Source organism: Arthrobacter terrae (genome assembly GCF_015708085.1).
GTDB lineage: Bacteria > Actinomycetota > Actinomycetes > Actinomycetales > Micrococcaceae > Arthrobacter_M > Arthrobacter_M terrae.
Genome location: NZ_JADNYM010000019.1, coordinates 57672 through 99671 on the forward strand (window position 1 = coordinate 57672; position 42000 = coordinate 99671).

General features: G+C 62.6%; 44 protein-coding genes and 1 pseudogene. 20 read left to right on the plus strand and 25 right to left on the minus strand.

Translation table 11 applies throughout. The features are described 5' to 3' along the window. The first annotated feature begins 89 nt into the window (after positions 1–89). Complete coding sequence (gene mgtA / locus IV500_RS14710; RefSeq protein WP_230855016.1) at positions 90–2771, plus strand: magnesium-translocating P-type ATPase; 2682 nt, start codon at positions 90–92, stop codon at positions 2769–2771. An 11-nt stretch (positions 2772–2782) separates the two neighbouring features. Here the strand turns inward: mgtA and IV500_RS14715 are convergent, their stop codons facing one another. From IV500_RS14715 to IV500_RS22495, 4 genes are all read right to left on the minus strand, one after another. Further along, complete coding sequence (locus tag IV500_RS14715; RefSeq protein WP_196397567.1) at positions 2783–3373, minus strand: hypothetical protein; 591 nt, start codon at positions 3371–3373, stop codon at positions 2783–2785. A gap of 159 nt (positions 3374–3532) precedes the next feature. Continuing rightward, positions 3533–4114, minus strand: coding sequence for a DinB family protein (locus IV500_RS14720; protein ID WP_196397568.1), 582 nt, complete (start codon positions 4112–4114; stop codon positions 3533–3535). A gap of 253 nt (positions 4115–4367) precedes the next feature. Further along, positions 4368–4508, minus strand: a complete 141-nt coding sequence (locus tag IV500_RS22490) for a DUF427 domain-containing protein (RefSeq protein WP_512699638.1) — start codon at positions 4506–4508, stop codon at positions 4368–4370. Next, the gene (locus IV500_RS22495; RefSeq protein ID WP_512699637.1) at positions 4472–4645 is read right to left on the minus strand and encodes a DUF427 domain-containing protein; all 174 of its coding nucleotides are present in this window, start codon (positions 4643–4645) and stop codon (positions 4472–4474) included. The genes IV500_RS22490 and IV500_RS22495 overlap by 37 nt, the downstream gene beginning before the upstream one ends. Here IV500_RS22495 and IV500_RS21955 point away from each other — a divergent pair. The 5 genes from IV500_RS21955 to IV500_RS14745 all read left to right on the plus strand — a co-directional run bounded on the left by IV500_RS21955 (position 4592) and on the right by IV500_RS14745 (position 7423). Further along, positions 4592–4717, plus strand: a complete 126-nt coding sequence (locus tag IV500_RS21955) for a hypothetical protein (RefSeq protein WP_281064049.1) — start codon at positions 4592–4594, stop codon at positions 4715–4717. The two genes, IV500_RS22495 and IV500_RS21955, sit on opposite strands and share 54 nt — an antisense overlap. A gap of 402 nt (positions 4718–5119) precedes the next feature. Beyond that, entirely contained in the window at positions 5120–5473 is a 354-nt protein-coding gene (locus IV500_RS14730) for a PadR family transcriptional regulator (protein ID WP_196397569.1), read from the plus strand. A gap of 2 nt (positions 5474–5475) precedes the next feature. Then, positions 5476–5844 carry a DUF1048 domain-containing protein gene (locus tag IV500_RS14735; protein ID WP_196397570.1) on the plus strand — a complete coding sequence of 123 codons (369 nt, stop codon included), beginning with the start codon at positions 5476–5478 and terminating at the stop codon, positions 5842–5844. Further along, on the plus strand, positions 5841–6662 hold the full coding sequence (locus IV500_RS14740; protein WP_196397571.1) for an ABC transporter ATP-binding protein: 822 nt from the start codon (positions 5841–5843) through the stop codon (positions 6660–6662). The genes IV500_RS14735 and IV500_RS14740 overlap by 4 nt, the downstream gene beginning before the upstream one ends. Continuing rightward, positions 6659–7423, plus strand: coding sequence for an ABC transporter permease (locus IV500_RS14745; protein WP_196397572.1), 765 nt, complete (start codon positions 6659–6661; stop codon positions 7421–7423). Before IV500_RS14740 ends, IV500_RS14745 begins: the two co-directional genes overlap by 4 nt. A gap of 240 nt (positions 7424–7663) precedes the next feature. On the opposite strand, the gene IV500_RS14750 is transcribed toward IV500_RS14745, so the two are convergent. From IV500_RS14750 to IV500_RS14785, 8 genes are all read right to left on the minus strand, one after another. Continuing rightward, positions 7664–8386: an AAA family ATPase gene (locus IV500_RS14750; protein ID WP_196397573.1), complete on the minus strand. Its 723-nt coding sequence runs from the start codon at positions 8384–8386 to the stop codon at positions 7664–7666. Between the two features lie 25 nt (positions 8387–8411). Beyond that, on the minus strand, positions 8412–8870 hold the full coding sequence (locus IV500_RS14755; RefSeq protein ID WP_196397574.1) for a DUF2975 domain-containing protein: 459 nt from the start codon (positions 8868–8870) through the stop codon (positions 8412–8414). Positions 8871–9097: 227 nt separating this feature from the next. Further along, positions 9098–9598 (minus strand): GNAT family N-acetyltransferase, encoded by a 501-nt coding sequence (locus tag IV500_RS14760; RefSeq protein WP_196397575.1) that lies wholly within the window; start codon positions 9596–9598, stop codon positions 9098–9100. 56 nt (positions 9599–9654) lie between these two features. Then, entirely contained in the window at positions 9655–10095 is a 441-nt protein-coding gene (locus IV500_RS14765; RefSeq protein WP_196397576.1) for a pyridoxamine 5'-phosphate oxidase family protein, read from the minus strand. Positions 10096–10104: 9 nt separating this feature from the next. After that, positions 10105–12018 (minus strand): heavy metal translocating P-type ATPase, encoded by a 1914-nt coding sequence (locus IV500_RS14770; protein ID WP_196397577.1) that lies wholly within the window; start codon positions 12016–12018, stop codon positions 10105–10107. Further along, complete coding sequence (locus IV500_RS14775) at positions 12011–13084, minus strand: zinc-dependent alcohol dehydrogenase family protein (protein ID WP_196397578.1); 1074 nt, start codon at positions 13082–13084, stop codon at positions 12011–12013. The genes IV500_RS14770 and IV500_RS14775 overlap by 8 nt, the downstream gene beginning before the upstream one ends. A 34-nt stretch (positions 13085–13118) precedes the next feature. Continuing rightward, positions 13119–13589 carry a pyridoxamine 5'-phosphate oxidase family protein gene (locus IV500_RS14780; protein WP_196397579.1) on the minus strand — a complete coding sequence of 157 codons (471 nt, stop codon included), beginning with the start codon at positions 13587–13589 and terminating at the stop codon, positions 13119–13121. A gap of 136 nt (positions 13590–13725) precedes the next feature. Then, a complete protein-coding gene (locus IV500_RS14785) occupies positions 13726–14193 on the minus strand; it encodes a pyridoxamine 5'-phosphate oxidase family protein (protein WP_196397580.1) in 468 nt (155 codons plus the stop codon). 135 nt (positions 14194–14328) lie between these two features. Here IV500_RS14785 and IV500_RS14790 point away from each other — a divergent pair, with 135 nt between their 5' ends. Next, positions 14329–15999: a GAF domain-containing sensor histidine kinase gene (locus IV500_RS14790; protein ID WP_196397581.1), complete on the plus strand. Its 1671-nt coding sequence runs from the start codon at positions 14329–14331 to the stop codon at positions 15997–15999. A 21-nt stretch (positions 16000–16020) separates the two neighbouring features. Here IV500_RS14790 and IV500_RS14795 read toward each other — a convergent pair whose 3' ends face one another. Further along, positions 16021–16641, minus strand: a complete 621-nt coding sequence (locus IV500_RS14795) for a response regulator (protein WP_196397606.1) — start codon at positions 16639–16641, stop codon at positions 16021–16023. A 360-nt stretch (positions 16642–17001) separates the two neighbouring features. Here IV500_RS14795 and IV500_RS14800 point away from each other — a divergent pair, with 360 nt between their 5' ends. After that, complete coding sequence (locus tag IV500_RS14800; protein WP_196397582.1) at positions 17002–17463, plus strand: universal stress protein; 462 nt, start codon at positions 17002–17004, stop codon at positions 17461–17463. Between the two features lie 24 nt (positions 17464–17487). Here IV500_RS14800 and IV500_RS21580 read toward each other — a convergent pair whose 3' ends face one another. From IV500_RS21580 to IV500_RS14820, 5 genes are all read right to left on the minus strand, one after another. Next, the gene (locus IV500_RS21580) at positions 17488–17964 is read right to left on the minus strand and encodes a PDDEXK nuclease domain-containing protein (RefSeq protein WP_230855017.1); all 477 of its coding nucleotides are present in this window, start codon (positions 17962–17964) and stop codon (positions 17488–17490) included. A 32-nt stretch (positions 17965–17996) separates the two neighbouring features. After that, the gene (locus tag IV500_RS21585) at positions 17997–18470 is read right to left on the minus strand and encodes a DUF1016 N-terminal domain-containing protein (RefSeq protein ID WP_312875940.1); all 474 of its coding nucleotides are present in this window, start codon (positions 18468–18470) and stop codon (positions 17997–17999) included. Between the two features lie 358 nt (positions 18471–18828). Next, positions 18829–19950, minus strand: a complete 1122-nt coding sequence (locus IV500_RS22175; protein ID WP_196397583.1) for a restriction endonuclease subunit S — start codon at positions 19948–19950, stop codon at positions 18829–18831. After that, positions 19947–21566 (minus strand): class I SAM-dependent DNA methyltransferase, encoded by a 1620-nt coding sequence (locus IV500_RS14815; RefSeq protein WP_196397607.1) that lies wholly within the window; start codon positions 21564–21566, stop codon positions 19947–19949. The genes IV500_RS22175 and IV500_RS14815 overlap by 4 nt, the downstream gene beginning before the upstream one ends. 47 nt (positions 21567–21613) lie before the next feature. Beyond that, positions 21614–23710 carry a hypothetical protein gene (locus IV500_RS14820; RefSeq protein WP_230855018.1) on the minus strand — a complete coding sequence of 699 codons (2097 nt, stop codon included), beginning with the start codon at positions 23708–23710 and terminating at the stop codon, positions 21614–21616. 240 nt (positions 23711–23950) lie between these two features. Between IV500_RS14820 and IV500_RS14825 the strand changes: the two genes are divergently transcribed. The 9 genes from IV500_RS14825 to IV500_RS14865 all read left to right on the plus strand — a co-directional run bounded on the left by IV500_RS14825 (position 23951) and on the right by IV500_RS14865 (position 29800). After that, the gene (locus IV500_RS14825) at positions 23951–24175 is read left to right on the plus strand and encodes a hypothetical protein (RefSeq protein ID WP_196397584.1); all 225 of its coding nucleotides are present in this window, start codon (positions 23951–23953) and stop codon (positions 24173–24175) included. Positions 24176–24188: 13 nt separating this feature from the next. Further along, positions 24189–24824, plus strand: coding sequence for an Rv1352/Rv1906c domain-containing protein (locus IV500_RS14830; protein WP_196397585.1), 636 nt, complete (start codon positions 24189–24191; stop codon positions 24822–24824). Between the two features lie 105 nt (positions 24825–24929). After that, positions 24930–25664: a DUF4352 domain-containing protein gene (locus IV500_RS14835; protein ID WP_230855019.1), complete on the plus strand. Its 735-nt coding sequence runs from the start codon at positions 24930–24932 to the stop codon at positions 25662–25664. 67 nt (positions 25665–25731) lie between these two features. Further along, a complete protein-coding gene (locus IV500_RS14840) occupies positions 25732–26115 on the plus strand; it encodes a DUF898 family protein (RefSeq protein WP_196397586.1) in 384 nt (127 codons plus the stop codon). Between the two features lie 145 nt (positions 26116–26260). Then, positions 26261–26620 carry an SPW repeat domain-containing protein gene (locus IV500_RS14845; RefSeq protein ID WP_196397587.1) on the plus strand — a complete coding sequence of 120 codons (360 nt, stop codon included), beginning with the start codon at positions 26261–26263 and terminating at the stop codon, positions 26618–26620. A 164-nt stretch (positions 26621–26784) separates the two neighbouring features. Then, positions 26785–27228, plus strand: a complete 444-nt coding sequence (locus tag IV500_RS14850; protein ID WP_196397588.1) for a pyridoxamine 5'-phosphate oxidase family protein — start codon at positions 26785–26787, stop codon at positions 27226–27228. A 119-nt stretch (positions 27229–27347) separates the two neighbouring features. Continuing rightward, positions 27348–28172, plus strand: coding sequence for a thioesterase family protein (locus tag IV500_RS14855; protein ID WP_196397610.1), 825 nt, complete (start codon positions 27348–27350; stop codon positions 28170–28172). Position 28173: 1 nt separating this feature from the next. Next, the gene (locus tag IV500_RS14860; RefSeq protein ID WP_196397589.1) at positions 28174–28983 is read left to right on the plus strand and encodes a lipoyl protein ligase domain-containing protein; all 810 of its coding nucleotides are present in this window, start codon (positions 28174–28176) and stop codon (positions 28981–28983) included. 262 nt (positions 28984–29245) lie between these two features. Beyond that, complete coding sequence (locus tag IV500_RS14865; RefSeq protein ID WP_196397590.1) at positions 29246–29800, plus strand: hypothetical protein; 555 nt, start codon at positions 29246–29248, stop codon at positions 29798–29800. A 33-nt stretch (positions 29801–29833) separates the two neighbouring features. Here IV500_RS14865 and IV500_RS14870 read toward each other — a convergent pair whose 3' ends face one another. From IV500_RS14870 to IV500_RS14900, 7 genes are all read right to left on the minus strand, one after another. Further along, complete coding sequence (locus IV500_RS14870; RefSeq protein ID WP_196397591.1) at positions 29834–31219, minus strand: AI-2E family transporter; 1386 nt, start codon at positions 31217–31219, stop codon at positions 29834–29836. A gap of 216 nt (positions 31220–31435) precedes the next feature. Further along, the gene (locus IV500_RS14875) at positions 31436–32065 is read right to left on the minus strand and encodes an MBL fold metallo-hydrolase (protein ID WP_196397592.1); all 630 of its coding nucleotides are present in this window, start codon (positions 32063–32065) and stop codon (positions 31436–31438) included. After that, entirely contained in the window at positions 32065–33150 is a 1086-nt protein-coding gene (locus IV500_RS14880; protein WP_196397593.1) for an S-(hydroxymethyl)mycothiol dehydrogenase, read from the minus strand. The genes IV500_RS14875 and IV500_RS14880 overlap by 1 nt, the downstream gene beginning before the upstream one ends. A gap of 139 nt (positions 33151–33289) precedes the next feature. Continuing rightward, the gene (locus tag IV500_RS14885) at positions 33290–33547 is read right to left on the minus strand and encodes a mycoredoxin (protein ID WP_312875941.1); all 258 of its coding nucleotides are present in this window, start codon (positions 33545–33547) and stop codon (positions 33290–33292) included. Between the two features lie 159 nt (positions 33548–33706). Continuing rightward, a complete protein-coding gene (locus tag IV500_RS14890) occupies positions 33707–35065 on the minus strand; it encodes an APC family permease (protein ID WP_196397594.1) in 1359 nt (452 codons plus the stop codon). Between the two features lie 640 nt (positions 35066–35705). After that, entirely contained in the window at positions 35706–36431 is a 726-nt protein-coding gene (locus IV500_RS14895; RefSeq protein ID WP_196397595.1) for an SOS response-associated peptidase, read from the minus strand. 78 nt (positions 36432–36509) lie between these two features. After that, on the minus strand, positions 36510–37016 hold the full coding sequence (locus IV500_RS14900; protein WP_196397596.1) for a GNAT family N-acetyltransferase: 507 nt from the start codon (positions 37014–37016) through the stop codon (positions 36510–36512). 237 nt (positions 37017–37253) lie between these two features. On the opposite strand from IV500_RS14900, the gene IV500_RS14905 reads away from it, so the two are divergent. The 3 genes and pseudogenes from IV500_RS14905 to IV500_RS14915 all read left to right on the plus strand — a co-directional run. Beyond that, a complete protein-coding gene (locus IV500_RS14905; RefSeq protein WP_196397597.1) occupies positions 37254–37568 on the plus strand; it encodes a DUF6504 family protein in 315 nt (104 codons plus the stop codon). A gap of 121 nt (positions 37569–37689) precedes the next feature. Then, complete coding sequence (locus tag IV500_RS14910) at positions 37690–41268, plus strand: DNA polymerase III subunit alpha (RefSeq protein ID WP_196397598.1); 3579 nt, start codon at positions 37690–37692, stop codon at positions 41266–41268. Positions 41269–41458: 190 nt separating this feature from the next. Then, positions 41459–42000: pseudogene (locus tag IV500_RS14915) on the plus strand (hypothetical protein); the annotation flags it as partial.

Consider the following 42000-nt stretch of genomic DNA (forward strand, 5'->3'; position numbering starts at 1 on the left):
GGCCGCAGCCGGACGCAGGTACGGGGCCTACACTAATGCTGGCGGAGCAGGTGCTCCGGGGGACCGCCTGAAAGCATTGGACATTCCTTTTGGATCCGGACAATTCCGACAGTACGTTCACCGGTCCCGATACCAGTGCGCCTCCGGCCCTGAAGGATCCGGCCCTGAAGGATCTGCCCCTGAAGGATCTGGCCCGCGCCGGCAGCGAGGACGCCCTGCATGCCCTGCAAACGGATTCGAGCGGACTGAGTTCTGACGAGGCGCGGCGGCGCCTGCTGGATTACGGGTCCAATGCCCTGCGGACCCACAAGGCAAACCCGTGGAAAGTACTGTTGCGGCAACTCGCCAGTCCGATTCTATTGTTGCTGATCATCACGGCGGGAATTTCTGTGTTTCTGGGCGACGCAACCAATTCCATCGTCATTGGCGTGATCCTCCTGGTCAGCGTCGGCCTGGGATTCAGCAACGAGTACCGGGCCGAACTCGCGGCCGAGGCGCTCCATTCCTCGGTCCGGCACCGGGCCGTCGTCGTCCGCGATGGAGCGGAGAAAACCGTGAACGTCGTGGAACTAGTGCCCGGGGACATTGTCCGGCTCACCCTTGGCGCGGTCATTCCCGCGGACATGCGGCTCCTCACCGCCACAGATCTCCTTTGCGACGAGAGCATCCTGACAGGCGAGTCCCTGCCGGCGGCCAAGGACCCGGCGCCGGTCATCGGAACGGCAGCGTTGGGTGACCTTACGTCGTGCATCTTCATGGGCACGATCGTCCAGTCCGGGACCTGTAGCGGTGTGGTGGCCGCTACGGGCGGCCGCACAGAATTCGGCCGGATTGCCCTCGGGCTCGGGGAACATCAGCCGCAGACGGAATTCCAGCGGGGTCTGAAAAAGTTTTCCTATCTGCTCCTGCAGGTTGCCACGGTCCTGACTACCCTGATCCTGATCGCCAATCTGCTGCTGCGCCGGCCCCTGATCGAGTCCCTCCTCTTTTCGCTGGCTATCGCGGTGGGAATCACCCCGCAGCTGCTGCCCGCCGTCGTCAGCACCTGCCTTGCTGCCGGAAGCCGGGCACTGGCCAAGCGGAAAGTCCTGGTCAAGCGCCTGGTCTGCATCGAGGATCTGGGCGACATGGATGTGCTCGTCACTGACAAAACCGGGACCCTGACCGATGGCCGGATCAGCTTCCTGGCAGCGATCCCTGCCGACAGCATGTTCACTGCCAATGCGGTCAATGTGCTGGGCCTGCTTGCCACCGAGTCCGACCTCGGGCACGGGCGCAGCGGTGCTGCAGGGGCGAACTCCCTGGATGCGGCGTTGTGGGAATCGCCTGCGGGGCAGTCCTGGGAGCCCAAAAGTTACCGCCGGCTGGACCTGGTTCCCTTCGACCACCGGAGCCGGATGACCACCGTCCTGATCGAGGACGGCGGCGGGAACCGGCAGATGATCGTCAAGGGGGCGCCGGAGGACGTGCTGAAATACTGTGCCGGGGTACCGGCGGCTGCGCGTGCGGCGCTGGACGCCCAGTTCGACGCCGGTGCCCGGGTTGTCGCCGTCGCCCGTTGCCCTGCTCCGGCGCTGGAAAGCCTCAAAGGTGCTGACCGGACCGGTTTGGTACTCGCGGGTTTTCTGTGTTTTTTGGACAATCCAAAAAACAGCGCCAAGGAATCGCTCGAGCAGCTGGCAAAACTAGGGGTAACCGTCAAGGTCGCCACCGGCGACAACGCGCGGGTGGCCGAAAAGGTCTGCACAGATCTCGGCCTGGACTACGGGAGGACCCTGACGGGGGCGCAAATAGATGCCATGGATGACGACGAACTCAGTGCCGCAGTGGGCGGGACCGGGATTTTTGCCCGTGTTTCCCCGGAGCAGAAGGGCCGACTGGTGGGCATGCTGCGCACCACGGGCAGGTCAGTAGGGTTCCTGGGCGACGGCGTCAACGACGCCCTGGCGCTGCACGGCGCCGACGTGGGCATCTCGGTGGACAGCGGTGCCGACGTGGCCAAGGACGCCGCCGACATCGTGCTGATGGACAAGGACCTCGGCGTGCTCGCCGACGGCATCAGGGAGGGGCGGCGGATCTTCGCGAACACCATTAAGTACGTGCTGATGGGCACGTCGAGTAATTTCGGCAACATGTTCAGCGCCGCGGCAGCGTCCGTTGTGCTGAGCTTCCTGCCGATGCTCCCGGGCCAGATCCTGCTGAACAATCTGCTCTACGATACCGGCCAGCTGGCCATTCCGGGGGACAAAGTGGATCCGGAGCAGCTACGGGCGCCCTCACACTGGAACATTGCGTTCATCCGCCGGTTCATGCTCACCTTCGGGCCTATCAGCTCGCTCTTCGATTTCGCTACATTTGCGCTGATGCTGTTTATTTTCCACGCGGCTCCTGGCGAATTCCGTGCCGGGTGGTTCATTGAGTCGATAGCCACCCAGAGCCTGATCATCTTCGCCATCCGTACGCGCAGGGTGCCGTTCTTCCGCAGCAGGCCGTCCTCCGGCCTGCTCCTGGCCACTGTGGCTGTGGTGGCCGTGGGGATCTATCTCCCGCTCTCCCCGGTGGGAGGTTTCCTTGGTTTTGATCCGCTCCCGTTGCCGTTCTTCCTGGCCCTGTTGGCGATGACGGTGCTGTACCTGGTGCTGGTGGAAATTGCCAAGAAGCAATTCTTCGCCCGGGCCGCGGAGCCGCAGAAGGCTCCGGCCCCGCGCACAGCCGAGCACCACATTCACCGACGCGCAGCACGCTTCAGCGCTTCGGGCCGGCATCCATAGCCGGCTTCACTTCACTTTGTGGAGGACGGTTGCGGGACTGTGCGGACGGCGTCGGCTGCGATGATCGCCAGCATCACGATGCCGCTGATCACCGCCATGGCCGCGGCGGCTCGTGTGTGCCAGAGCCAGCCCACTGTAAGTCCCACTGCACCGAGAATTGCCATGATCACACCCAACGGGGTGAACATGGGTGTGTGAAAGGCAACGGCGAAGGGAATGAAGTGCAGCCCCACAGCCACCACTATCACGGCCGCCCGCAGCTCAGCTTTGTCGGCGTTGTCGAGCACAATGGTGCCAAGACGGATCAGCAGCAGCATTCCGGCCACACTGCCGAGATAGATGAACCCGCTTCCGGCACCGACACGACTGGCCTTGGTGAAAACTCTCGGCGTGACGAATACCAGAACGATGTAGGCCAACAGCGCCACCGCCCAAACGACGACAGCCACCACAGGCCACGGGGCCATCAAAGCGCCACGGTAGGCCATCACGAACACCGTCGCCCCGGCTGCCCCGATCAGTGTTCCCCATACGCGAGGGTCCCACGCCCGTTGGATGCCGCGAGTACGGATGCGAAGCTGGCGCTGATCAGTCTCATTCATACGTGCCATTGTCCATTAGTCCCGGCTTGAGCGGGATCCCGGAATACGATTCAGCCGAGCCAGTTAGCAGTCCTTGTCGAGTCGCTGATACTAAGCAGATTAAGAACCGTGTTCACCTGAATCGTGCTCGGTGACCCGCGGCCGGCGTTCCAGTCGGGCTCAGGAGACCCAGAACCCGACGGTGCAGAGCAGACGCGTCTCGTCGTCGGCGTCGGCCGGTGGTTCGATAGCGGGTGGGAACACCCCGAAGCCGCGCCAGTCCTCGGCGTTGGGCACGACGTGCTCGTTCATTCCGGCGATTATCTCCGTCGAGAGGTGGAACGGGATACCGAGGTGCTTCGCGATCAGCCAGGCCTGGAACGCGCGGTAGAGCGCCAGGTGCACCAGGCCCTCCTTCGCCGGATAGTCGCCGTACTGGAAGCGGAAGGTCGTACCGGGGTCTACCCCGGCGCGCACGGCAGCTGTCGCGATGTCGTTGAGAGCGTCGTAGGCTGCGATCGGATCATCGCCGAGCAGATCACGGTCGCGCAAGTCGTCGCCGTCGGCGATCGAGCCGCCGGCAAGTATTCCCGGGACCCAGGCCTCGTCGTAAGCGTGAGCTTTCAGGATGTCGCGGATGGTCGGGTTTGGGGTTTGGGTCCACCCGGCCGGAGCGGGCTTGTCGAGATCCTCGGGTGTGACACGGTCGATCACGGTGCGAAGGGCGGCATCAGAGGCGAGGAACAGCTGATTGGTTTCCATTTTCGGATTATACCCGCGGTATGCGGCTCTTCCTCTGGGCGCCTTACCGCACCCCGCGCAGGACGCCTGCTCGGGGCAGCCTTATCCTGACGAGCCGTCAGTAACGGCTGTGTCGACTGCCTCCCGGCTATCGCGGAAGATTGGGACGGACGCAGTAATCACCCGCACCTGCCGGCACGTCGACCTGGCCGTCCACATATGCGGGTTCGCCTTGCCCGAGATGACCAAGGAACCTGATTACGGTCCCTCCGACCTAGGACCATGGCGTCTGAGGTCGCAGCCGGGCAATGCCGTCGATCGTGACATCGACCCGCTCATCGAGGAAGGCGATATGGTCTCTGACCTCTTCGGCGTCGATCAGCGGCTGCCTGTATGACCAAGCCAGATCTTTGATGGGGACTGTGTTAAATTCGCGCGCACATCCTGCCGCGGAACATAGAAACGCATGGGCAATCCTGTCTCGTAGAGAATACGACCATGACCCGTCTCCGCCAGGATCTCACCGTTGAGGGAAATGCGGATGACGCGCAAGGTGCTGCGAATGTCGATTCGCGGGAATGGGTCGTGCGGATGCCTGATGCTCGCCCGTCGCCGGCGAGCTGAGTTACCGTGACTTCGCGTCAGCCGGTCTCGCGTACCGAGAAGGGGATGCGGGGATCCCATACCTGAATCTGCTCGAAATTGACGGGGGGGCGCTTGCTTTTCGGGCTGTTCGTCGATGACGCACCGGATATCCGAGGGGGAACCGCATAGCTGGGAACCACACGACGCGGCTCCCGCATCGATGAGTGGATAGTCCGCAGAATAGGCCGAAGTCACACCGCAGGCAATGGCACGATGAGGCACTACGTGGGGCTCGTTCGTTCCGGCGTCAGGTCCGGCAATTGGATTTGCTGCCTCAGCCCCCTGCAGAACAATAACTGTTCAGCCCTTGCCGGCCAGCGGTAGTCCGCGATACTATGTAGTAGTAGTCAGTGTCACCGAGTAGTAAAGAGAATGGAATCCATGAGCAAGCAGCAGATGACCGAGATGCTCAAAGGGACGCTCGAAGGAATTGTGCTCGAGATCCTGGCCGGGCAGCCGGCATACGGGTACGAGATCACGGCTCAGCTGCGCGAGCAGGGCTTCTCCGACATCGTCGAGGGCACCGTCTATGCGTTGCTGATCAGGATCGAGCAGCGCGGATTTGTGGACGTGGCGAAGGTTCCATCTGAGAAAGGGCCTCCACGCAAGGTCTACTCCCTTAACGCCCTCGGCGGCGAGTACCTCGGCGGGTTTTGGAGCACCTGGGATTTCCTCGCAGAACGCATCGAACGGCTTCACCACCACAGCGAACACCATCAGGGAAAAGGACAGTAGCAATGGCCACAAAGTGGATCGAGACCCTCACGGGATCGCTTGAGCAAAAGAAGCAGTACAAACAGGACAAAGCCCGCATTGACGCCCTTCACGAGCCATACAGGAGTGCCGCGCAGGCCATGCACCGGTATTTCATGTACTACGGCGGCGTGACCGACGGCGGGACACTCATCAGAATGTTCGGCCACTTGGCCGATCTGTGGGAGCGTGCCGCGGTCGACGGGATGCCCGTGCGCGAGATTGTCGGCGACGATCCGGTTGATTTTGCCGAAACCTTTGGCCAGGCCTATGCGGGCAGGCACTGGATCGACAAGGAACGTGCGCGACTGAACAGGAGCATCGAGGACGCCGTGCGCGAGGAACGAAAGTGACTGCCCAACCTGCTGTCCAGGTGAAGGGCATCAGGAAGTCATTTAAGGACGTGGACGTGCTATGCGGCGTCGACTTCGATGTGGAGGCGGGGAGTATCTTCGCGCTGCTCGGCTCGAACGGGGCAGGCAAGACCACGTTGGTACGAATCCTGTCGACGCTGCTGAAGGCCGACGCAGGCACCGCTACGGTCCACGGCGTCGACGTCGCCGCGAATCCGGGCAAAGTGCGGGAGTCGATCAGCCTCACGGGCCAGTTCGCCGCCGTCGATGACGTGCTCACCGGGAGGGAGAATCTCGTGCTCGTCGCCAAGCTGCGTCACCTGAAGAATGCAGGGGCCATCGCTGACGACCTCCTCGCTCGCTTCTCGCTCACCGACGCAGGGGACCGCAAGGCGTCAACGTACTCGGGCGGTATGCGACGCCGGCTCGACATCGCGATGTCCCTGATCGGGAACCCCCCGATCATTTTCCTCGACGAACCGACGACCGGGCTCGACCCCCAAGCGCGCATCGAGGTGTGGCAGACCATGAAGAAACTCGCCGACCAGGGCACGACGGTACTGCTCACCACGCTGCACCTCGACGAAGCGGAACAACTTGCCCATCGCATCGCGATTCTGCACAAGGGCACGATCATCCAGAACGGAACCCTCGCCGAACTCAAGCAAGTCCTCCCCGCGGCCAGAGTCGAATTCGTCGAGAAACAGTCCTCCCTTGAGGACGTCTTCCTCGCCCTCGTGGGTGAAACGGGCGAGGCCGGGACCACCGCCGACGACCCCGCAGACAGCAACGTCCCGGCACGAAATGAAATGCAATGACCACTCACGTCCTCGGCGACACCAGCGTGCTGACCGGCCGTTCGCTGCGCCACATCCTGCGCAGCCCGGACACGATCATCACCACCGTAGTCACACCGGTGGCGCTATTGCTGCTGTTCGTGTACGTGCTCGGCGGTGCGATCCACACCGGATCCAGCCAGTCTTACGTTAACTACCTGCTCCCCGGCATTCTGCTCATCACGATCGCATCCGGCGTCGCGTACACTGCGTACCGGCTCTTCCTCGACCTGCAAGGCGGAATCTTCGAACGCTTCCAGTCCATGCCAATCGCGAGGTCGAGCGTGCTCTGGGCGCACGTGCTCACCTCCGTGACCGCGAACCTGGTTTCCGTCGCCGTCGTCATCGGCGTCGCCCTGATCATGGGGTTCCGCACCGGAGCATCCATCGCCGTCTGGCTCGCCGTTGCCGGAATGCTGATTCTGTTCACCCTGGCAGTGACCTGGCTCGCCGTGATTGCCGGCCTCTCGGCAAAGACCGTCGACGGCGCGAGCGCGTTCAGCTACCCCCTGATCTTCCTGCCGTTCATCAGCTCGGCCTTTGTCCCCACCAGCTCAATGCCCGGCCCGGTCGCATGGTTCGCGGAAAACCAGCCCGTGACCTCTATTGTGAACACCATCCGAGCACTGTTCGCCCAACAAGCCGTCGGCAGTGAGGTCTGGATTGCCCTCGCCTGGCTTGTCAGCCTCCTCGCCGTCGCCTACGCCTTCGCGATCGCCACCTACGGTCGCAAGGTCAGTTGAGGCTGAGCACGACCAAGGAACCTGCGCCGGAGAACTTGCCTGGCCCTGCGCCAATCGGGGGACGATTGTCGGCAGGCATGTGAGCGTGCTCCCTGCAGCGGATATCAAGTGCTGATCGACATCGCAGCGTGCCTGCAGTGGACTGTTCACCGGACGAAGTTTCATCGCTGCACCGAAGGCAGGCTGCCCGGCCCAAGTGACGTCGCAAAGTTCGGCCGGTAAGGCACCCATTGCTGTCCCTTATAGATGCCGCAGGTATCTTTCGGGTGAGTCCAGGAATGATTGCCAGTTGGAAACCAGATCGAGGTTTAACCATTCCTGCCGCCGAAGTCCCCACGGGCCCGCCTCGAGGATCTGCGCGCCGGGGAGGGCCGCCAGGACAGGGGAGTGTGTGGACATGATGACCTGCGAGTGGCCGTCGGTGAGGAGATCTTTCAAGACCGCGAGCAGGCTGAGGCAACCTGCGAAGGACAGCGCCGACTCTGGTTCATCAAGCACCCATAAACCTCGTCCCCGGAAACGGTCCACCGCCAGCTCCAGAAACGACTCGCCGTGTGACATGTCGTGGAACGAAATGTCCGGACCCGACGTGCTCGGGTTTTTCTCGAGATAGGTGAAGAATCCGTGCATGGTTTCCGCCCGCAGGAAGTAGCCGCGTCGTGTGGCGCCGGCGTTGCGGACCAGCAGCAGGTGATCGGCGAGGACGGATTCCGTGGACCTGGTGCTGTGGCGGGCCCCTGTGGAGCCTCCTTCGGCAGACAAGCCGTAGGCGAGTGCAATAGCTTCCACAAGGGTGGATTTGCCCGACCCGTTTTCGCCGACGAAGATGGTGGCTGGGCTCAGATCGAGTCCTTGGTCCAGAACCTGGGCGACAGGCGGCAGGACACCTGGCCACCGGTGGCGATCGAGGACATTGGCCGGGTCTTCGGTTAACCGTCGGATCGGAAAGTTATGCGCAGGCATGCCCCATTCTTACAGTCGGCCCAAGTCAGGCGTGCGAATAGTTCCCTCTGAAGGGTCTGGTTCCTAGAAAGAGTGCGAGAGAACTTGCACCGATCAGAGCCATGAGGCCTCCGCCGATAAGGCCGAGCAGGACGCCTGGGGTCCCGTAGCCCATGACGTTCAACGCGATGAAAGCTGATACAACGAGCACGATGAATAAGAGTAGGCAGCCGACGATCGCGCGTAACCATCCGTAGGCGGATGGGTCGAATTTGTGGTCACGAGCGAGTACGACAATCCGCAATCCAATAAGGGCAACGGCTTGCCAGCAGGCGATTGCGATGACTCCCCAGACGACGGAGGGAACCTCGATTGGGATGACCTCGGGGAACACCGCGGTTACGCGCTGGACCTCGGCCGGGAGAGCTCTTACCTGGACGAATACGGAGAAGAGCAACAAGACGAGAAGTCCCGTCAGTAGCGCGAATGAGGTTCCACGACGCATCTTTGTCTCCTAGTGCAGCTTGGTTGTCACTCAAGGACGCTGGCATGCCAGTCGTCCCGCTTGGCCTTTTCTTCAATCCAGACTCACCTGTCGTTGCGCTGGACATGGAGCAGGTAACCCCGGGCCATTCCCGGTTCAAGCCGTTTGGGACCATCGGGTTCCAACATCTTCGAAGCCTACTGCCGGTGACCTGGCTCGTCGCGGTCCGCTCCGTCCGGCACATCCCCTTATCGCAGGTCTTTTCGCATCTTGTAGTTAATCAGCTCCACCCCTGCTTCCACCGGGTGCTGTTCTGCTTCGACTGTGAAGCCATGCCGCTCGAAGAACGGCCGCGCCGTAATGCTGACGTTGGCTGAGAGCTCGGGGGTTCCTTCGCGGCGTGCCTGCGCTTCCACGTGCGCGAGTAGTTGGTGCGCTACTCCACGCCGCTGGTGACGCGGCGAGACGAACATCATGTGCACGTAACCGTCGGGGGCTACATCCGTGAAGCCGGCCAGTTTGGCTCCGATTGCCGCAACGAAGCTGTTCCGGGCCAGCATCGCTTTGTGCCAAGTCCCTGTGTCGCGCCTGTCGGGCTGAGCCCACGCTTGTACTTGCTCAGCCGTGTAGTCCGCGGCAGCGGTCTCTGTCACAGCCGAAATGAAAACCGCCAGAGTTTCTGCAGCATCCGAAGGCTGATAAGGCCGGATCACGACGGACGTGTGCTCTTGTGCTTGCTGACGGTCCATCAACCCAGTCTTGCACCGAGGTGACCGAACTGGTAGTAGTGGTTCCAGCCCTGCCGCTATTCGCGCCAGGCCTTCGTGACGTAGCGCCGTCCGGTGATTGACGCCGGTGAAATCCTGATGATGTGGTCCCGGCCAATTCCCTGCCAGGGGAAAAGCGGCCGGCCGATTCTGTTCAGGTCCACGTCAGATCGCGCCACGACTGTGGCTGCGCCCTTGATGATGACGCTCCAGGCAATGCCAAACTCGGCGCTGACGGAGTCCGCTTCGAGGGCAACGCTTCCCCCCTCTTCAATCGCGTCCAGCTTGGTCCCGTCACCCGTCTGGAACACCACGGTTTCTTTGTCGACCTTGAAATTGACCGGAAACACGTCCGGATGGCCGTCGCTGATAACGCCCAATCGGCCCACACTTACTTCGGTCAGAAGCTGCCAGCATTCGGCCGCTGCCAGGATTTCGGGCGTGGGCACCAACGCTTCGTCTCGGGTTTGATCGCTCATGGAATGAGCCTATGCTTTCGCCGCAGGTACCAAAAGGGCCGAAAGCCCCGAGTTGGGTTTCCGCCGCTCCAACGCTCCGGGTCTGACCGCCCGCAGTGCGTTCAAAATAGTGGCGAGATCCACCGCTTCCTGGCTGAGCGCCCCGGCAACAGCTGGAATTAGGCCGACGGCGGCGGCGGCCATGAGTGCGATGCTGAGCAGAATTCCTATCCAGATGCTGCCGACCGCTATCCGCATGGTCCGCTGGCCGATCGATACGGCCTGGGCGACTCTGGATAAGTCATCAACCATGATCACCACGTCCGCGGATTCGCTGGCGGCCGTAGAGCCCTTGGCTCCCATGGCGACACCGACATCCGCTGCGGCAAGGACGGGAGCGTCATTGACGCCGTCGCCGACCATGAGTATGGGACGGTGCGGCAGGTTCCCGACGATCGAGACCTTGTCCTCCGGCCGGCACTCTGCCTGCACATTTTCAATGCCCGCTGAAGCGGCAATATGGGCGGCCGTGGCCTGCGAATCCCCGGTGACCATCATGGAATGGCGAACACCGAGACCGGCGAGCGCTGCGAGGGTGCCGGGGGCTTCGGGACGCATCGGATCGCTCATGACCAGCGTCCCCGCGAACGTTCCATCCACGCTGACATAGACGGCCAGTTGCCCGCTGCGTAACGGCGCCTGAGCGATGGGACCGGATGTGCGCGCGATGAAGCTTCGTTTCCCCACGGCGACTTTGTGCCCGGAGACCATGGCTGTCACGCCGTCCGTGGCATGCTCGGTGGCACTGGTGGGCAGCGCTAGCAGGTGTCCCCGGTGCTGCGCGGCGGAGACGATGGCCGCGGCCAAAACATGGGAGGACGCCTGCTCGGCGGCTGCGGCCAGGACCAGCAGATCATCCTTGCTGCCAACGCCCGGACCCGGGCCTTGAGCCAACCGCACCTCGTCCAGCGCCGGTCGTCCATTTGTCAGCGTTCCGGTTTTGTCCAGGACAATGGTCCGCACCCGGGACAGCTGCTCCAACGTGGAGCCGTTCTTAATGATGATTCCGGCGTGCGCCGCGCGGCTCATCCCGCCAAGAAAGGCCACCGGCGCAGCAATCAGCAGGGGGCACGGCGTGGCGACAACGAGCACTTCCGCAAACCTTGCCGGTTCCCCGCTGAGCAGCCAGGCTAAGGCACCCATCACCAGGGCAACGACGGTGAACGGCACGGCGTAGCGGTCCGCCAGCCTGACGACGGGGGCGCGGCTTTCGGCAGCGGCTTGTACCAGGGCAATGATGCGGCTGTATTGCGAATCCGCCGCGGCCGCCGATGCCTGCAGCCGCACGGAGCTCTCTGAATTGACCGATCCGCTCAGGACCGGATCCCCTGCAATGTGTTCGGCGGGCAGACTTTCGCCGGTGATGGCTGATTCATCGAAGACCGCCGTGGGGGAGAGCAGCGTTGCATCCACCGGTACGACTTCCGACGGCCGCACCAGCAGGACATCCTCGGGTTTCACGTCGGCGGCCGGGATATCCTCCAGGGCACCGCCGCCGCTCTCACGGTGTGCCAGCTGGGGGGCACGATCGAGCAGAGCGCTGAGCTCCGCCCGCGCCCGCCCGGCCGCAAAGTCCTCCAGCGCCGCACCGCCTTCGAGCATCAGAACGATAATCAGCGACGCGAGGTATTCCCCGACGGCAACGGTGCTCACGATGGCGGTGACGGCCAGCAGATCGACGCCCCAGCGCCCGTGGGCGATGTCCCGCACCATCCCCACCGTTCTGTAGGCAGCGACGCACAAGGCAAACACGCTTGCGCTCCACCGCGCTGTGCCGGTGTTTCCGGCCAGGAGAAGCGAGGTAACCACAACGCCTGCCACGAAGGTAGCGGCGATTATCGGGTAACGCCGGAGCAGCGCTCCCGGGGAGCCTAGGTTACTCATCGGCCTCGGTTTGGCGGCTGATGATGACCTTGAGCGCCTTGGTTTCGGCGGCGCGGGTGAACGTGTCATAGGCAGCCGGGAATTCATCGAAGCTGAAATGGTGCGTGGCGAACTTGGCGGCCTGGACCTTGTGCTGGGTGACCAGCCGGAGCAGCATGGCTGTGCTGGAGGTGTTGACCAGGCCCATGCTGATGCTGATGTTGCGGATCCACAGGTCCTCAAGGTGGAGTTCAACGGAGCGTCCGTGGACCCCGACGTTAGCGACCCTGCCGCCTGGCCGGACGACGTCGACGGCCATGGCAAACGTTTCCGGAACGCCGACGGCTTCGATGGCGACATCCACGCCGGCACCGTCTGTCAGGGCCAGGATCTGCTCCCGCCAGCCCGGTGAACCCGACATGACCGTGTGGGTGGCCCCGAAGTCCAGGGCCTGTTCCAGCCTGGACGGATCAAGGTCGACGGCGATGACGGTCGCGGCACCGCATAGTCCTGCCGTCATAACGGCCGCAAGGCCGACGGGACCGGCGCCGATCACCGCCACCACGTCACCGGGTTTGACCCCGCCGGCTTGGACGCCGATTTCGAATCCCGTGGGAAGGATGTCCGAAAGCATGACGGCCTCGGCGTCGCTGACGCCGTCGGGCATTTTGTAAAGCGAATTATCCGCGTAGGGCACGCGGACAAATTCGGCCTGCGTGCCGTCAATGAGGTGCCCGAATACCCAGCCGATTCCCGCCACACCCTCCTCGCCCAGGCAGTGGGAGTAGAGGCCGGAACGGCAGTTGATGCAGTGGCCGCAGGACTTGATGCAGGAAATAATGACCCTGTCGCCCACCACCAGGTCGTGGACACCGTCGCCGACTTCCGTCACGGTGCCCACGCCCTCGTGGCCCAGGATGCGCCCCTCCTGCACGGCAGGGACATCGCCCTTGAGGATGTGCAGGTCTGTTCCGCAGATGGTTGTGGTGTCCACCCTGACAATGGCGTCGGAGGGATTGAGCAGCACCGGCTGCGGTACATCGGTCCAGCTCTTCTTACCGGGGCCCTGATAGACGAGCGCTTTCACATTGGATCCTTCACTGGTTGGGTGTGGCTGATGGTCATTCCTGAGCTGTACGAGGCGCCTGTGCCTGCGCGGTCCACCATTCGGCCGGCGGGGTGACCTGGAAGCGACGGCCGGTGACCAGGGTGGGGGAGATGCGGAGGAAGACGTCCTTGTGGCCGGCCTCCCAGGGAAAGAGCATCAGGGAAAAGGTCTCCAGCACTTCGTCCGTGCCGCTGACGGCGGACGCGGGACCCTTCACGACGACGCTCCAGGCAATTCCGGTGTCCGGGTCCACACCGTCCGCTTCCATGGCGACCGGCACTGCCCCCGCGGCTGCGGAGAGTTTGGTGCCCTCACCGGTGCGGAAAACCACTGTGGCGTGATCCACCGCGTAATTAATGGGGAAGATGTCCGGGTGGTCGTCCACCCATACCGCAAGCCGCCCGACCGAGACGCCGCGCAGCAGGGCCCAACAGACGCTGTGGTCGAGGATTTCGGTGCGGGCGGCTGGCTGGTTGGTGCTCATGGAACCGAGCGTAGTCCGGCCGGACGGCGGCCAGTAGGGCCGTTGTGCCCTGTACTACGGACTCAGGAGAGGCGGCATCACGCAGTACGGCGGCATGACAGCCACCAGCCTCGGCGCGCGGTATCCCCACCGGCCGCTATTCGAACGACGCGCGGCGCGGATCAGACAGGGGCGTCTTCCAGATGTCCGGCTGCGTCACAGGGAATCTTCGTCCGCTGAGGTTAAGCGTTATGATGCGTATCACATGATCCTTCAGGCCCCCTTGCCACGGTTCCAGAGAGGCGGCATTGGCACTGGTTAGCTCTTCCGGACGACGGACCTCGCGGGCGGCTCCGCGCAACACTACGCTCCACGCTAATTCGGTGTGGGAGTCGTAGCCGTCGATTTCAAGGGCCACCGGGGTGTTATCAAGCGCGCCCAGCAGCTTGGTCCCCTTGGCGGTGCGGAAAACGACGGAGCCGTTGTCCACGACGTAATTTACGGGGAAGATGTCCGGGTGACCGTCCACCACGATCGCCAGGCGGCCCAGAACATGGCCTTCCAGCAGATGCCAGCATTCGGTCTGCTCAAGCTTTTCGACGTCGGGTCGGTCGGTTGCATCCATGTGTTAGAGACTATACGAAGTCGGATGGAGGTAACGGGGTCACGGAGACGACGGTGCTGCTCACCGCTCCAGCCGTCTCCGCAGGTACCCACGGTAGTCTGTCAGCACTAAGTTGGTTCCCTCTGGAGGTGCCGGATGAAAGACTCCCCGAGATCGGGCGAACTGCTGTACACCCAGGAACGTATGCAGGGCCTGATGGCTGCGGTGGTATCGATTGGGGTGGAGCTGGATCTGGCCTCCGTGCTGAAACAAATAGTCGAATCGGCCTGCACTTTGCTGCATGCCGGCTTCGGGGCGCTGGGCGTCATCGGCGAGGAGGGTGGGCTGAGCCACTTCATCACGGTCGGCATCGACCCGGAGCTCGCCGCCAGAATCGGCCCCCTGCCCACCGGCCACGGCGTGCTGGGGCTGCTGATCCGCGAGCCGCGGCCGATCCGGTTGCCTGACCTGCGCAACCATCCTGCCTCCTACGGCTTTCCCGAGCACCATCCGCCCATGCGGACTTTCCTGGGTGTGCCGGTCCGGGTCCGGGACACCGTCTTCGGCAATCTGTACCTCACCGAAAAGGAGAACGGAGAGCTGTTCACCACGGAGGACGAGGACCTGGCCGTCGCGCTGGCAACCGCTGCCGGCGTCGCCATTGAGAACGCGAAACTTTTCGACGACTCGCTGCTTCGCTCTCGATGGCTGGAGGCCTGCATGGACGTTGCAGGCCGTGCCATGGGCAGCGGCAGCACGATGAGCAGCGGCAGGGCCGGGGGAGAATCCGGTCCCGATCTGGTCGCCGCCCGCGCGCGTGAGGTCTCCGGCGCGGACATGGTACTGATCGCCGTTCCCTCCGACGACGGCGGACCAAGCTACATCGCCGCGGCTGCCGGTGACGGAGCCGGAGCGTTCCGGGGAAGACCGCTGGAACTCGATGCCGCCGTCGTCCGCCGTGTACTGAAGTCCGGCGGCCCCGTAGCGCTCACTGCCGCGGAGCTGATGGGAGCCGGCCAGGGCAAGGCGTACGGCCCCGCCCTCGCCGTGGCGTTGGGGTCCTCAGACATGGCACATGGCGTCCTGATCTTCCTCCGGTCCCCGGGCGCCGGGAACTATTCGGCAGCTTTTCTGGACATGGCTGGACTCTATGCAGCCCAGGCGGCGCTGGCCCTGGAACTGGTCCGCACCAACCGGCTGCGCGAACAGTTGGTGGTCCTGACGGACCGGGACCGGATTGCCAAGGACCTGCACGACGTGGTTATTCAACGGCTGTTCGCGGCCGGGCTGAGCGTCCAAAGCCTGGGCCGGCTCACGGATAATCCGACGGCGGTGCAGCGGATCCATGCCGTGACGGGCGAACTGGACGCCACGATCCGGGACCTGCGGGACACCATTTATTCCCTGCAGGAAAGCGCAGGGAACGTCGAACTGCTCAGCAGCCGGATCCTGCGCAGTGTCCGCAATGCCACCCGGGAGCTTCCTTTCGCACCGCGGCTGTACCTGGCCGGACCGGTGGATACCGCCATCGACGACGTCACCAGCGCGCATTTGCTGGCGGTCCTCTCCGAAGGGGTGAGCAATGCGGTGCGGCACTCCGGCGCGGAGACGATCGAGGTGACGATTGCGGTAGCGGACGGGCGCGCCAGCCTTCTGGTGGACGACGACGGCACGGGCTTTGGCGCCCCGGCGCACCGGAGCGGGCTGGCCAACATGGACCACCGGGCCCGGGAGCTCAAAGGGTCCTTGAGCGTGGAAAGCGCGCCCGGAAACGGGACGCGGCTTTGCTGGTCGGTGCCGCTGCCGGTGCCGGTACCCGGGGTTTAGCCGCACAGGTATCCTGGCGCTTCAGGGGATCCGCGTCACGTAGACCGCTGCCTGGGTGCGGCGCTCAAAGCCAAGCTTGGCCAGCAGCGACGACACGTAGTTCTTGACCGTCTTCTCGGCCAGGAACAGTTCCTGGCCGATTTGCCGGTTCGTCATTCCCTGCCCGATCAGGTCCAGCACCTTCCGTTCCTGGGCCGTCAGCATCGCAACCCGCGGATCCGGATGAACAGGTTCGGCCAGTCCCCGGACCACACGGTCCTTCAGCGCGGAGTCAAAAAGGGATTTCCCACCGGCGGCACGGCGCAGGGCAGAGACCAGGTCAGTGCCGCCGATCTCCTTGAGCACGTAACCCGCCGCGCCGGCCAGTACCGCCCCGCGGACGGCGTGCTCGTCGTCGTAGCTGGTCAGGATCAGGCAGCGCAGCGAGGGGTCCACGGCGCGCACATCGCGGCAGACCTCGATCCCGGTTCCGTCGGGCAAACGCGCATCCAAAACACAGACATCGGGGTGAAGCGCGGGAATCTGTCGTGTTGCCTCGGCCGCTGAGCCGGACGAACCGACGACGGCGAACCCCTCACCTTCCAGCAACTCCGCGAGCCCGCGGCGTACCAGTTCATGATCGTCAAGAATGTAGACCCCGATGGCCGGCGTCGAAGGGCGCCCGTCGCCGCGCGGCTCTGGCGTGCCCCGCGGCTCTGGCGTGCCCCGCGGCGGCGCGCCGGATGGCTGTGTGCTGGAGGAGTCGGAGCTGACCACGGAACCTGGTTTTCTACTCGGCGTTTTCTACTCGGCGTCCGCGGTGGCGGACAAGGCCATTCTTCCGTCCCGGTCCAACCGGCAGCAAGGGTCCAAAGACCCGGGGCACAAGATTCGCCGCGTTCGGTCCCGGCCGCGTTCTGTCCTGGCTGGGGCCCGGCATGTGCCTTTGGGCCCTACCGGCGCTCGCCGGCACGGGTAAGACTGAAAGGACAGGCATTTCCGCACGATCAAAAGGACAAAACCATGGTCACGCAAGATGCACAGGCAAGAATCGTCGTCGGGCTCGATGGATCCGATGCGTCCATTGAAGCGCTTCGGGAGGCCGCACGGCTCGCCTCGCTCCTCGGCGCCAGAGTGGATGCGATGACGTGCTGGGACTTCCCCGGTTTCTATGCGGCGCCTTATGCCCTCAACGCCAGCGACTTCGAATCGACCGCCCGGCAGGTCCTCGACGACAGCGTGCAGGGAGCGTTTGACGGCGACATCCCGTCGAACGTCTCCGCCAGGCTGGTCCAGGGGCCGGCCCGTTCCACGCTGATCGACGCCAGCAAGGGCGCAGCCATGCTCGTGGTCGGCAGGCGCGGGCGCGGCGGATTCGGCGGCCTGCTGCTGGGATCAGTCAGCTCCGCTTGCGTGGCTCACGCGCACTGTCCCGTGCTCGTCGTCCACCCGCCCAAGGAAGAAGGCCTGCCCACTTATGACTAGACTCCGAATTGCCCGCGGTCAGCGTCACCCACCCCCATGTTCGGACAGCTCGGCTTCCAGTTCTTCAATGCTTGGCAGGCTGGACGCGAACTCCTCGGGTAGCGAGTTCACAATTTGTGTCTTCCATTCGGACACGCCAATCGGTGACTTGTAGCCTCGGAGCGCGTATTCGGCCACCACATTGTTCTTCGACTTGCACAGCAGGAGGCCTATGGTCGGTTTGTCCTCGGCGTGTGCCAGCAGGTCATCCACAGCGGACATGTACATGCCTAACTGGCCTAGGTAGCCAGGATCAAACTTGGTGGCTTTCAGCTCGACGACGACGAACCGGCGAAGCTTGAAGTTGTAGAAGAGCAGGTCCGCAAAAAATTCGTCTCCGCCGATCACCAGCCGCACCTGCTCGCCTAGGAACGCGAAGCCCTGCCCCAGCTCCAGGAGGAACTTCTGCACATGATTTACCAGCTGGGTTTCAAGCTCGCGCTCATTGTGCCTGTCCGTCATGGTGACGAAGTCGGAGACGTACGGGTCCTTGGTCAGCTGTTGGGCCAGGTCAGAGTCCGACGGCGGCAGGTCGCCTTGAAGTTGGTGGTGGCTTTGCCAGAGCGTTCGTAGAATCGGGTGTTGATCTGATGCACTAGAACTTTGCGCGACCAGCCGTTTTCGATGGCTGCCGCGGCGTACCAAAGTCTGCTTGCTTCATTCTCAAGATGCTGAAGAAGGGCTATGTGGTGGTACCAGGGCAATTGGGCAAGCGGTGCTTGCCCAATTGCTTCGGAATCCCAGGCTGCTGCAAAGGTACGCATATAGCGAAAGTTACGGGGCGAGAATCCCTTCGCCTCCGGGAACTCCGATCCGATATCGGCGGAAAGGCGGGAGACAACCTTGGTGCCCCACCCTTCTTCGCTCTGGCGGGCGAGTATGTCACGTCCGATGGCCCAATACGTGGCAACAAGTTCTTGATTAGCAGCCGCGACGGCACGATTGCGGCCAGTCGAGACCCGCTCCACGGCTGAAGCCAGCAGATCCGGATATCATTCCGGCATCGTGGAACGCGCAGGCGTCGAAGGCAACCAATGGCCCGCGTCCGCCTCTTCATCTTCTTTGTTGCCGTCCTTCGGCTCGTTGCTTTTCACTGTGCCGCCTCCAAAGCTCCCGCATCCCTGACCCGGAGATTTCCGAACGTCAGTTGTGGCAACAGCGTATCGCCGGCCACAGACATTCTTCCGCTGCCGGGCTACGCCCTGTGGAGAGCTTGGGCGAAGCCGAAAACCTGGTAGTTGGCAATTGTGCAAGGCCTTGCACAAATACCGTTTCCCAATGTTGCAGACGTCGTCTGCAACATTGGGAAACGGACCGCCTACGATTTCACACGGCGTCCTCAAGCACCTTCTCCGCATCCCTAACGCGCAACCTGCCGGACATCAGCTGGGGGAGAAGTGCGTCGCGGGTGGCGGCAAGTTTTGCGTTTTCCATCACTCTGGCAGTAATAGCCGCGAGTACTGGACCGATGTGCCGTTCAGTTGAAGCTAGAGCTTCATTGTCGAAGTTAGGGAATACCAGATGGTCAAACGTCTTCATAGTGATGGTGTCGAAAACTGAGCCATGGGCAATCTCTTTTGCCCTCTGCGTTGCTCGCAGAACCGAAAAGTAGAGGACACCCGGCGGGACAGCTCCAGGAACGAAGCCATAACAAGACTGATTGAAGGACGCAGGTTCAGCCAAGCGTGCGACCGCGCCGACAGTACCTCGCGCCGTGAGAATAACGCTTCCGGTGGGCAGCGGCTTAGCTTTTGTGGTCGTGACAGCCAGATCGGTGATCTTTTCATCTGTGTCTGTGACAACGCCAAAATCGGCCCCCGTGATGTCCTTAGCTGACGCCCATAACCGGTCGCCCATCCAAAGGTCACCGCGGGACCGCGGGGGTGTGCCTCCCAAGACTGGCTTTAAGACTGTACTCATTGGCAGCGATTCCAATTGAGAAGCCATCCGATCGTAAGCCAAGCCGGCAAGGTCACTTGCTGTGGAGGCGAGTTTGGTGTTGGCGGCGATCTTGTCGTCGAGCGCCCCCAGCACCTCCGCAATTGCCCGCTGCTCCGCGATGGGCGGAACGAAAACGGGAACATGTGCGATGTAGTTGCGGTTCAGCATTGGTTGAACGGAACCAGAATCGTATCCGGCTAAGTCCGTGTTCTCGAAAAAGTGGAAGACCCACCGAGGTTCGTTACCCATGAAATCCTTAACGAACATCGTGGTGTTGTGGGGCCAGAAGTCTCCATCTGACCACTTGGGCTGACCAAGGTTGGTGGCGCGTCCTATAGTGACTCCGGGGCCTTTTATAGGACCTTCATCATGGAATCCGCCGGTGTCGCCAGAGGTCAGGACAGGGAAAGGTCCTGGACGCCTTGCCTGATGAGGGAGGTCAAACCCACGTTGAATGGAAACGATTTCGGATAGGGGCATAATTCGCCAGCCTTGAGGAATTGTCACGAGACCTTCCCCAATTGCTCACGCACAACAGCTGCCAGCCGCTCGGACTCGTCGAACTGCTCGAACAGTTCCTTGGACAGCCTCTCAATCTTCTCCTCGATCGGCTCGCCGTCGTCCTCAACCTCGGCCGCGCCAACGTAGCGGCCGGGGGTGAGTGCGTAGTCGGCCGCCTTGACCTCAGCAAGTGCAGCGGAATAGCAGAAGCCGGCTTCGTCGTCGTACGTCAAGCCTGCCTCGACAGCGGAAGCTGTCCCGCGCCAGGCGTGGAAGGTGCCGGCGATTTTCGCAATGTCCTCGTCGGAGAGTGCCCGTTCGGCGCGGTCCACCATGTAGCCCAGGTTCCGGGCGTCGATGAACAGCACCTGCCCGGTCCGGTCCGCGGAGCCGTGCGTGCCAGCGCCCTTGTCTTTGGCGAAGAACCAGGTGCAGACGGGGATGCCGGTGGACCGGAAGAGCTGGGTGGGGAGGGCGATCATGCAGGAGACCAGGTCCGCCTCGACCAGCTGGGCGCGGATCTCGCCTTCGCCACCGGAGTTGGACGACATGGAGCCGTTGGCCATGACCACGCCGGCGCTGCCGCCGGGGGCCAGCTTGGAGATGATGTGCTGGATCCAGGCGTAGTTAGCGTTGCCGGCGGGCGGGATGCCGTATTTCCAGCGCGAATCGGATTCGGAGCGGGCCCAGTCCTTGATGTTGAAGGGCGGGTTGGCCATGATGAAGTCGGCGCCGCGGTCGCCGGTGAGCTCGGGGTGCTGGTCGCGGGCAAAGGTGTCGCCCCAGCGGGTGGCGAGGTTGGCGTTGAGTCCGTGGATGGCGAGGTTCATTTTGGCCATCCGCCAGGTGCGCTCGTTGAGCTCCTGCCCGTAGACGGAGATGTCCGAGCCCTCTTTGGCGTGGTGTTCCAGGAACTTCTCGGTCTGCACGAACATGCCGCCGGAGCCGCAGCAGGGATCGTAGACGCGGCCGTGGGTGGGCTCGAGCACCTCCACCAGCACGCGGACCACGCCGGCGGGGGTGTAGAACTCGCCGCCGCGCTTGCCCTCGGCGCGGGCAAATTTCTCCAGGAAGTATTCGTACACCTCGCCGAGCAGGTCGCGGGCCTTGGTGGCGCCGTGGCCGGTGAAGCGGGCGGAGTTGAACAGGTCCAGCAGTTCGCCGAGGCGGCGCTGGTCGATGTTGTCCCGGTTGAAGATGCGCGGCAGGGTGGCGGCGAGGGTGGGGTTGGAGCCCATGATCAGTTCCATCGCGTCGTCAATGAGCTCGCCGATGGTCTTCGCAGCCCCCGGAGTCCCCGGGGCGTCCGGGCCTGCAGCGCCCGGGCCGGCCTGGGTGCCCTTGGCGTTCTGCGCCAAAAAGGTCCAGCGCGCCCGGGCGGGAACCCAAAAGACGCCGCGGCCGGTGTATTCGTCCGTGTCGTCAATGAGCTGGGCCACCTGCTCGGCGTTCAATCCCTCGGCGGCCAGTTCGGTCTCGATCTGCCCGCGCCGCTCGTCGAATGCGTCGGAGACATACTTTAGGAACACCAGCCCCAGGATCACGTCCTTGTACTGCGAGGCGTCCATGGAACCGCGCAATTTGTCCGCGGCCTTCCACAGTGTGTCCTTGAGTTCCTTCATGGTGGAGGGCAGCGCGGCACTCTTGGGCGCGGCAGACTTCGGGGGCACTAGGGGGTTCCTTCCGGGGGAGCGTGGTGAACGGCGAGGCGCAGGCTTCCGCCGGCCACACCGTCCCTGATCAGGGTACCCAGTTCTTCGAGCCGGGCCAGACGTTGCCGGGCTTCGCGCTCGGCGTGTTGGAGCTGTGCCAGGGCCTCGGTCAGCGGAACGCGTTGGGCATTTGGCACGTGCCGCAGCCGCCAGGTCCGCCAATTCTTTGCGCCGGCGGCTTGGGCATTGATGTCCGCGGCAATGACGAAAGGATGCAGTCCGCGCGGATCGCGGGCGTTAATCCGCAGCACGCGTGCGGGAAGTACGACGACGGCGCCACCGCTCTGATCGACGACCGCGGCGGGGCGCGGGCTGGTACAGAAGACGATGTCGCCCGGTTCTGTGAGCCGGCCGCTGGGGTAGCGGGCTGCGAAGTGCAGCAAATCGACACTGCGCCGTGAAGACCCTGAATACTGCTCCACACCGGGAGCGGATAGCTCGGCAGAGCCAATCACTGCAGTGCCGCCGGCGTGGGCAGGCCCATCAGCGGTAAGGTCGCCGGGCAAGATGCGGTTTCCCGGCAGATAGGTCAATATCCCGGCTGCCAGCAATGTGCCGATGGTTGCAGCGGTCGTGGCCACCGCGCCCGGTTCGGCAGCAGGAAGGACAGCATCCGTGCCGGGCAGAGGAGGCGGATCCGCGGCCAGCAGCCGGAGCAGTTCTTCGGCACGCAGCGCGGCCTGGGCTCCGGAATCCCGAGGGGCCGGTGCACGTACCCCTGCTGCGGCCACAAGGGATGCCTGCCCGGCCAGCAGGGAGCGGGTGAACACCAGCCGGGCAAACCGAAAGGAGTGGGACCGGACGGCAGCGCGGTCGCCCATCGACGCGGCAATATCGGCGATCAGATCCTGCACCACATCGTCGGTGAGCTTGTGCGCGGACAGATCCGCGACCATGGTCCACCGCTCAGCGATGTCCACGCCGGCCAGGGAGGGGCCGAGCACCCATAGGGCCTGGGCCTCCCGCGGTTTGCTGCGCACCAGCCCCTGCGGCAGCCTGATGACCGCGCGGACGCGGCCCGAACGCAGCAGGTCCGAGCGCAATAGATTTGAGCGGGCCAGATCCCCTCCTGTTGCCGGCGCGTCGCACAGCACGCGGGCCGGGGCCACGATCACCGCCCGCTGGTCGTCATCCATCTGCAGCAGCGTGTTGTCGATACCCAGCAGCATGTCCCAGGGAGCCATGCCGGGGGAAGCGGGAGATGGGTACTGGCAGACATGAACGGCCGGCCCGGTGAGCTCGAACGCACCCGATTCATCGACCCGCAGGCTCCGGTGCTCTGAACCGTGCACCCGCAGCCGCCGTTGCACCAGACGCGCCTCTTCGCCGTCGTTCTGGGCGGTGACGAAAACCGGACTCCGCTCCTCGCCGGCCTGCTGCACAATGCCCAGCAGCACGTCACTGCCGCCGGGGGTCGAGTCGACGAAAACCGCGTCCGGGCCGAGCTGGCGGGAAAGTTCGACGGCGGCAGCGGCCACCAGCGCGACGGCCTCAGGGCTTAGCGCCGCGTTAGTATGCGCTCGCAGGCCGGTGCGGAACCGGCCGTCCATGAGCTTTTCGAATGCCGCTGCGACATTGAAAGCGGCATCGACGAGGGCATCCGTGTAGCGTGCGAGTTCGGGTAAGTGCTGCCCGGCGTGCTCCAGTTCGCGGAAGAGGAACGCATCGTCCGGATCACAGTCGTCGGCGGCATCCAGCAGCTGATCTGCTGCCAGCGCGCCGAGCTGCCAACCCGTGATTTCCCGCAGCGCCAGCAGTGAGGTCAGGGTCTGAAATCTTCTGTCGGCACCCGCGGCCCTCGTGGAAGGAGCGGCAAAGGCTGCCACGTCCGCGGTTGCCTCCGCGTTATTACCGCGTCCGGTGGAGGCAAGCCAGGTGGCCACTTCCGCGGCATCGAAGACGTCCCGGCCGCGCACGGTCCGCGCCGGCGCCGGAAATGGATTATCGGATGTGGCGCTGCGGGTCCGCCACATGGAGACGACCGACCGCTGCACCCGGGCCAGTGCTGCCACGTCGGAAAGGGACATCTCCAGGGGGAGTTCGGTGGCTGGCATGCGTTCCTCCCCTGGTTCTGTTCGATGGCTGTGCTGACTTTCAGCATAGTGGTCTCTGAAGCCTATTGCCGATCAACACTGATAAGCGGGGTTATCAGTACTGACTAGTGTGACAAGGGACCCGTGGCCGTAGCTTGAAGTGGCGGGGAACAGCAGCAATGCTCCCGCCGGATGCCGCGGTCCCTGATTGGGGGACGGGCCGCGGCATCTGACCCATTTATTCCCCGCTTGGGAGTCCCAGTGAACGAGCCGACCAAGGCAACCAACCGTGGCCCTCGCAAGGGGCTTCGCACCGACACCACCCCGATACCCGTGCGCACTTTGCTCTACGGCTCGGACGGCACGGTGCTCGGACTGGCCAACGGCTGGCTATTCGGTAATGCCATCCCGGTGCTGGTAAGGACACCGGACTACCCCTGCAGACATGGTGCGGGATCCGCTGCGGGCCCTGCCCCGAAAGACTGAAAGGACCACAACGATGTCAGTTCTACCCGAAGAGGAAATGGACGTTATGGAGCACCAGACCGGCAAAGAGCCGGGACGGTGGAAGCTCAAATGGACCGCAGGCATTGCGGTGGCCGTGCTTTTGTTCGCCGGCGGCGCGGCAGCCGGCTACACAATGCCGGATCCGAAAACCAGCGAAGCTTACCTTTCGCTGGACAAGGAAAAGTCGGCCGCTGAACAGGACCGGGATTCGGCGCGGGTCGATTACGGACGAGTCAACGCGCTCTACAGCGCCCTGCTGAAGGGTGTTCCCGACCGGGAGGTCAAGGTCACGGCCCGGGAAACGGTTGTCGGAGCGGGCGAGGCAGCCCTCAAGGATGCCCAGGCTGCCGTACAGAAGCGTGAAGACGCGGTCGCGGGGGCTGAAAAGCAAAAGGCTGCCAATACTATCCGGGACGGTACCTGGGTGGTCGGCACTGACATTGAGCCCGGGACGTACAGGGCCGCCGCCGCGGTGCAGTCGGGATGCTACTGGGGGATCTACCAGAGCGGAAGCAACGGCAGCAAGATCATCGAGAACGACATCCCGGGCGGGGGCAGACCAAGCGTTCTGCTTGCCGCCGGCCAGGACTTCAAGTCCAGCCGCTGCGGCAGCTGGGAAAAGCAGTAACCACGCACGCAGACTCACATTTGCTCTACGGATTTTTCACGTAATTTTTTCACGCGAATTTATCAGCAGTTTTGTCAGCAACGTTTGACCTATGAAAGGCTCACCATGCGCTCCACACTCCACCACCGGTCCGACTTATCCGCGGCACCGCAGCAGAGGCCGCTTACGCAGAAGACTCCTGCGCAGAAGACGTCTCCGAAGAAGCCACTGGCCCGCACAGCAATCCGCCCCCGGAACCTCTTTGTTCCCGCGGCCGTGCTCTTGCTCGGCCTCACGCTGAGTTCTTGCTCGGATGCCACCGCAACGCCGGATGCTGCTGCTGCGGCGGAGGCCAAACCGGCGACAGCGGCGGAAACCACCCCCGCTGCTGCCCCCGCTGCTGCACCGGCTGCTGCACCGGCTGCTGCACCGGCCGCCAAACCTGCGGCCGCGCCGGCAGCCGTTTCAGCAGCCCCGACCGTCGGGACGCCCTTTACCGCCAAGATGCGCAATGGGAATACCGCGAAGATCACCATCGTCTCCGCCACACGATCGGAAAGTGTGGGCAACCCCTCCTTCTCCGTCCCGGCGAAGAACGGCGGATTTCTGGTTCTGGATATTCTGTGGGAGACGGAGAAGGGGAAGACAAGCTCCAACCCGTTCTACTTCTCCGCCAAGGACGCCGAAGGCCGCAAGGCGGATCAAAGTCTCTTCGTGGAGAATCCCTTGGGATCCGGCGATGTACTTCCGGGCGATAAAGCGCGCGGCTTGGTGGCCTTCGACATTGCCCCCGGTATGGCCACGGTGATGATTTCGGATCCCCTGCTGCAGGAGGCGGCACGGGTGCAGATCGACCAATAGCGCCAGGGTCCGGAACCGGCATTAGCGTTCTACCGATCGCATTGGCTTCTAGATATTGGGGAAATGAATGAGTACTAATCAGTATCAAATTACTTCCGGAAAGACTGCAGGAGGGGCATCCGGGACCGACATTTCCAGCATTTCGGGGTCTGGAATCTATGAGTTCCGCGGAAGCGCGGCGAGCTGGTTCGGTACTCAGCTTCTCGGAGTGCTGATAACGGTCTGTACCCTCGGTATTTGCTACCCGTTCGCCGTCGTACTGGTAGAGCGCTGGCGGGCGGCTAATACGTATCTGCATGGCCGGCAGCTGCGGTTCGCCGGGACGGGCATGGGCATCTTTGGCCACTGGATCAAATGGTTTTTGCTGAGCCTGATCACCTTTGGTATCTACACCTTTTGGGTGTATCCGAGGCTGATGCAGTGGAAGGTCGAAAATACCGTTTATGCCTAATCCCAGTGGCACCGGCGGGCGTGAAAAACTACTGGACAGCAAGCTGGCTTAGGAGTTGACTGGAAGTGGAGCCCGGCCCCTGTTTGGAGCTGGACCTGTCGAGACTCCCACACCCGGGAGCCAAGTCTCAAGGAGATGGGTTCTAATGAAGAAATGGACGCGCTGGCAGGATTGGGCTGCCATCGTAGTTGGTCTGTACGCGGTGCTCGCAACGATGTGGACGACTCATGCTGGAGCCTCTGTAACGTTGATGATCATCTTCGGCGGACTGCTGGTGATAGCGGGTCTTGTAAATCTGGCGATGCCCGGGATGCAGGCAATGGAGTGGGCACAAGTAGTTGTGGCTGCGCTGCTGTTCATCTCCCCTTGGATTGGTTCCTACACCGGAGCGTCGGGCGCGGCCTGGACGTCCTGGATTACCGGCGCCATCGGGGTAATTGTCACCGCGGCTGCCATCAAGCCGAGCATGGCTGAGCATCACCACGGAACAGTGCCTTCGCACTAATCGAAAGCAGGAGGAATCGAGGGTAGCCGGCGTGACGGCAACCCTCGATTCGTTTGTCCGCCCACCGCGCCCCCTACACAAACACCAAGCGCCCTCATATGCTGAGGATAGGGCGTGCATGAGAACACCGACGCCATCACACCCGGGAGCGAGGAACAGCTGCGATGACATCTTGGACCGACGAAGAGGGCCGTATTGATGGTGCCCGTCATGTGAATGCCGAGCTGACGACGGGCGAGTGCTGGAACCTGCTGGCGATGGAAACCACGGGGAGGTTCGCTTATCAGGCCGACGGCCGGATTCTGATCTTTCCGGTCAATTATCTGGTTCACGACGAGACCATCTTTTTCCGGACGTTGCCCGAGGGCGCGATCGGGTCGGCACTTCCGTGTGCTGTCGCTTCGTTTGAAATCGACATGGTCAAGCGCGAGCAGAGCACGGGATGGGCGGTACTAGCCAGCGGCCCGGCCAGCGCTGTTACGGACAAGGACCTGCTGACCTACCTGTGGGGCAGGATCATGCTGGAACCGCTGGCCGCCGGCCTGCGCGACCAGTTTGTCCGAATTGATCCGGCCGAACTGACGGGCCGGCGGGTTTATTTGAGTTAGTTGGTCGGCTGGCTGGCTGTTGCTGATGCACGCCGTGCAACCCCGAATCAAAGGCACGTCGCGGTGCGGGTAGAGTCTTTTGCATGCAAAGTGAGAATACCGGCGACGACGGATCGGTCATGATCCGGGAGCACGGCGACGTCCCTACCGGATCCAATGGGCAGAACTATTTTTACCGGTCCCTGAGTGATGGCCACTATGAATCCAGTGTTCATACGCAGGGGGCCTGGAACCCGCACGAGCAGCACATGGCACCTGTTTCCGGAGTCATGACCCGGGAACTGGAACTTCACCGGCCGCGGCCGGAGTTGCGGATGGCCCGGATTAGCTTCGATATTCTGGGCATAATCCCCGGCGGGAAATTTCGGATTGAGACCAAAATAATCCGGCCCGGCAAGACCATCGAGTTACTGCAGGCGGAGCTGATCGCCAATGAGCGCGTGGCCGTTCGCGCCACCGCGTGGCGCCTGCAGCGTGGCCAGACCGCCGCCGTCGCCGCCGTTGAAGACCCGGCCATGGCCCCCTTGGCAGAAGCAGGTGAGTGGCACGACCTGGACAAATGGCCGGGCGGCTACATTGCCTCCCTTGAGGCCCGGGTGGTGCCAGGCCACCGCCCCGGCCACGGCCAGGTGTGGATACGCAGCCCATACCCAATGGTTGAAGGCGAGCCGACGACGGACATGGTGCGGTTGATGGGCTTGGTGGACACCGCTAATGGGATTGCCTCCCGGGTTCCGCCGGGACCGGGCAGCTACATGTTCCCCAACGTGGACCTGTCCATCCACCTGCACCGAGAGCCGGTGGGGGAGTGGCTGGGCCTGGACACCAGTGTGACCTTCGGGACGGACGGAATCGGGTTGACCAATACCGTGCTCAATGACGCACATGGACCGTTCGGGGTCGCTGCCCAGATCCTCACGGTGCGCGAACTTCCGGAAGCTTAGAATGCGAGCCGGTCCCGTGCGGATCGCACCGGCTCTTTCGGTGCTGCGCCAGGACGTGAGTAGGGGGGCAGCGGAGGATCTTGACGGCGCGCTGACCCTGTTGGCGGCGGCCCGCACGGAGCAGATTGGGCCTACGTTGCGGTTGTACCGTCCGAAGCCCACCATGGCGTTCGGACAGCGCGACGTGAACCTTCCCGGCTTCGCCGCAGCCTGTGCGGCCGCCGCCCGGCAGGGATTCGAACCGCTGATCCGCAGAGCGGGCGGCCGGGCGGCTGCCTACCATCGGGGCTGCCTGATTGTGGACCATATTGAGCCCCAGCAGGACGCGATGGTGTACGCGAAGCCCCGGTTCGGGTACTTCGGCGAACTCTTCGCGCAGGCTCTGCAGAGTCTGGGCGTGGACGCGGGCATTGGCGAGATCCCGCGGGAGTACTGCCCGGGGGAATTTACGGTCTACGGGCGGTCTGCTGGTGGCTTCGGGGTCGACGGCGGCACCGGCGGCACCGGCGGCTCCGGCGGCTCCGGCGACGACGGCGCCCGTGATGGCGGCTGGGATGGTCGAATCAAGCTCGTGGGCACAGCGCAGCGGGTGGTCGCCGGCGCATGGCTGTTCAGCTCGGTAATTGTGGTGGAGGATTCCGCACCATTGCGCTCGGTGCTGACGGATAGTTATGCGGCACTGGGCCTGGACTGGAACCCGTTGACGGCCGGTGGTGTTGCGGATCTGGTGCCGCGGCTGACGGTCGACGACGTCACCGAGGCCGTGCTGCGCGTCTATGCCGGCCGCACAGAACTGAACTTCAGCAGCTGACAAAGGATCGGTTCGGTAAACGGAAGGAATACCACGTCAGACGCGGCTGGCCGCAGTGGTGTTTTGGGTCTGAGGATCGGTCCGAAAATTCACACTAAGCGCGTATCGGTGTGGGTTCCGACGTGGATGATGACAATTTGCGGATCTAGCCGCTGCCGGAGCGCGTGTTTGATGGCACGGTAATCGGTTGAACGGGCGACGGCGAAGAGTTCGGTACGTTCCGCTGCCGTACGTATCCCGACTCGGTGGACGGAGACTAAATTTGCTATGGGCCGAAGATACGGCACGGGAGCAACTGTCTGCACTGGGCGTCGGTTCCCCGCACGCGACGACGCTGGGCAGAATTTTTGAACGCCTTGATGCCGGCCTGCTGGATCGTCTGGCTGGGGCATGGGTGCAGGCCGCCATCGGCGTTTCGGCGATCTCTGTCGAGGGTAAGGAGGTCCGTGGTGCCAAGAACGGTGGCGGCTCGCGAGTGCATTTGATGGCGGCCATTGACCATGGAACCGGTGCGGTGTTGGGGCAAGTTTCGGTAGCAGAGAAATCCAACGAGATCCCCTCCTTTTCAACACTGTTGGACGGTATCACGGACCTGACGGGCTCCGGCCGAATGACGCTAGACCATGCAGCGACTTACCGAGACATGCCTATTTGGCGGTCCAGCGGCAGTGCGGCGCGTCTGCCGCCTGGGGTGCCGGATGCCTTGAAACACCAAGGGTTGCAAGACTCGTACGTATCGCCGGTCAGTGGCACCCGCGCGTGGCGGCGCCTTCGTAAGCGAATAGACTGCGCTTCCACTGTGACTGTCTGCTGGTGAGTCGCGACGCAGGCGTACAGTGGCCTACGAACCCTAAGGACTCTGTGGATCCGGGCGGTCATCCTCGGCCGGTTCCGTGGGCGGCGATTCGTTGCCTCCAGAGCTACCCTCGTCACCGGCTCCGTCCGCACCGGGTCCGTCCGCACCGGGTCCGTCCGCACCGGGTCCGTCCGCACTGGTCACGAGGTCATTATTGGTCTTGCCGTCACGGCCGGTTTCGGCCGAACGGTTCGCATAGAGAGGCAAGGGTGCGTACTCGGCCGGTGGCTCAGGCTTCATCCGGTCCTCACCGGCCCGGCGTGGCTGACCATGCAGGTCCTCCACCCCGGTGAGGTACTTCACCGAGGCGTGGACCGATGCGACGATGGGGATCGCAAGAATGGCACCGAACACGCCGGCAACCAGCGCTCCGCCGGTCAATGAGAGCACGATTACCACCGGGTGCAGCTTCACGGCGCGGCCGACAATGAGTGGCTGAAACAGATGGGCCTCGAGCTGGTCCTCAACGATCAATACGGCCAGCATAATGAGGCCGGCGACCGGTCCCTGGGTAATCAGCGCGACCAGGACGGCTAATCCGCCGAAAAGAAAAGCGCCGATAATCGGGATGAAGCTGCCGATGAACACCAAGACGGCCAAAGGGACGGCCAAGGGCACACCAAGAAAAAACAAGACCAAGCCAATAACAACGCCGTGAATAAGGGCAATTATTGCGGTACCGACTACCCAGCCGGACAATACATGCCAAGCCCGGTACCCTGCCCCGCGGACGCTTACTTGGACCGACGCCGGAAAGAGCCGCACCAGCCAGCTCCATATCCGATCTCCCTCGTCGAGGAAGAAAAACGTCAGAAACAACGTCACAATCAGGCCAGTGATGAGCTCTACCGCTGCCGTACCGACCGTTATGACCCCGCTGGCAATGGTTTGGCTGTTCTTGCGCAACGCGTCGACCAGCTGTTGCTGAAGCTGCTGTAATTGGTCGCTATTCGTCCCCGGCAACACGTCAACATACCGCTTTGCCTCGTTAAACAAGTCTTCGACCTGGTTGACCATGCTCGCATAATTCGCGGACGCCTGCCGCTCGACGAACCAACCGACACCGCCCAATACGACCAGGGCGACAACTATGGTAATCCACGTAGCCAAGGGCCGGGTGAATCGCAGCCGTCGCAACAGCGCCACCAACGGGTGCAATAGCGCCGCGAGCAATAGCGCGAAGAAAACCGGCAGAACCACCAGGTAAAGCTTAGTGAACAGTGCACTCAGGGCCAGGAAGGCTCCGGCCACAACCAAAAGACGCCAGCACCACCCGGCCGCAACCACCAGGCTCGCCGGCACGACACCTGGCAACCGTACGATGCCACCGTGCGGCCGGTGCGTCCTGTCGTTCTTCCCTGCACGCGACGCTGTCGCCATGCCACAACAGTAACGGCAGCGCACCTTAAAAACGAGGCATTTGATTAGCGGCTTTTAGTAGTCAATGAGTCCTCGCCCCGCCCGTCCAAGGTAGCCCGGCACGCGGTCTCCAACAGACCAACGCCCAGCTTTAGCTCTGGGATTCTCTGCCTGCGGACGCGTGGAGACCCGGTCTGGATCTCCACGCGGCCTTCAAATGATAGGCAGAAGCCCGGGCTAGTGACCGCGGTCGATCCAGTCCTGCAGCGCCGGCGCCTCGGTGCCGATTGTGGTGGAGTCCCCGTGCCCGGTCCGCACCACAGTGTCCGCGGGCAGCACCAACAGCTTGCTCCGGATGGACTCGATAATGGTGGGGAAGTCACTGTAGGAACGGCCCGTGGCGCCCGGTCCGCCGCGGAAAAGCGTGTCTCCGCTGAATACTGTCCTTTCCGCGGGCAGGTAGTAGCAGACGGAGCCGGGGGAATGCCCGGGGGTGTGCAGCGCCGTCAAGGTGACGCCCGCGACGTCAAACGTGTCGCCGTCGTGAACCTCATGACCCGGGCCAAAGTCCGGGTACACGGCGTCCCAAAGCATCCGGTCCGCCGCGTGCAGGTAAATCGGAGCCCGCGCGTCCTCGGCCAGACGCTCCGCCGCACCGATGTGGTCATCGTGGGCATGTGTCAGCAGCAGCGCCCTGACCCGCCGCCCTGCCAGCTGATCAATAATCGCCTGGGCATCGTGCGGGGCGTCGATAATGATGCACTCCTCGTCGTCCCCCACAATCCAGACGTTGTTATCCACGTCCCAGGTGCCGCCGTCGAGCGAGAAGGTCCCGGAAGTCACCAACGGCTCGATCCGCACGGCCATCAGAGCTCCACCACCGAACGCAGCACGGTGCCTTCACGCATTTTGTCGAAGGCTTCCTCGATCTGGCCGATTCCGATCCGTTCGGAGACAAATGCGTCCAGATCCAGCCGCCCCTGCTGATACAGGCTCACCAGCATGGGGAAGTCCCGGGACGGGAGGCAGTCTCCGTACCAGGAGGACTTCAGCGAGCCGCCGCGGCCAAAGACATCCAGCAGCGGCAGTTCCAGCGTCATCTCCGGCGATGGCACGCCCACCAGAACCACCGTCCCGGCCAGATCGCGGGCGTAAAACGCCTGCTGATACGTTTCCGGACGGCCGACGGCGTCAATCACCACGTCAGCGCCGAAACCTCCGGTCAGCGCGCGGATGGCCTCCACCGGATCATTCTCGGAGGAGTTGACGGTATCGGTGGCGCCCATCGTGAGCGCCCGGTCGAGCTTGGTGTCATTGATGTCCACGGCAATGATGGTTGTCGCGCCGGCCAGGGCGGCTCCCGCAATGGCCGCGGAGCCGACACCGCCGCAGCCGATCACGGCCACCGAATCCCCGCGCTGAACACCGCCGGTGTTCAGCGCGGCGCCGATCCCGGCCATCACGCCGCAGCCCAGCAGGCCAACGGCGGCAGCATCCGCCTCCGGATCCACCTTGGTGCACTGGCCCGCGGCCACCAACGTCTTTTCGGCAAACGCTCCGATGCCCAGCGCGGGGGTCAGTTCGGTGCCGTCCTCCAACGTCATCTTCTGCGTCGCATTGTGCGTATTGAAACAGTACTGAGGGCGGCCGCGGCGGCAGGCACGGCATTCGCCACAGACGGCGCGCCAGTTCAAAATTACCCTGTCGCCGGGAGCTACCTCAGTGACGTCTGGACCCACGGCGCTGACCACACCGGTGGCTTCATGGCCCAGCAGGAACGGGAAATCATCACTGATCTGGCCCAGCTTGTAATGCAGATCCGTATGGCAGACGCCGCTGGTGATAATGTCCACCAGAGCTTCACCGGGACCGGGATCCGGGACCAGAATGGTTTCCAACGTGACGGGGGCACCCTTGAAGCGTGCCACGACGCCCTGAACTTTATGCACCACTATGTGCTCTTTTCTCTAACCGGGATGTTCGTTTGGCAGTACGAAGACCTGCTAGCCAGTCTCCTGGCTGCTGTTTCCATTACTGTCTGTCTATCACAACCGATCAGGGCAATGCTGACCGGTTACGCGGTGTCGTAGCTTAGGCGGCAAGCCGGGCCTGCACATCCCGCAGTGACGGGTTGGTAGCGGAGGTTCCGTCCGGGAACATCACGGTGGGAACGGTTTGGTTGCCGCCGTTAAGCTTCTCCACTAGTTCGGCGGTACCGGGGACGTCCTCAATGTTGACCTCGGTGTAACCAATTCCCTGCGAATCAAGCTGGCTCTTGAGTCGGCGGCAGTAGCCGCACCAGGACGTTGAAAACATGGTGATGGTGCCGGCGTCGGGGGTGAAGTCCACGGGTGCTCCTTGAAGTAATTAATGGCCAAGCGGGCCTGGGGCGTTTGCCGGCAGGCGTGTTGGCGTAGTTTGCGTTCAGGAGCTACAACGCCAGCGCACCGCCGCGGTATTCCGCCACGCACCTAAGGAGTCTGCCGGCTCGCGCATGCAGGCCTGCCTTTATTTAGCCGTTTCCTTGCTGTTCCGCGACGGGGAAAAGATTCGGCTGAGGACATACAGGACCAGACCAACCGCTATCAGAATGCCGGTCCGAAGCCATACTTCAGCACTTTGCTGGGTGAGCAAAATTACGCAGGACGCGATTGCTAAATAAGGAACCACCGTCGCAGCCCTGAAATGGCTATGGCTGACTTTGTCGCTGCGCAGCACCAGGACCGCAATGTTGGTGCTCAAGAAGACGAATAACAGCAGCAGCACAACGGTTTCGGCCAGGGAAGCGAGATCCCCGGTCAGCGTCAAGGCCATCGCCACCACTGTGGTTGCCACGATGGCGGACCAAGGCGTTTTCCTGCCCGGCAGCACCTTACCGAGGGCGCGGGGGAAGAGGCCCTGTTCGGCCATTCCGTACGTCAGCCGACTGGCCATGATCATAGTCAAGAGTGCACCATTGGCGACAGCAACAAGCGCTATGGCACCAAACAGCCAGGGTGGTACAGCAATTCCAGTCGCGTTCACAACGGCAAGCAACGGTGCTGTGGATCCCGCCAGGTCTTCCGTAGGCAGGGCCACCGCAGCGGCGAGGCCGATGAGGACGTAGACCGCTCCGGCCGTCAGGAGTGCACCGAAGAGTGCACGAGGATAGACGCGGCTCACGTCACGTATTTCCTCGGCAACATTGGCCGAGGTCTCGAATCCCACAAAGGAATAATAGGCCAGCAGCGCCGCCCCCAATACCGCAATACCAGGATTGACGCCCGCCCGGAATTGCATTACCTGCTCGGGATAGCCACCGCCTCGGCCGAACATGACCGCCACCAGGACAATGACCAGAACAAGTCCGGACACTTCGATAACGGTCATGACCACATTGCTTTTCACTGATTCGGAAATACCGCGTGAATTCAGCAGGGCCACCAAAACGAGGAATATCAGGGCGACCGGAACAGGAGGAAGGTCCACGAAGGGCTTGAGATAGTCGCCGGCAAAGGCCAGCGCCAGCCCCGCTGCACTCGTTACGCCTGCAGCGAGCATGCAAAAACCTACGAGAAAAGAAAGGAGCGGCTTCTTATAGGCACGTTCTGCGAAGATCGCAGCTCCCCCGGCGCGTGGGTATTTGGTAACCAGTTCCGCGTAGGAGGCGGCGGTGAGAAGCGAAAGGATCAGTGCCACCACCAACGGAACCCAGATGGCGCCCCCAACTTCGCCGGAGACCTTGCCGACTAAAGCATAAATACCAGCGCCGAGGACATCCCCGAGGATGAAAAGATAGAGAAGCGGTCCTGTGATGCCCTTCTTCAGCGCAGTATCCGCAGAAGAACCAGCATTGTTGCCGCTCGTTTGACCCGTGGAAATGCTCATAATGCAGGCAGACCCTTCTCAAATTCAGCAACAGCAAAACCCCGGTCTTGGATGAATGACCAGCTATGAACACCTGATGTTAGTCACAGCCGAAGACCGAAAGTAAGTATACATAGCTTCTGTGCCGGCTCTAATATGAAGGGCGAGGTATCCGGCTAACTGGACGGCTCCCGGCGCAGGAGCGTCCGCGCACCTCGATCCGATTCGGGCCGCGCGGGCACCGGCGTTCGACTGCCCGGTTCGCACGACCTCTTCCTGCAGGCCCAGGACCGGGGGCTCCTGGTAGCCGATGAATCTCAATACAAACGGCTATGGCCCGTCCTCGGCAGACCCGAGGCTATCCTTCGCGGCCACGACATTGTCGGCATCCGGCATCCGGCATCCGGCGCCCCGGCTCAACCGGGAACAAACTCGCCATCGCCGTCAGGACATGGGCCAACGTGGCGGACCGGGAGCTGGTGGATCAAGCCGTCAAGCTGGCTGCCCACCGCCGCCAAACATTCAGCAGGCTCAGCTGAGAAACCGGTTCAGATCCTGATAGACCACCGCGTCTACGCCACTTGATCCTGATGCAGTCGTGGCCAGCCCCCTGCGGTGAGCTGGCCGCCGTCGTTCTTATCCGTTTGCCGGTTCGGTAAACTCATCCGTCCGCCGGTTCGATGAGTTCCGGACCGTTGTTACGCACGCTGTTGGCCTTGGTGCTTACGATTCGCGGGACCAGTTTTGGTTCCGGCATGGAATCAAGGAGCTGCTGCACATCCGCTGGAGATGTGGTGCCGGGGTCCAGCCAATCGGCATAGAGATCCGGCGGGACAATGACCGGCGTCCTGTCGTGGATATGGCCCAGCGCGTCCGTCGCCGCCGCGGTGATAATGGTGCAGGTGCGCAGCCACTTGTCGGGGTGGTCATCCGGGAGGGACGGGTCCGGCCAGTATTCGTAGAGGCCGGCGAACGCCAGCGGCTCGTTAGTTTCACCGTGCAGATAATGGGGGATCTTGCCGTCGGCCGTTTTCTGCCATTCGTAGTAACCATCCGCCGGCACCAGGGCCCTCCGGTTGGCTGCGGCCTTGCGGAAGGACGGTTTCTCGGTGACGGTCTCCCGCCGGGCATTGATGAGCCGCGCGCCGGCTTTGGGATCCTTTGACCACGATGGCACCAGGCCCCAGCGGGCGGTCAATAGCTGTCGGGCAATTACACCAGCGGCAGCTTTGGGGCCGGTCTTATCGAGACGGTCCACAATGAGTGGAACTTCATCGGTTGGTGCCACATTATAGGAGGCGACGAGTTCTTCGGCATGGGTGGCATCGACGCCGAAGGACGCTACGAGGTCGCCGGTGCTCCGAGCCATCACATATCTGCCGCACATAATTACATTATGGACCGGCTGGCCTGGTTGCGCGGTCTGCCTGGTTGCGCGGTCTGCCTGGTTGCGCGGTGTGCGCGGTTATTCGTCGTTTTCTTCGGGTGCCCAGCGGCGGAAGTCCAGCGAGAGGTACAGCGCCAGGGCGGCGGAGTTCTCCTCACTGACACGCACTGCGACCTCGTGATGTCCGGCCTGGAAAAGAGCATCAAGGGAGGCGCGTACCAGATCTTCTGCCAGGCCTTGACGCCGGTGTTCGCGATCGGTGAAAAGTTCGATGATGAAAGGGGCATCCGGTGCGCCGTCCCATTTTGCGCGTTCCACCACCAGAATGGCGGCAATGATCCCTTCGGCTTCATCCGTCACAATGTGTGACGCTTCCGGCACATAGGTGCCGTATTTACCTTCAAAGGATGCCTCGAGATCGGCGACGGCGGCTTCCATGTTTTCGCTGGCAACTCCCGGACCGTAGGCGCTGAAGTAGAGTTCGCCGAGTTTGCGGATGTCCCCGGCTGTTGCCGGGCGGGACTCCGTGGCGAGGTCCCGCTCGAGGGGGGTGGTCTGGGCGATCAGGGTAACCATGTTGGTCATGGAGCGCTCCTCTGTGAACTCATAGGGTGCGGGCGTCGCCAGCGTCGTAGTGGGTCTTGTACACACATGCTAGACGGCATTTGTCCCGCCAGCTACATTCCGTAACTGAGCTTGTGCTGCTGTGCTTCTTGTGTAACAGCGTCGTTGTATATTCGGTAAAACCAGGCGTACAGTTGATGCCACTAGAAGATATATTCGACGAATGGTCCATTCGATAAGTGTTCACGAGGTGCGGCTATGGGGATGTTCAGCGAACCGGTGGAGGTGATCCGCTCGGCTGACGGCATGCCGCTGAAATTACGTTGGCAGGGGCAAGAATACATTATCGGGGCAGAACCCATGCGCTGGTACGAGCGCCGTAAATGGTGGGCGGAGGAGAGCCGTGCCGAGCGCGGTCACGGTTCGAATCTGGTGGACCATGAAATCTGGCGGGTTCAGGCCAGGCTCAACGGGCAGGGGCCGCTGTTTACCTTCGATCTGAGTCATCACCTGGACAGCGAACGATGGCGAATGCTGTGTATTCATGATGCTTTCCGGGCACGCAGCGCTTGAAGCTGTAGACGCGATCTAGAAAACAGCCTGCGGGCTCCGCTTATAGACACCGCCCGGCGGGTCCCCGCCCGTAGACACCGCCCGGCGGGTCCCGTTCAAGAAACAACATTTTGGATTTCTTATGAGTTTCACCCATCTCCATGTTTCCACCGCTTTTAGCGCCCATTATGGGGTTTCCTGGCCCGAGGATCTGGTGCAGGCGGCTGTCGCCGACAATGCGGATGCTTTAGCGTGTACTGACCGGGACGGACTCTACGGAACGGTAAAGCATGTTAAAGCGTGTATGGATGCCGGGATTGATCCGGTCGTGGGTGTGGATCTGGCGGTTCTCGAGGAGGGGGCGGAAAGCGGCAGGGTGGTGGTCCTGGCCCACGGCGGCATCCACGCTGCGGGGTATCGGGCGTTGTGCCGACTGGTGTCGGATGCGCACGCCAACGTCGGCCCCAAATCCTTGGTAGGAGTGACCCTGGCACAACTCGCCTCCCGGACCCTGGACCCGAAGACACTGGCACCGGTGCTTACGGTACTGGTGGGGCCGTCGTCGGACGTTGGCCGTTCCATGGGCGGCCGTAAATACCAGCTGCCGCGCCGGAAGTTCCAGCGCTGGCATCAGCAAATGCCGGCCGGAACCATGGCTGTGGAAATCGTCACTCATCTGAGCACGCCCGGTGAGGCCATGAGTACGGCGCAGGCGGTACGAATGCTTAAGCTGGCGCAGGAATTCAGAGTTCCGGCTGTCCTGACCAATGCGGTTCGGTACTGCGAAAGGGATGGTGCAGCAACAGCCGATGTGCTCGACTCGGCCCGTGTACTAAGCCCGCTGGCGGATTTATCCGGGCCCGAACTCCGTCTGCAGCCCAACGGACAGGGATGGCTGAAGTCTGGTACCCGGATGACTTCGCTGGGCAAGGAAATTATGCGTGCGGCCGGCTTCGGCGCAGGGGAACTGGCACAGTTGCTGGCCAATACGGAAAAGCTAACGGACCGATGCCGAATAAATCCACGCACGGATATGGGGTGGAAGCAGCCCGTGGTACCGGAAGCCTCGGTGCTGGGTATTGAGCGTGATCCGCAGATTGAATTGAAGCAGCGCTGTGAAGCCGGAATCAGCCGGCGATTCCCGGATGTTACCGGTTCCCGCGCCCGCGTTGTGCAGGACAGGCTGTCACAGGAACTGACCGTGATTAATTCCCTGGGCTTCGCCTCCTATTTTCTGACCGTCGCCGAGGTGTCATCAATGATCACCGACATGGGAGTGCGGGCGGCTGCCCGGGGTTCCGGGGCATCAAGCCTGGTGAATTACCTGCTGGAGATTAGCCAGGTTGATCCGCTGCGTCATGATCTGATCTTTGAGCGCTTTCTTTCGGGGAAACGCTCAACCTTGCCCGATATCGATATTGATGTCGAGAGTGCGCAACGGCATAACGTTTATCAACGCGTTTTTCAGCGGTTCGGCGCCGAACGGGTGTCGCTGATGAGTATGCAGAACGGCTATCGAGCGCGGGGAGCGGTGCGCGATGCCGGGCTGGCACTGGGAATGGCTGAGGAGGAGATCGGTACAATCGCCAAACAACTGTGGCGGTTTTCCGCCCGGGATTTTCGCGAAGCGATGGCGGAAAAGCCCGAACTGCGGGAATTCGCGGAGCGTGTTGAAGGGCAAAGAACCGAGGCCTTTGCCCCGAACCAGCAATTGGATCTGCTGGTGGACCTGACTGAGCGGCTGGACCGGCTGCCCCGGCATATTTCCATGCATCCTTGCGGGGTGATTTTGGGCAATGGCTCGCTGCTGGACCGCACCCCCGTGCAGCCCAGCGGTCTGGGCCTGCAGATGAGTCAGTTCGACAAGCACGATATGGACCCGATGGGCATGCTCAAGCTGGATATTCTGGGGGTCCGGATGCAAAGCGCCATGGCCTATGCGATCCGTGAGGTGATCCGTATCCACCCGTCCAAGGCCGAGGTGACGGCTGCCGGGAACCATCCCGACAGTGGATTAGGGAACGGTCCCGACTACATTCAGGCGGACGGCCGGATTGAGCTCAATAGTGTACCGCTCGACGACGAGCCGACCTTTGAGCTGATCCGCAGTACCCATACACTGGGCTGCTTTCAGATTGAATCACCGGGGCAGCGGGAATTAATCGGCAAAATGGCGCCCCGGGAATTTAATGATCTGATCATCGACATTTCGCTCTTCCGCCCGGGTCCGATGAAGTCCAATATGGTCAAACCGTATCTGGAGAACCGGCATGGTTTCGCGCCGGAGGTATACCCGCATCCGCAGCTTAAACCGGCTTTGGCGGAAACGCACGGGGTCACCGTCTTCCATGAGCAGGTGCTGCGGACCTTTGATGTCATGACCGGTTGCGGCCTGGCCCAGGCGGATGAGTACCGCCGGATGCTCGGCAATGAGAAAGGCGAGCCCAAGATGGAGGACGAGTTTCGCACGGCGGCCCGGGCCAGAGGGTTCGCTCTTGACGTGGTTGACCAGGTCTGGGAGACGCTAAAGGCCTTTGGAAGCTTCGGATTCTGCAAGGCCCACGGCGCCGCCTTTGCGGTGCCGACATACCAATCCGCGTGGCTGAAAGCACACCATCCGGAGGCTTTTTTGGCAGGTCTATGGGAGCACGATCCCGGGATGTACCCGCGCCGGCTACTGGTGGCCGAGGCGCGCAGGATGGGCATTCCGATTCTGCCGCTGGACATTAACAAGAGCGCGGGGGAGTACCGGGTGGAATGGGTCCAGGCGCCGGATGCTGTCGCGTCACCTCATCTGCGGACACAGGAGAAGGATGGCGTGGCAGTCCCGCGGAAGCTGGGAATCCGGATGAGCCTGGCTGGAGTGTATGGGCTCTCCGCTGCCGAGCTCAAGCGTATTGTGGCTCATCAGCCTTATGCTTCGTTGGCGGACCTGCGCACGCAGGCCAGAGTGAGCCGACCCACCATGCAGCGTTTGGCCCAGCTGGGCGCATTCGACGCGCTGCACCGCAAAGCCAAGGATGAGACGGGGTCCACGGCGAGCCGTGCGGATCTGATTGCCCATTTGCAGAACCTGCCCACGCGTGGGAAAAAATCGGAACCGATCGAAGGGCAGTTGCTGCTTCCTTTGGGTGATTTGGAATTGACTAACCTCAAGGACAAGCTCCCGGAACCAAGCGCAATGGAGAAAATCCGGACCGAGCTTGATCTGCTGGCCATGGATGTCAGCGGGCATCTGATGTCCAGCTACGGCCCATTACTGACCTCACTTGGTGTAACGACGGCAGATAAATTGCTAGGTTTGCGCAACAATTCGGAGGTGCTGGTTGCCGGTATCCGGGTTGCCACCCAGACTCCGCCGATGCGCGGAGGCCGCAGGGTGGTCTTCATCAGCATCGACGACGGTACCGGCTGTGTGGATGCAACCTTCTTCCATGAGGCGCAGGAAAAGTCGGGTTCGCTGCTCTTTGGCACCAGACTGCTGCTGATTCGGGGACTGACCCGCCGCACCGGACCGCGGGGGATGAGTTTGCAGGCCCTGGAGGCCTGGGACCTTAGCCAAACGGACACCCTTCCGCTGCCCGTGCCAACAAAGGGAACTGAACTCCCAAGTGAGTCGCGGTCTCAGCTGCAGGGACACATTCCAAGTAGCAACCTCAACCCCGGGGATCCACTACGGGGGACGCGGCGCACCTTGGCAGTTACCGGATTGGGCGGTTAAAGACTGCCGGGAAAGTTTTTCAAAATACTTTTCCACAGGGGCCGTTTTTGGGGTCTTTTTGTCCTGGTGATGTCAGTGCCTCCTCGTAGCCTTGGAGTAGTTGGAGATCGGGAGGATTTCCTGGTTTTCTTGCCGGTTCAGGTTGCCGGTGTGGGTTGCCGGGTTCGGGTGTTGAGGGGTGGTGGGTGGTGTGGAGATTGATCGGGAGAATCTGGCGCGGGTGCTGGCTGCGGTCACGGCGAAGTATCCGCATCGGCTCGAGCGCTCGGGCCTAAGCACCGGCTCTGCCACCGGCTCCGGTCCTGTTCCCGTCCCTGGTCCTGCCGCAGTTCCCGGGACCGGTCGGCCCGACGACGACGGGACCGGCCGGCCCGACGGCGCCGCCGGTACCGGCGGGTCCGATGCCGGCGGTGCCGCCGGCCCGGGTGTTTCCGCTGGTTCACCGGTTCCTGGGGTACCGGTTGATGGTCCGGTTGGGGAGGGGTTGTTTGTGGTGGGGCCGTCGGCGGGGATCGTGGGACGGTTGGAGCAGGTGAACGTGTTGTTGGCGGAGGTTTTGGGGACGGATCCGCAGGCGGTGTCGCAGGAGGCGTGGCTGTCGATTATTGGTGCGGCTGAGAGTACACGGCGTCGGTTGGACGCGGTGTATCTGCACAGTGTCGCGGCCGCGGATCAGTGCGGGGCTGCGGGGTTGTCCGGGATCGGGACGAAGAATATGCGTGAGTATCTGGT

What these genes read in the sequence shown, in the direction of transcription:
- IV500_RS14780 (WP_196397579.1), bottom strand. Translation starts at nt 13,589, where the DNA reads ATGAGCACCAACCAGCCAGCCGCCCGCACCGAAATCCTCGACCACAGC.
- IV500_RS14910 (WP_196397598.1), top strand. Translation starts at nt 37,690, where the DNA reads ATGAGTTTCACCCATCTCCATGTTTCCACCGCTTTTAGCGCCCATTAT.
- IV500_RS14765 (WP_196397576.1), bottom strand. Translation starts at nt 10,095, where the DNA reads ATGAGCGATCAAACCCGAGACGAAGCGTTGGTGCCCACGCCCGAAATC.
- IV500_RS14755 (WP_196397574.1), bottom strand. Translation starts at nt 8,870, where the DNA reads ATGCGTCGTGGAACCTCATTCGCGCTACTGACGGGACTTCTCGTCTTG.
- IV500_RS14875 (WP_196397592.1), bottom strand. Translation starts at nt 32,065, where the DNA reads ATGGCCGTGCGGATCGAGCCGTTGGTGACTTCCGGGACCTTCTCGCTC.
- IV500_RS14820 (WP_230855018.1), bottom strand. Translation starts at nt 23,710, where the DNA reads ATGCCAGCCACCGAACTCCCCCTGGAGATGTCCCTTTCCGACGTGGCA.
- IV500_RS14870 (WP_196397591.1), bottom strand. Translation starts at nt 31,219, where the DNA reads ATGGCGACAGCGTCGCGTGCAGGGAAGAACGACAGGACGCACCGGCCG.
- IV500_RS14735 (WP_196397570.1), top strand. Translation starts at nt 5,476, where the DNA reads ATGGCCACAAAGTGGATCGAGACCCTCACGGGATCGCTTGAGCAAAAG.
- IV500_RS14900 (WP_196397596.1), bottom strand. Translation starts at nt 37,016, where the DNA reads ATGACCAACATGGTTACCCTGATCGCCCAGACCACCCCCCTCGAGCGG.
- IV500_RS14720 (WP_196397568.1), bottom strand. Translation starts at nt 4,114, where the DNA reads ATGGAAACCAATCAGCTGTTCCTCGCCTCTGATGCCGCCCTTCGCACC.
- IV500_RS14770 (WP_196397577.1), bottom strand. Translation starts at nt 12,018, where the DNA reads ATGAGTAACCTAGGCTCCCCGGGAGCGCTGCTCCGGCGTTACCCGATA.
- IV500_RS14840 (WP_196397586.1), top strand. Translation starts at nt 25,732, where the DNA reads ATGAGTACTAATCAGTATCAAATTACTTCCGGAAAGACTGCAGGAGGG.
- IV500_RS14845 (WP_196397587.1), top strand. Translation starts at nt 26,261, where the DNA reads ATGAAGAAATGGACGCGCTGGCAGGATTGGGCTGCCATCGTAGTTGGT.
- IV500_RS14760 (WP_196397575.1), bottom strand. Translation starts at nt 9,598, where the DNA reads ATGGACCGTCAGCAAGCACAAGAGCACACGTCCGTCGTGATCCGGCCT.
- IV500_RS14745 (WP_196397572.1), top strand. Translation starts at nt 6,659, where the DNA reads ATGACCACTCACGTCCTCGGCGACACCAGCGTGCTGACCGGCCGTTCG.
- IV500_RS14855 (WP_196397610.1), top strand. Translation starts at nt 27,348, where the DNA reads ATGATCCGGGAGCACGGCGACGTCCCTACCGGATCCAATGGGCAGAAC.
- IV500_RS14850 (WP_196397588.1), top strand. Translation starts at nt 26,785, where the DNA reads ATGACATCTTGGACCGACGAAGAGGGCCGTATTGATGGTGCCCGTCAT.
- IV500_RS21580 (WP_230855017.1), bottom strand. Translation starts at nt 17,964, where the DNA reads ATGACGGACAGGCACAATGAGCGCGAGCTTGAAACCCAGCTGGTAAAT.
- IV500_RS14890 (WP_196397594.1), bottom strand. Translation starts at nt 35,065, where the DNA reads ATGAGCATTTCCACGGGTCAAACGAGCGGCAACAATGCTGGTTCTTCT.
- IV500_RS14785 (WP_196397580.1), bottom strand. Translation starts at nt 14,193, where the DNA reads ATGGATGCAACCGACCGACCCGACGTCGAAAAGCTTGAGCAGACCGAA.
- IV500_RS14835 (WP_230855019.1), top strand. Translation starts at nt 24,930, where the DNA reads ATGCGCTCCACACTCCACCACCGGTCCGACTTATCCGCGGCACCGCAG.
- IV500_RS14790 (WP_196397581.1), top strand. Translation starts at nt 14,329, where the DNA reads ATGAAAGACTCCCCGAGATCGGGCGAACTGCTGTACACCCAGGAACGT.
- IV500_RS14895 (WP_196397595.1), bottom strand. Translation starts at nt 36,431, where the DNA reads ATGTGCGGCAGATATGTGATGGCTCGGAGCACCGGCGACCTCGTAGCG.
- IV500_RS14715 (WP_196397567.1), bottom strand. Translation starts at nt 3,373, where the DNA reads ATGAATGAGACTGATCAGCGCCAGCTTCGCATCCGTACTCGCGGCATC.
- IV500_RS14750 (WP_196397573.1), bottom strand. Translation starts at nt 8,386, where the DNA reads ATGCCTGCGCATAACTTTCCGATCCGACGGTTAACCGAAGACCCGGCC.
- IV500_RS14730 (WP_196397569.1), top strand. Translation starts at nt 5,120, where the DNA reads ATGAGCAAGCAGCAGATGACCGAGATGCTCAAAGGGACGCTCGAAGGA.
- IV500_RS14860 (WP_196397589.1), top strand. Translation starts at nt 28,174, where the DNA reads ATGCGAGCCGGTCCCGTGCGGATCGCACCGGCTCTTTCGGTGCTGCGC.
- IV500_RS14830 (WP_196397585.1), top strand. Translation starts at nt 24,189, where the DNA reads ATGTCAGTTCTACCCGAAGAGGAAATGGACGTTATGGAGCACCAGACC.
- IV500_RS14905 (WP_196397597.1), top strand. Translation starts at nt 37,254, where the DNA reads ATGGGGATGTTCAGCGAACCGGTGGAGGTGATCCGCTCGGCTGACGGC.
- IV500_RS14815 (WP_196397607.1), bottom strand. Translation starts at nt 21,566, where the DNA reads ATGAAGGAACTCAAGGACACACTGTGGAAGGCCGCGGACAAATTGCGC.
- IV500_RS21955 (WP_281064049.1), top strand. Translation starts at nt 4,592, where the DNA reads ATGACCCGTCTCCGCCAGGATCTCACCGTTGAGGGAAATGCGGATGAC.
- IV500_RS14800 (WP_196397582.1), top strand. Translation starts at nt 17,002, where the DNA reads ATGGTCACGCAAGATGCACAGGCAAGAATCGTCGTCGGGCTCGATGGA.